The sequence below is a fragment of the Flavivirga sp. 57AJ16 genome (assembly GCF_028736925.1).
In the GTDB taxonomy this organism is placed as follows: Bacteria; Bacteroidota; Bacteroidia; order Flavobacteriales; family Flavobacteriaceae; genus Flavivirga.
This window is the reverse complement of the sequence record NZ_JAQZAT010000012.1, coordinates 115343-173013: the sequence shown is the minus strand read 5'-3', so window position 1 is coordinate 173013 and position 57671 is coordinate 115343. Positions and strand designations below refer to the sequence as shown.

Below are 57671 nucleotides of genomic sequence, written 5' to 3'. Positions count from 1 at the left end.
TATCATGAAGTTAAAAATATTATTCTCATTTGGTTTATAGCCTAAAGAAATAAAATAAGTTTGCCCTTGCCCATCCGTATCATCAACATAACCGTCTCCTTGCCAATGACCTAACAGTGCAGAGAATGCCCAACCGCTTTCCATTAAACCAGTTGAGTAAGATGCTGTTGTTTTAGTATAGTTGTCGTTAGCAACCATTTGTTGCACAAAACCACCTTCTCTTTTGTCAATGGTTTTAGTTACAATATTAACGGTCCCTCCAACAGATGAAATAGCTAACTTTGAAGATCCCAAACCACGCTGTACCTGAACTGCTTGGGCAACATCCAGGACACCAGACCAGTTCGACCAAAACATTCTGCCGTCTTCTGGGCTATTAATTGGCTGTCCATTGAGCATGAATGCTGTATTAGTTTGATCAAACCCTCTTAAAAATAATTGACCTTCACCAAAACCACCACCTTGAACAGATTGTACAGAAGGCGTAGATTTTAATACTTCAGGTAAATCTGAATTTCCTGTTTTTTCTTGAATTTGATTGGCTTTAATGGTAGAAACCGCTATGGGGGTTTTTCTGCCTTCTGCCAAATCAATGACACCAGACCCAATAATCAAAATCTCGCTTAAAGAATTGTCTGGAGTTAATTTAATGTCCCCTAAGTTTGTATCACCGTTAAATGATATGGTTACAGGACCATACCCTACATAAGAAATCACAACGCTTCCTGAAGAGGCTTCAGTGGTTAAGGTAAAATTACCATCAAAATCTGAAGAAATACCATTAGTGGTTCCTTTTTCAACAATATTAGCGCCTGGTAATGGAGCGTTAAGCTCGGCATCTATTATTGTACCTTTAATAGTGCTTTGTGCCATAATGACTGTAGAAAATAAGCACGCCACAGTCATTAATAAAAAATGAATAGTTTTTTTCATAATTTAAAAAGAATTAATTATTTGAAATTAGTCAGGACAAAAATACGGATAATTGAAACACAACGATTAAGCTTGTGTTAAATTTCTTAACATTTATGACAAACAAAAAAGGCACTGATATTAGTACATCAGTGCCTTTTTTGTTAATTACGTTAAGAATTTCACATTTTTTATACCTTATTTTTGTAGTAATTCAATAGATTATTGGTAGAAGAATCATGATTGCTCAGACTGCTATTGTTAAATTCCTGTAAAATTTTTGTTGCTAATTGCTTACCCAACTCTACGCCAAATTGATCGTAGCTAAAAATATTCCAAATGATACCTTGAACAAATATTTTATGTTCGTACATAGCTATAAGCTTCCCTAAACTCTCTGGCGTTAATTTATTTATAAAAATGGTATTGGTTGGCTTATTACCTTTAAAAACTTTAAAAGGAATAATATCAGAAGGCGTACCTTCGGCAATGACCTCTTTTTCTGTTTTACCATTTAAGAGCGCTTCGGTTTGCGCTAAAAAATTAGAAATAAGCTTATCTTGGTGATCTTGATTACCGTGCAAGGATTTGGTAAAACCAATAAAATCTGCTGGAATCAACTTAGTGCCCTGATGTATTAATTGAAAAAATGCATGTTGCGAATTCGTTCCTGGTTCTCCCCAAATTAAAGTGCCGGTTTCATAATCAATAGGGTTGCCATTTCTGTCCACACTTTTGCCATTACTCTCCATAATACCTTGCTGTAAATACGTTGCAAATTGGTTTAAATATTGAGAATAAGGAATGACAGCTTCACTTTCTGCCTTAAAAAAGTTATTATACCATATACTTATTAAAGCTAATACTACAGGGATATTGGACTTAAAATCTTCAGTTTTAAAATGATCGTCCATTTTGTTGGCACCACGAAGCAAACTTTCAAAATTATGATATCCAACGGCTAGACTTATGGTCAAACCAACGGCGCTCCATAATGAAAAACGGCCACCAACCCAATCCCACATTGGAAAAACATTATTTTCATCTATCCCAAATGACTTGACACTTGGAATGTTTGTAGATACTGCTACAAAATGTTTTGCAATAGCTTCTTCGCTAGCTGTTTTTAAAAACCACGCTTTAATGGTATTTGCATTAGATAGTGTTTCTTGTGTCGTAAATGTTTTTGAAACAACAACGAAGAGCGTTGTTTCCGGGTTTAGTTTTTTAATAATTTCATTGACATGATCGCCATCTACGTTGCTTACAAAGTGCGTTGTCAAATGATTTTTATAATACTGTAAAGAGTCTACCACCATGGCCGGTCCTAAATCCGACCCTCCAATACCAATATTTACAATATCTGTAAAGGCTTTTCCTGTAAAGCCTTTTCTTTCGCCATTTACAATGTCATCTGTAAATTGCTGTATTTTCTGCTTTACCTCATATACTTCTGGTATCACGTTAACACCATCAACGTGACATTCTGAAGTTTCTGGGGCACGTAAGGCCGTATGTAAAACAGCTCTTCCTTCTGTTTTATTTATGGTTTCTCCAGAAAATTGACTATTAATAGCGTTTTTTAATTTAGCCTCATCGGCTAATTCCAGTAAATAGTTAAAGGTCTCTTCTGTGATTCTGTTTTTTGAAAAATCCACATAAAAATCGTCCCATTTTATGGTGAATTTATTTGCTCGCTCTTTGTCTTGAGCAAATAAATCTTTCATATGAACATTCTTTACCGTCTTAAAATGTTCTTGTAATCGTTTCCATGAATCTGTAGTCGTAGGGTTTATATTTGGTAGTGCCATTAATCTTTAAATGAAATTAGATTATCCTTATTTTATAATACTTCTTCTAATCCCGATATACCCCTTTTAAAAGGGATGCTATCTAACTGTTTTTTTATAGGTGCTATAAAATCTAAATACTTTACTTTTAGGGAGTCTGATATCGGTTTAGCTTCTGGTAATTTTTGTTTAAATGGATCTACTTGTCTTCCATTTTTCCAAAAACGATAGCAGACATGCGGACCTCCTGTATTTCCTGTCATACCTACCCAGCCTATAACGTCTCCTTGCTTGACAAACTGACCAACTTTAGCATTTCGTCTGCTCATATGAAGGTATTGGGTTTCGTAAGTGGCATTATGTCTTATTTTCACATAATTGCCATTACCTCTTGTATAACTGGATTTTGTAACGGTCCCGTTTGCCGTAGCCATAATTGGCGTACCAATGGCCGCAGCAAAGTCGGTACCTTTATGTGGACGGACTTTATAGCCATAAACCGCAATTCTCCTTTTTAAATTATATCTCGAAGAGATACGTTTAAATTTTACGGGGGCTTTTAAAAAGGCACGTCGTAAATTTTTAGCCTCATCGTTAAAATAGTCAATAATACCTTTTACTGAATCCGTTTCAAACTCAAAGGCATAGAAAGGCTCTTTATTATGCTCAAAAAAGGCCGCTTTTATATTATGGACTCCAGTATAAATGGTATCGTCTATATACTTATCTGTATAAATGACTTTGAATCGATCTCCTTTTTGAAGGCGTCTAAAATCTATGGTCCAGGCATAAATTTCATCTGCCATTTTATATGCTAATCGCTGACTGAGGCCTTGCTGTTCTAAAGTTTCCGAAATATTATTGTTAATGACCCCAGTCGCTGTTTTTTCAACATATTTAATAGGTTTCTTGCTAGTATACGCATGAATGGAGTCATGAAAATTAATAACGACGTATTCTTCCTGCGTTGGCTGATAAATAAAGCATTTTGGAAGCTCCAACGAATCTTTAGAGCATAATAGCGTATATGGTTTTCCTAGTTGAAGACCTCTAACTATATCGAACGAATCTTTTGCTTTTTCCGCTATATGGAATATTCTAGGATACCCTATTCTATGACGTTCTAAAATTTGCCCAAAGCTGTCCCCACTTTTAATGGTATCTCGCTTAACGGTATAGTCGTTTAAGTTAAACCCAAATTCATAAACCTCTTCAGGGACTTCTTCTACTATCGCTAATTCTTCTTCTAAAAAAACTGGTTTAGGATCGTCTTTACACGCAATAAAAGATATTGTTAATAGTATCGCTATTAAATATTTGTACCCCACTCTTGTATTTCTTTTTCTGACCATAACTCTGGAAAAAATATTCTTTTTTGATATTTTGGAAGCATGTATTTTTGCCAATCACTTCCTCCTGTGGCTTCTCCATCACCATCTTTTCCTAATATATAATGTTTAGCAGCATTATAATGTGCCATGACCCATTTTATATTTACAGTATAATCAAAATGACGCATGGCTTTAACTAAGTCTTCATCTTTTTGATCTGCTTTTGGTAATTCTTTAAATCTTGACCATAGATTTTTCGTATTATATACTTTCATAAAAGTAATAAACTCTTCTTTATAGCGGTTTTCAAAATTTTTAAGTAGAATGGATTTTTTACCCGTTTTATAGTCTTTACCTGCTGCTTGCCAATATAAATGCTCGAAAGCATGCTCAAAAGGGGTATTTCTATCGATGGATGCTCTAAATCTAATATCAATTAAGTTTATAAGTTCTGTTGAAGCAAATTCTATTAGGCGATACTGTGCACTCTGAAATCCACTTGCTGGAGTAAGTGTGTGTCTAAACTTATTATACTGTTCTACATCCATGCCTTCCCTCATAATATTGAATGAAGTTGTTAGCATATCAAAATAGCGGCTAATACGCATTATTTTTTCTTCAAAAAAAACAGTACTTAGTTTTTCACATTCAGCTACTTGTTTAATTTCCCAAAGAATCATTTTAAAAATGAGCTCATTAATTTGATGGTATCCTATAAATACCATCTCATCTGGCAGTGTAGTTCTCTGTATTTGTAGTCCTAATAAGGCATCTGTATGGATATAATCCCAATAGGTTATAGGTTTACTATGTAGTAGCCCTTCTAAATGAGTTTCTAACCCTTGACCTATTGCCTCGTATTTTTCTTTTAGTTGGGCGGTTATTTCTGAATTCAAAATCTATAATTATCTAACAACAATTCTAAAAGGATGTTTTAACCCTTTAAAAGCTTCAAGGTCTGCTCTTAGAGAGCCAACCGCTAAATCTGCTTTAATCCTCAAAGGTACTTTATTTTTATCTTTTGACACCCATAGTGTTAAACTTTCTTCCTCCTTAAAAACACGACCAGCCATAACATATGGCCTAAATTTTAAAGACTCTATTTCTCCAAACTCGGTATCGATGGTTTCCTCTCCTAGGTATTGTAGTTTAAATCCGTAATTTTCTTCATCAAAAAACATATCGACCCTTACTTCATCACCTGGATTTAACTTGGTAATATCCAAATTATTACGTAAATAGTAAAATGTTGATACCATATCCTGAATATTAGGTTTGGTATCAATGACTGTTTTTTTATTGTGCTTTTTATTGTTTACGTACGCTTTATTATTTGCTTGATCAAAATCTATTTCAAGATCTTTGGTATGCCCACCTTCGTCTATATTTCTAATAAACTTATAAGGCATAATAGTCTTTTTATCAAAGTAACTTTCATATCTGTCCTTTACTTTAAAAAACCATTTGATCATACCTGTAGTCCAGCCTTTGCCAACTACATGATAAACATCTTTGTTGTTTAGTTTAGAGTCTTTTACAGTAAGTGTTGCATTTCCTGCTTTTAAAAAACCACTATAACTCATTTTAAACTTAAACCATTCGCCATTTCCAAATGCAGATTCTTGTTGAGAAAAAGACATTTGTATGGCTAATATTGCGATTATTATAAGTGGTATTCTTTTCATGTGTTCTGGGTCATTAATAATGTAACTTCTTTATGTACATTTTATTGCTATATCCTTGAAATTACAATTACTGTTCCAAAAATAAAAAATTTCTTTAAACTCCTTGTTATTATTAGAAGCCCTTAACGTTAATTTGTTACAAAAAACAAAAACGCCAACATGTAAGTGATGGCGTTTTTGCTTAAAGTTTACGCACTTATTTTTTATAACGTACCCCTATTGGCCTGTTCTCTTTCAATAGACTCGAAAAGAGCTTTAAAGTTTCCTGCTCCAAAACCACGAGCTCCCATACGCTGAATAATTTCGAAAAATAGTGTTGGTCGATCCTCAACCGGTTTGGTGAAAATCTGTAATAAATAACCTTCTTCATCGGCATCAATCATGATCCCTAGGTTTTTTAATGTCTCTATATCTTCTTTTAATTCATGACTATGTTCTTCTAATCTTCCTGGTACGGCTTTATAATATGCTTCTGGTGGTGTGGATAAAAACTCAATACCTCTGGCTCTTAAACTAGAAACCGTAGAAATAATATCATCGGTAGCAACTGCTATATGTTGGACACCAGGGCCTTCATAAAAATCCAGATATTCTTCTATTTGTGATTTTTTCTTTCCTTCTGCGGGTTCATTTATTGGAAATTTTATACGTCCATTCCCGTTACTCATCACTTTACTCATTAAGGCCGAATACTCGGTATGGATCTGTTTATCATCGAAGGATAAGAAATTTTCGAAGCCCATAACATCTTCATACCATTTTACCCAAGTATTCATTTCTCCCCAACCTACATTGCCTACCATATGATCTATATATTTAAGTCCTACAGGTTGTGGATTATAATCTGATTTCCATTCACTAAAACCTGGTAAAAACGAACCTTTATAATTTTTGCGTTCTACGAACATATGTACCGTTTCACCATAGGTGTATATTCCAGCTCTAACAACTTCGCCATGTTCATCTTTCTCTACAACGGGTTCCATGTATGATTTTGCACCACGACTCGTAGTCTCCTGATATGCTTTTCTGGCATCTTCAACCCAAAGCGCTATGACCTTTACGCCATCACCATGTTTTACAATATGGTCATTTATTGGTGATCTACTGTTTAATGGTGTGGTTAAAACCAAACGTATTTTATCTTGTTTAAGCACATAGCTTACAGAGTCCTTAGATCCTGTTTCTAAACCTTGGTAAGCATAAGATTGAAACCCGAATGCTGTTTTGTAAAAGTGAGCAGATTGCTTTGCGTTACCTACGTAGAATTCTACATAATCTGTTCCTAAAAGAGGCAAAAAGTCTTGCGCCCCTTCAAATATTTTTTCTAAACCGTAGTTTACTGATTTTATGTCTTTACTCATTGTTTATTTTTTGTTATTCCTGCCTTTCGTCTACGCTCAAGATAAACTTCGGTGGGAATCTTATTGTTTGAAATTAAATTTTAATAAAGTGGGTTTCCGCCTTCGCGGGAATGACAAATTACTCCAACCAGGATTTATGATAGTCCTCATCGGCTATTTTCATAGCTTCTTCGGTAACCATTAACGGTTTAAAAGTATCCACCATCACAGCAAGTTCATCGGTTTTTGTTTTGCCAATGCTTCTTTCTGTGGCTCCCGGATGTGGTCCATGCGGGATGCCCGCTGGGTGCAATGATATATGACCTGCATCAATATCATTTCTGCTCATAAAATCACCATCTACATAATATAATACCTCATCGCTATCTATATTACTATGATTATAGGGAGCTGGAATAGACTGTGGATGGTAATCGTACAAACGTGGTACAAAACTGCATACTACAAAAGCATCGGTTTCGAAAGTTTGATGTACAGGGGGCGGCTGATGAATACGTCCTGTTATAGGCTCAAAATCGTGTATTGAAAAAGCATACGGGTAATTATAGCCATCATATCCAACCACATCGAAAGGATGTGATGCATACACCATTTCTATAATGTCTCCTTGCTTCTTTACTTTTATTAAAAAATCCCCAGATTCGTTATAGGTTTCCAATGTTTCGGGTCTGCGGATATCCCGCTCGCAAAACGGTGCATGCTCTAATAACTGCCCAAACCAATTTCTATAACGTTTTGGCGTGTATATGGGCCTGTGGGACTCCACGATGAATAATCTATTATCTTCCGTATCGAAATCTATTTTATAAATAACACCTCTTGGAACCAAGAGATAATCTCCGTATTTAAAATCGAGATTGCCCAACATGGTTCTTAATTTCCCAGTGCCTTTATGAATAAAAATAAGCTCATCGGCATCTGTGTTTTTATAAAAATAATCGTTTGTAGATTTTTTTGGTGCTGCTAATATAATAGCGCAATCGCTATTTACAAGTACCGTTTTTCTGCTTTCTAAAAAGTCCTGCACCGGTTTTATTTGAAAACCTTTTAAGCGATACGATTTAATATTGTTTTTTAAAGCAATTTTTGGAGCTACGCTATACTGCTTTTTTATTTCTTTTACTTGCGTGGGGCGTTGCTCGTGATAACTATTGGTAGACATGCCATCAAACCCAATAGTGCCAAATAACTGTTCGTAATACAAGCTGCCATCTGGTTTCCTAAACTGTATATGACGCTTATGCGGAATATTTCCTAATTTATGGTAAAAAGGCATTGTTTCTAAAATTAAAGATTAAAAAAAGGTAAAGTTATAGACCTAAAAGGCTAAACTTCAAAATGATAAATTTAAAGATACAATAAAACCTGCTCACTCAGGATTTCTCTTGATGAGATAGTGTAGGAATACTAAAAGTTCTTGCCAAAAGATTTGCATAACTATACAAATATCGTAAAAATTTACGACTTTGTGAAAAAGAAATGGAACCTTGGATATTTAGAATTACTAGTCCACGTGTGTTCCGCGGCAGGCCATCCCGCATCATGTGCAGAACAGGTTTCAGTATTTAGTGGGAACCCCATGGTTTAATGCCACGACCCGAGGGTCGATTTTTAGGATCCAGGGCTTGCCCTAGGGGGTTTACCTTTTTTACTTATACCAAACGAATTTTAAAATGATTGATAATAAATTTGAAGTTTATTGAGGTATCTTAACTCTATGATAGGTTAATGTTGGTTTCTAAAAAGTTTATGCTGAGCCTTCTTATGTTCAAGATAAGCAAAGTATAAATAATCACCAGACAAAGTAAATCTAGCATGATTTTTCAGATAATTCCCTCTGTTAAAATTTACTCAAAAAGGGCTTTTAATTCAGTAGCTTCATTGGGTTTTATTTTTCCGGCCAATAATAAACTTAATTGTTTCCGGCGCAATGCAGCATCAAAGCGTTCTTTTTCTAAATCGGTTTCAGGAATTAATTCGGGGACAGTAACAGGACGTGCGGTTTCATCTACCGCCACAAACGTGTAAATCGCTTCATTTGCTTTCGTTTTATCACCAGACTCCCTATCTTCTACCCAGACATCAATAAACACTTCCATTGAGGTTTTAAAAGCACGAGATACCTTCGCTTCAACAGTTACTACACTGCCTAGGGGAATGGCTCTATTAAAAGCAACGTGATTAACCGAAGCGGTTACAACAATACGTCTTGAATGGCGTCTTGCTGCAATACTTGCTGCACGATCCATTCTTGCTAGTAGCTCACCTCCAAATAAATTATTTATGGGGTTTGTTTCGCCAGGTAAAACCATATCTGTGTGTATGGTTCTCGATTGTTTAGGAGTTTTTGCTTGCATCAAAATAAGTTTAAGATGCGGCAAAGTTAAGTATTAAAGCAGTAAAATATGAATGAATCTGTAAAAACTAATCCAGTTTTCTAACATCCAACCAAGCATCTTGGTTATGTGTTCTCTTGATGGTTCTTAACGCTTTCAAAGCCTCGAGTCTGTCTTCGTAACTTGCATAAACAACTTGGTGTAAACCATATTTGTTAACACCAATTTTTCTGGCACTAAAACCATCTGCTTTAAGTTGTTTTATTTTTTTATCACAATTTTCTTCAATTCTAAAAGCACCAGCAATTATATGATAATTACCTGTTTGCTTGGTAACATTTAGTGTAATGGCAGGAAACGGATTTAAATTGAATGTTGCCTGTTGTATTTTAGCATCTAATTGTTGTGTTGCTTCCTCTTGTGCTAATTGATTATGTTGCTCGATTTGATTTATATAATAATTAGATCCTGCAAAACCACCAAGTGTTAAGGCCATTACGGCAATGGCTGCATATTTTAAATATGGTCTGGTTTTACGCTTTTCTGGAGTAATGGTAATAGGAATTACTTTTTCAATGTTTTCAGCTTCTTCCTTGTAAACCTCACGCGTTACAGCAGGGGATACAAATTGAGATAGACCAAAAGCATCTGTTAAGTAGTTAAGGTGATAAGAAGGTTCGAACAGAATCTTACCTTCACTATTAAAAACAATGTCTCCAATATTTTTAAAAGTAAGTGTTTCCCCTTGCGTTAAATAAGCCTTTAATATTTTTACTCGCTTTGCAATTTTTTTATTGGCAATTTCAAAAGGGATCTTTTCTACATCAGCAATATAATGCGCTAACAAACCGTCATTCTTTTGAATTTGCTCATTAAATGACACTGTTTTGTTAGGTGGATAAAAAGCATTGGTGCTTTCATGAATGGTCGCAGATACGCGTTGTGTTAAAAAAGCACCAAATTCAGGAATGGTAACACACTCATATCTATATAATAAATCACTTATGTAGGTTTCTAATTGCATAGAAACAAAGTTAAAAAATTATGCTTTCAGATAAAATTTCGAGATAACTATTTATTAACAGTTTAAAAATTCTTTTCTTGTAATACCGATTTAGCTATAAAATAACATATATAAAAGGTTTCTTTTCCGTCATCATCTCGTTAAAAAAGTAAAACGTAACTATGACTATGTTTTGTTTTTTGCCTTAGAGTTCGTCTTGATTTTTTCTAACTTAAAATAATTCAATTTATTTATGCAACATTTTATAACTAAATTGGTATAATTTCAAAACCAAATAAGTAACATGACAGAAAATGATTTGCTTTATACTTTGGCCTTGCAGCATGTGCCAAACATCGGTGATATAACTGCTAAGCGTCTTATCTCACATTGTGGCTCTGCCGAGGCTGTTTTAGAGGAAAAAAGACAAAATCTGCTTAAAATTGGTGGTATAGGGCGTATGGCTTTGAGTGATTTATTTAAAACGGATCATTTAAAAGCGGCTGAAAAAGAAATGGATTTTATAAAATCGAATAAGATTAAGGTATCTTATTTTATGGGAGAAGGTTACCCTGAAAAATTAAAACATTGTATTGATGGCCCTATTTTATTGTTTCAATCGGGGCATATTAATTTAAAACAACAACATATTATTAGTGTTGTTGGAGCTCGAAAAATAACAACTAATGGGATAGCGTTTTGTGAAGCGCTAGTGGAAACTTTAGCTTCTTATAATCCTATTATTGTTTCTGGTTTTGCTTATGGAACGGATATAACAGCACATAAAGCGGCCATTAAAAACAATTTGCAGACTATAGGTTGCTTGGCACATGGATTGAATCAAATTTACCCCAAAGTGCATAAAAAGTATATGGTCGATATGGAGAGCAATGGAGGCTTTTTTACCGATTTTTGGAGTAGTGACAAATTTGACAGGAATAATTTTTTAAAAAGAAATAGGATCATTGCAGGTTTAAGTGAAGCGACCATCGTTATAGAATCTGCCGAAAAAGGCGGGAGCCTGGTTACTGCAGATATTGCAAATTCTTATAACAGGGATGTATTTGCTGTTCCAGGAAGGACCACGGATATGCAGAGCATGGGATGTAATAATTTAATAAAACACCAAAAAGCGCACATGCTTACTACACCACTGGATGTCCCTTATATTCTCAATTGGCAATTAGAAGAAACTAAAAAACCAGCTATACAAAAACAATTATTTGTTGAACTGGATCCTACAGAAAAATCAATTTATGCCTATTTAAAGGAACATGAAAAGCAACAACTGGATGTCATAGCGATTCATTGCAATATGCCTATTTTTAAAGCAGCGAGTGTATTGCTTACTATGGAGCTTAAAGGTGTGATTAGACCTTTACCCGGTAAGTTATTTGAGGTTGCTTAATTCCTGCGAAGGCAGGAATCTTATTAAATAAAACTTAAATTCTTCGTCGGTGATTCTTGCCTTTATGCTCAATATCGTGGTGATTTCCCCTTGAACCCCTATGTTTATTAGGTTTTTAGTTTTACGAACACCCCTGTAGGAATGGATAAAGTATTTGTTTTTTTAAAGTAACGAGAGTTCGATTTAAAACCTGTCTGCCGACAGGCAGGCAAGGGAGTTTTTAACAATAAATTCACTAATAAAACGATTTGTCGCCTTGAGCCTTTCGACTTCGCTCAAGATAAACTAAAGTCGAAAGGTTATTAAAACCAGCTATTTAAATGGGTTTCGACAGAGCCTGTGCTGAGTTTACCGAAGTACTCAACCTGACAATTAATATTAAATTATTGATAGTCAGCTCAATAGCATTATGTTTACATCGAACTCACGTTAAAGTATAGTCCGATTGATAAGATTCTTGCCTGTGCAGGAATTTTAGTACCCAACCTTTTCCCGTACCCTATTCAAAACGGCATCGGCTACTATTTTTGCTTTTTCAGCACCTAAAGCCAAAGCTTTATCAATCTCGTTAAGATGATTCATATAGTAGTTATAGCGCTCACGCTGTGTAGCAAATTTTTCGACAATTAATTCAAACAAGGCTTGTTTTGCATGTCCGTAACCATAGCCGCCATTTTCATAATTAGCTTTCATGGATTTTATTTGCTCGTCGTTGGCCAACAAACTATAGATCGCAAAACAATTACAGGTTTTCCAATCTTTTGGATCTTCCAATGGTGTGCTATCCGTTTGAATGGTCATTATTTGCTTGCGCAGTTTTTTATCATCTAAAAAAATATTGATGATATTATTTCTGCTCTTACTCATTTTTTCACCATCGGTTCCAGGAATAAGCTTTGTGTTTTCTTGTATTTTTCCTTTTGGTAACACAAAGGTGTCACCAACTTTGGCGTGGAAACGAGAGGCGACATCGCGCGTCATTTCGATATGTTGTAGCTGATCTTTTCCAACGGGAATAATTTCAGCATCATATAACAAAATGTCGGCAGCCATAAGCATTGGGTAGGTAAATAAGCCAGAGTTTACATCCTCTAACCTGTCGGCCTTATCCTTAAAGCTATGTGCTAATGTTAAACGTTGGAAAGGAAAGAAGCAGCTTAAATACCAAGTTAACTCAGTAACTTGCGGAATATCGCTTTGCCTGTAAAATACTGTTTTTTCTATGTCTAAACCAAATGCTAACCAGGTAGCTGCAGTAGAATACGTGTTAGAGCGCAATGTCTCTGCATCTTTAATTTGAGTTAAAGTATGCATATTTGCGATAAATAAATAAGAATCATTTTCAGGCCTATTGGCCATTTCAATTGCTGGCATAATAGCCCCTAAAATATTTCCTAAATGTGGTGTTCCAGTACTTTGTATACCTGTAAGTATTCTTGCCATGTGTACTTTCCGCAAAAACGGAAATCTTAATTAGTTAAACAATGCTGCGAAAATACATATTTGTTTAACAATAAAAAAAGCGGGCCATGCCACTTTTTTATGAAAAATAAGGCATTTTATTTTTTAAATAAGCCTGCAACAAATAATATTACCGAAGCACCAATGGCTCCCGTTAAAATATCGCCAATGACGCCACTTGAAAGCGAGATGTTGAGTTTGGCAAAAAGCCAATGACCAACAATGCCACCAATAATACCAATTACTATATTAAAAAGCAGTCCAAAACCACCACCTTTCATTAGTTTTCCGGCTAACCAGCCAGCTATACCTCCAATTAAAAGCGAATACAGTAAACCCATGATTTTAGTTGTTGAAGTGGTTTAAACTTTTTTGATTGAAGCGAAAAATAGTGATTTTATTCCCAAATGAATGCTTTTTTGCACTGCATAGCATCGCTACGGAGTAATAAAAAGATAAAATATGGGGATAAAAGGACATTTTGCAGCCAATTATAAAAAGTTTAAACCACTTCATTAAGTTATTATGATTTAAATATAATCAATTTATAATAGTATTTTTGGGGCTTATGAGAATTTTTAAATACATTTTTTGGATATTATATCGTATCTGGTTTTACATATTGGTAGGGCTGCCAATACTTATTATGTTTCCAGTACTCTTAATTTCCATTTCAAGGGAATCATGGTATCCGTTCTTTTTTAAGATTGCCAGGGTTTGGGCAAAAGTGATTTTAATTGGTATGGGGTTTGACTACCATATTGATCGGGAGCAAACGCCTGAAAAAGATAAAAGCTATATGTTTATAGCTAATCACACTTCCATGACGGATATTATGCTTATGCTGGTTTCGGTTAAAAATCCATTTGTATTTGTTGGGAAAAAGGAACTTGCTAAAATTCCGCTTTTTGGCTTTTTTTATAAACGTACTTGTATTTTGGTCGACAGAAATTCACCTAAAAGCAGGCAGGCCGTTTTTTTAAGGGCCCAACGCAGATTACAATCTGGTTTAAGTATCTGTATTTTCCCCGAAGGAGGCGTGCCAGAAGAACACATAGATTTAGACACATTTAAAGACGGTGCTTTTAGATTGGCGATAAACCATCAAATACCTATAGTGCCGTTAACTTTTGCCGATAATAAAAAACGGTTTTCATATACATTTTTTAGTGGTGGCCCAGGAAGAATGCGTGTTAAGGTCCATAAATTTTTATCTACGAAAAATTTAACGGCCAATGACACGAAGTCTTTAAATGAAATAGCTAGGAATATTATCTTGAAACAATTACAGGCCTTTAATCCCATTTCCACATCAAAGTTACCACAATAAAACGCCTCCCTTTACAATATTTCAAATAAAAGAGGCTGTCTGAAAAGTGTCAATCAGAATATTACCGAGAAACAAAATATATTTTGTTTAGAAGGTAGCAGCGAAGCTATGAAGAATCTCTTAAAAACATAATATATAGAATTACAAAACAATAAGATTCTTCGCTATAGCTTGTACTGAGCGGAGTCGAAGTACTCTGAACGACAAAACATATTACTTTTCAGACTGTCCCTCTAATAAATAAAAAACTGCTCAGGGGATGAGCAGTTTTTTTTCGATATTGATTTTCGAGCTTAAAGAAAATCAATACCCAGATCTAACCAAAAACCTAGAACTTAATGGAAAATCCAGTGTAAACCCCTATAAAGAAAGGTTTAAAATCACCAGAAGTATTATTAAATGTATTAATTTGATATTTAAACATGGGCTCTAAATTCAAGTCTATCTTTTTAGATACTTGATAATTTAGCCCTAATCCCAAATTAGCACTATAACTTACCTTGTTTATATTATTCGCTTTACCTAAAAGTGTTCTTGTGCCACCTTCTGGTTCGGAAAATATTTTATTGTTATTTAGAAAGAATGAGCTAAATCCGCCAATAAGATTAACGCCTAATTTTTTGTTTGACAGCGCATATTGAATTTCCAACGGCACTTCGATATAACTTAAATCTTGATTAATAGAGGTCCTTGATGTTGAAAATGTTTCTGGAATGTCATCCGCATTAAAGCTCTCACCGCTAACAAGAGACACATTATCTAGCGGACTATTACTAGTATTGTCTTTGTTAATAGCGTTGACATTTTGAAGCGAACGACTACTTGATGAGACCCCTACAACTTGAAAAGAAACTACATTATTGGTGTTATACCCCAAATTAACTTTATTAATACCAGAACGGACACTTAACTTTTTGTTAATGGCGTAACTGGCAGAAATACCATAACTCATATTAAGTTTGCCACTTTTGGAATTATTATTGAATTGAGGGTCTATTGAAGAACCTTCTCCTAAAGTATTAAAATAAACAGGCGCAGCATTTGGGGCAATACTCCACCTATTTACGTTTTCTTCCTCTTCAATAATATTTTTGGCTTCATCTAGAGCTTCCTCTATAGTAAGATTATTGTCTGCCACTTTAGTTACAGTTTCCTTATTTTCTCCTTTAGCTTCTGCAAAAGCATGGTTGTTTTTTGAAGTGCTATTAATAATCTCTTTTGCTCGTTCTTTATTAATTAATGAGGCTTTACTTTGTTGATTGATCTGATTCTTTTTTTCAGAACCTGAATCCGAAACAATAGCAGAACCATTTTTTATGCTATTTTGAAGTTTATTGGTGTTTTTCTTTTCTTCGGAATTATCTGCAATAGCATGGTTGTTTTTGGACTTATTAAGCGTTTTGTCGTGGGCGCTTTTTTCTTCAAGATTCTTTGCAACAACATGATTGCTTTTGGTATTTAATAATTTGTTGCTGGCATTCTGCCCTTTGTTAGTGGAAAAATTAGAAGTTTCTTTACGCTCGCCATTATTATTTAAAGTAGGGTTTTTTGCAATTGAAGCTTCTTTTGAGGGCGTTATTCCCTTAGATGAAGGATCTGTTTCGATTTGTGGTGGCGTATCGTTTAAATTTCCATTTTCATTAGAATCAGTGTCTGCAATAGCCTCATTTATACCACCCAAATTAGCAGAATTATCCTTTTTAGGGTTTGAAGGTGTTGTGCTTTCTGTATCGGATATTTCATTGGTTGGCGGTTTATCTGTATTATTAAAATAAATACCACCAATAGTTAAAAAAAGTAACAATAGTGCAGCAACACCAGCGTAGCGCCACCAAATAGGGATCATACGGCGCTTTTTGTTTTTTTCATTAAGTTTAGCTTCTATATTCTTCCAAACCGCATCACTAGGTATAGCTTCAAAATCTTTAAACCCCTCTTGAAACAACCTGTCTATATGTTTTTTATCACTCATTATAATGATTGTAAACTTTGTACTGTCTTGTAATTTTCAATAGTTTCCTTCAAGCTTTGTCTGGCACGAGCCAAATTGGATTTTGAAGTTCCTACATTTATACCTAGCATGTCTGCTATATCTTTATGTGAATAACCATCCAATACATACAGGTTAAAAACCAATCTATACCTGTCTGGTAATTCTTGAATGATTTGTAATAGATAATCAATGGATACAGTATCGTCATCAACTTCTAATTCAACATCTTCAATTATATTTTCATTTATTATATCAAAAACCTTTTCGTTTCTGTATCGTTGCAATACTGTATTTATAGTAATGCGTTTTAACCAGCCTTCAAAAGAGCCCTTATTCTTATATTGTTCAATTTTTTTGAAAATTGTTAAAAACGCGTCTTGCAGGTTGTCTTCAGCTTCGGCACGGTTTCGCGAATACTTTAAGCATACAGAGAATAGCTTACTCGAAAAGAGCTTATATAATTCTCCTTGTGCTTTAGTATCATCAATTTTACAATTTTCTATGAGTTGGCTTAAACTCAAAATTAAACATGTATTTAATTAATACTTAAATTTTTTAGTCAACTACAGGCACTTCTATTGTTAAAAATTGATCTTCTCCATCAGTATCTTCACCTTGCCAGAATTTAAAGATATAAGAGCCATTGCTTGTCACTATAAAGTTGAAAGTCGCTTCTACTAACTCATTTTCCAGCGTTTCGCAATCATCCCTAATAAAATCATAGTTTATAGGGGCCACAGTACGCACATTGTTTTCTTTTAAATAATAAAACTCCTTAAACGCATGACAAGTTGAGGGTCTAAAGTAAGAAACGGTGATTGGGTATGTTTCTCCTAAAGTGAATTCATTAGGAATATCAACACTCTCAACTGGTAAAATTTCATAACCAAATCTTGGACCATCATCATCAATACTACATGAGGCAAATAATAGCACTGTAAAACAAAAAACGAAAAACTTTTTCATAGCAAATAAATTTAGGGTTTAAATCGATTGTTTGCTCTCTGTAGATGCGCTAGCAATAAAAAGGTTGCGTATAAAATTAAAAAATCCCGAATTAACGGGATTTTTTATCTATTCTGCTACAATTTTTCTAACTTTTCCTTCAAGTTCGTCCATGAGCTCGGGGTTGTCTTTAATGAGTGCTTTTACAGCATCTCGCCCTTGCCCTAGTTTGGTGTCATCATAACTAAACCAGGATCCACTTTTCTTTACAATTTCATATGCAACGGCAAAATCTAATATTTCACCTACTTTAGAGACCCCTTCTCCATACATGATATCAAATTCTGCCATTTTAAAAGGAGGGGCTACTTTATTTTTAACCACTTTTACCCGGGTTTTGTTCCCTGCGACACTCCCGTCGGTTTCTTTAATTTGGGTGGAACGTCTTATATCCAATCTAACAGAAGCGTAGAATTTTAAAGCATTCCCCCCTGTTGTTGTTTCTGGATTACCGAACATCACACCAATTTTTTCACGCAATTGGTTAATGAATATAACGGTACAATTGGTTTTACTAATAGAAGCAGTAAGTTTTCTCAAAGCTTGAGACATTAAACGAGCATGTAGGCCCATTTTGGAGTCTCCCATTTCACCTTCGATTTCACTTTTAGGTGTTAATGCTGCCACAGAATCGATTACCACAATGTCAATAGCTCCCGAACGGATTAAATTATCTGTAATCTCAAGTGCCTGTTCTCCATTATCCGGTTGGGATATAATTAAGTTATCAATATCTACTCCAAGTTTTTCGGCATAAAATCTATCAAAAGCATGCTCAGCGTCTATAAAAGCAGCAATACCACCAGCTTTTTGAGCTTCAGCAATAGCATGTAATGTCAGTGTGGTTTTTCCAGAAGACTCTGGGCCATATATTTCTATAACACGTCCACGAGGATAGCCACCAACGCCTAAAGCGATATCCAAACCTAAAGAACCAGATGAAATAGCTTCTACATCTTGTACGGCTGCATCACTCATTTTCATTACTGTCCCTTTTCCGTAGGCTTTGTCTAATTTATCTAATGTAAGTTTAAGTGCTTTTAATTTAGCTTCTTTTTCGCTGCTCATTTATAATTGTTTTATCTCTAGTTGTGCCTGCTAAAATACTACATCTTTTGTCACAATACAATTTTATCACGCAACCTTTTTTAACATTTTGCATCTACTAATTAAAGTGGAAAATTTTGCTATGAAAAAGAATTAAATGAAATTTTTCAAACGAACCGTTTTAATAAATGCATTAGGTGTTTCAGTTACTGTTATTGTAAACAGTAACTGTAAAGCCGATGGTGGCTAAAACCGTGACATATTCCTTAGAAAAATTAAAGTAATATTAACCACGGATTAGTCAAGAAAAAGCACTTTACATTTACTAAAGTGCTTTTTTTATTAGTGAAACTCAAGTTTGAGGAGTTTTTAAACGAACTCAAACTTGTAAGTTGAACTAACCCCGCTTTTTCAGCGGGGTCTTAAGACTGATACCTCAGAACTTGCTTTGATACCCAAATTTACAAATTGAACTAACCCACTTCCTGTGCTGAACGTTTTTCAGTATCTAACGAGGTCTCAACCTTGATATCTTAAACTTACTATAGAGGGCAAAAGTCTCAAAATTTACTCCAAAGAATTTTACTTCCCCACTTCTAGATAATAATTGTACTTTTGCACTTTTAAAATAGTCTTTAACCTTATAAATTAGTATAGCATGCAACTGTACAATAAACTAAGCGCAAAAGAAAGAGCCGAATTAATCGATAAAACCGGAAAAAATCGATTGACACTTTCTTTTTACCAATATGCCAAAATTGGCAACCCACAGATTTTTAGAGATCATTTGTTTATTACTTGGAACGCATTAGATGTTTTAGGTAGAATCTATGTCGCTCACGAAGGGATCAATGGTCAATTATCATTACCGGCCGACCGCTTTAATGAATTTAAAGCACATTTGGATACGATTTCATTTTTAAAGGATATCCGATTGAATGTAGCGGTAGAACAAGATAATAAATCGTTTTTAAAGCTTAAAATAAAGGTGCGCAACAAAATTGTTGCCGATGGTTTAAACGATGATACGTTTGATGTTACCAATAAAGGCATTCATGTAGGGGCAGAACAGTTTAACAATCTTATAGAAGACAAAAAAACGGTTTTGGTCGATATGCGTAACCATTACGAAAGTGAGATAGGGCATTTTAAAAATGCCGTAACACCAGACGTAGACACCTTTAGGGAATCTTTAGATCTTATTGAGGATGATTTAAAAAACCATAAGGAAGATAAAAACCTTGTGATGTATTGTACAGGGGGCATTCGTTGCGAAAAGGCAAGTGCCTATTTTAAACACAAAGGATTTAAAAATGTATATCAGTTAGAAGGCGGGATTATTGAATATACCAGACAGGTAAAAGAAAAAAACCTTGAAAATAAATTTTTAGGTCAGAACTTTGTTTTTGATGATCGAAGAGCAGAACGTATAAGTGATGATGTTATAGCTAATTGCCACCAATGCGGAACGCCGTTTGATGTGCATACCAATTGTGCCAATGCCGCTTGTCATTTACTATTTATTCAATGCGATTCCTGTAAAGAAGCCATGGAAAACTGCTGTTCTACAGAATGTATGGAAATAAATAGGTTGCCTTATGAAAAACAAAAAGAACTGCGCAAGGGGCAAGGAAACAGTAACGATATTTTTAAAAAAGGAAGGTCTGAAGCTTTAAAGTTTAAATAGTATGCAGCAAATAGAACTAATGGCTCCTGCGGGAAACTTTGAGTCGCTTCAAGCTGCTTTAGATAATGGAGCAGACTCCGTATATTTTGGTGTCGAACAGTTAAATATGAGGGCCAGGGCATCTATAAACTTTACTTTAGGTGACTTACCTGAAATTTCAAGACGGTGTCAAGCAAAAAATGTAAGGACGTATTTAACATTAAACACCATCATTTACGATCATGATTTATCCATTGTAAAAACACTTATAGACAAGGCGAAGGAAGCAGATATTACAGCGGTCATAGCTATGGATCAAGCCGTAATAGTGGCTGCTAGAGAAGTAGGTATGGAGGTGCATATTTCTACACAAATTAATATTACCAATATTGAAACGGTTAAGTTTTATGCATTGTTTGCAGATACGATGGTGCTAAGCAGAGAATTAAGCTTGCGTCAGGTAAAGAAAATAACCGAAGGCATTGAAAAAGAACAGATAAAAGGCCCTTCGGGTAAGCTTGTAGAGATTGAAGTATTTGGGCACGGGGCACTTTGTATGGCTGTTTCTGGGAAATGCTATATGAGTTTGCACTCCCAAAACTCATCAGCTAACAGAGGAGCTTGCAAGCAAAATTGTAGAAAGAAATATACTGTAATCGACCAGGAAACTGGCTTCGAAATGGAGCTTGATAATGAATATATTATGTCTCCTAAAGACCTGTGTACTATAGATATTTTAGATCAGGTAGTCGCATCGGGAATTAAAGTATTAAAAATAGAAGGAAGAGGCAGAGCTCCAGAATATGTTGCCAAGGTTATAAAATGTTATAGAGATGCCATTGATAGCCTTGAGAATAATACCTATAATAAAGAAAAGGTTGTTTCTTGGATGCAAGAGTTGGAGAAAGTTTATAATCGTGGCTTTTGGAATGGTTATTACTTAGGGCAAAAATTAGGAGAATGGAGTAAGGGCTCTGGGTCTCATGCTACACAAAAAAAGGTATATATTGGTAAAGGTGTACACTTTTATACCAAAGCCAAAATAGGTGAGTTTAAAATTGATGCTTATAATGTTGCCCTTGGGGACACTATTTTAATAACAGGCTCTACAACGGGAGCGAGAGAAATGGAAGTCAATGAGATGCTGGTAAACGATGAAAAATTAACAGTAGGATCCAAAGGGGATACCATAACCATACCGTTAGAATTTAGAATAAGACCCTCGGATAAATTATATAAAATTGTTAAAAATAAAGTAGAGGCTTAATGGTTGTTATTACGTTACAGCGGAATAAGTGTATAGGTTGCAACTACTGTGTGGAGTTAGCTCCCAGTCAATTTCAAATGTCCAAGAAGGATGGTAAATCGGTTCTTTTGTACTCAAAAGATAAAAAAGGGTTTTTTACTGTAAAATCCAATAATGATATTATTTTTGAGGTTTGTGATCAGGCATCTAAGGCCTGCCCTGTAAACATAATTGACGTAAAACATGTTTAAAAAAATATGGTTTTTTAAAGTCGACATAATAATCATATCTTTACATTTCAAAAAGAATTATTAATCTTCTTCCAACAGAACCTTGTTCTAGTCGGAATCAATATATAACGAATATGGCTTGCGCAAGCTGCTCAACTAAAGATGGTCAACCTAAAGGCTGCAAAAATAATGGTACTTGTGGTACAGATAGCTGCAATAAATTAACTGTTTTTGACTGGTTGTCAAACATGTCATTGCCTAATGGTGAAAAACCCTTCGATTGGGTTGAGGTGCGTTATAAAAACGGTAGAAAAGAATATTACAAGAATACCGAAAACTTAACATTAAGTATTGGAGACATTGTGGCTACGCAAGCAAAGGCAGGGCATGATATTGGTATGGTTACTCTTACAGGAGAACTTGTACGTATTCAGATGAAGCGTAAAAACATATCATATAATGAAGAAGATACCTTAAAAATTTATCGAAAAGCAAGCCAAAAGGATATTGATATTTGGTCGTCAGCCCGCGATAAGGAAGAGCCTATGAAGGTAAGGGCTCGTCAGTTTGCAATTGATTTGAAATTGCAAATGAAAATTTCAGATATAGAATTTCAGGGAGATGCCAGTAAAGCGACTTTTTATTATACAGCCGAAGATCGTGTAGATTTTAGAGAGCTTATAAAAGTTTTTGCTCGTGAGTTTAGAACTCGTATAGAAATGAAGCAAGTTGGCTTTCGTCAAGAAGCGTCAAGACTTGGAGGCATTGGGTCGTGTGGTCGTGAGTTATGCTGTTCAACATGGTTAACAGATTTCCGATCTGTAAGTACATCGGCAGCAAGATATCAACAACTTTCATTAAATCCTCAAAAGTTAGCAGGACAATGTGGAAAATTAAAGTGTTGTTTAAACTATGAGCTTGATACGTATCTTGATGCCTTAAAAAACTTTCCTAAAACCGACACAAAAATACACACGGAAAAAGGTACTGCGGTATGTCAAAAAACGGATATTTTTAAAGGACATATGTGGTATGCCTATGAAGGAGAATGGAATCATTGGCATAAAATAACAGCAAGCCAAGCCAATGAAATTATCGATTTAAACAAAAAGAATAAAAAAATAGCAAGTCTTGAAGAGTATGCTTCAGAATTGATGGAAGATACTAAAGTTGAGTTTGAAAACGTTGTAGGTCAAGACAGTTTAACGCGGTTCGATAGTCTAAAATCGAATAATAAACGTAAAAACAATAAGAGGAAAAACAACAAGAACAACCGGAATAGTAAAAGGAAAAGAAAACCTCAAAACAGTAAAAATGCGACAAAGTAATGTATTGTTTTTTCTTTTAATTTTTTCTATAATATTTGTGTCCTGCGATTCTAATCGGGTTTTCGATACCTATAAATCGGTACCTAACAAATGGCATAAAGACTCTATTGTTAGTTTTAAGGTGACGCCTCCAGATTCTACGAATATGTACAATCTATTTGTTAACTTAAGAAACACAAATGATTATAAATACAATAATTTGTTTTTAATAGTAGAAATGGGTTTTCCTCATGGTAAAACTATTAAAGATACATTAGAATATAGAATGGCAGACCCTAGTGGGAAACTTTTAGGTACTGGTCTTACAGGTGTAAAAGAGAATAAGCTTTGGTATAAAGAACAAGTTGTTTTTAAAGAAAAAGGCGATTATACAGTTAAGATACAACATGCTATGAGAGAAAACGGAAAGGTTAATGGCGTTATAGAACTTGAAGGCATTACAGACATTGGTTTTAGAATTGAAAAACCTCAAAACAAATAAATAAAGTTCCCTATAATTCTGGATTTTCTTAGAATTATACCTAGTAAATATCGATAAAGTTAAATGGCAAGAAAAAAGCAAGAAACAACCACAGAAGATTTTTCAAAATATATACGTTGGTTTTGGATGTTATTTTTAGGAGGCGTACTTTTTGTATTGCTTCTTTTTTTATTAGCCTCATGGGGTGTTTTTGGTGACATGCCAGATCACACACAATTAGAAAATCCTAAAACACATCTGGCAACCGAGGTGATTTCTTCTGATGGAAAAACTTTAGGAAAGTTTTATTTGAACGATAATAGAACACCTGTAAGCTACGATGAATTATCACAAAATTTGGTAGATGCTTTAATTGCCACTGAAGATGCTCGTTTTCATGATCATTCAGGTATTGATGCTAGAGGAACTTTAAGAGCTTTCTTTTTCTTGGGAGGAAGAGGTGGTGCAAGTACGATTTCTCAACAGTTGGCCAGGCAATTATTTGTTGGAGTTAGATCTAAAAATAAATTGGAAACAGCAATACAAAAAATAAAAGAATGGGTTATTGCTATACGTCTAGAGCGCCAATATACCAAAGAAGAAATTATTGCGCAATATTTTAATATTTATGATTTTGGTAACAATGCGGATGGTATCCGTAGTGCAGCAGCTATTTATTTTGATAAGGAACCAGGAGAATTAAGCATGAAAGAATCAGCTATGCTGGTTGGGATGTTTAAAAATTCTGCGTTATATAACCCAAGAAGAAACCCCGTAGGGGTTAAAAACAGACGTAATGTTGTTTTGTACCAATTGGAAAAATATGACTATATTACTGAAGCTGTAAAAGATTCACTTCAAAAAACAGCGTTGGACTTACGTTATACGCCACAGTCACATCGTGATGGTATAGCTACCTATTTTAGAGGCTATTTAGATGGTTTTATGAAAGATTGGATTAAGAAAAACCCGAAGCCTGATGGGACTAAATATAATTTATATAATGATGGTTTAAAGATTTATACAACGATCGATTCACGGATGCAGAGATACGCAGAAATTGCAGTACAACAGCATATGTCCAGATTGCAAGCCGAGTTCTTTAACCAAAATACGCCAAAAAGGAATCCAACAGCGCCATTTTTAGAACTTACACAGCAGGAAATAAAAACTTTAATGAAGCGTTCGATGCGGCAAGGTGAACGATGGAGAATATTAAAAAAAGAAGGTAAGTCCGATAAAGAGATTGAAGCCTCTTTTTATAAGCCAACTAAAATGACTGTTTTTGAATGGAAGGAAGGTAAAGCTTCGGAGGTAGATACTATTATGAAACCTATAGACTCGATGCGATATTATAAATCGTTTTTAAAACCAGGTATGATGTCTATGGATCCTTTAACTGGGCATGTAAAAGCATGGGTAGGCGGTATGAATTATAGGCATTTTCAGTACGATATGGTAAAACAAGGAAAACGTCAAATAGGATCTACATTTAAACCACTTGTTTATGCAACAGCCATAGATCAATTGCATTATTCGCCTTGTGATGAATTTCCAGACACCCCTTTTTGTATAGAAAAAGGAAAATATGGGAATCCAGAAGAATGGTGCCCTAAGAACTCTGGCGGAGAAGATGATTATGGTGGTACCCGAACCTTAAAGAATGCTTTAGCAAATTCTGTAAATACCATAACAGCGAGATTAATAGATAAAGTAGGGCCACAACCAGTTGTGGATTTAGCGAAAAAATTGGGAGTCGAATCGGATATCCCCGCAGTGCCATCCATAGCTTTGGGGACGCCGGACATAAGCCTCTATGAAATGGTAGGGGCGTATGCTGCATTTGCTAATAAAGGAGTATACACAAAACCAGTAATGGTAACTACTATTGAGGATAAGAATGGCACAATTTTATATCAGTTCAAACCAAAAACACGCGATGTTCTAAATGAAGAAACTGCTTATGTTGTAGTGAAACTTTTGGAAGGTGTTACCGAAGGCGGATCAGGATCAAGATTAAAGCATAAATTTGCAGCTAGTAGAACAGAATATAAAGAAGTTATTACAGGTTACCCTTATGGGTTTACCAATCCGATAGCAGGAAAGACCGGGACCACTCAAAACCAAAGTGATGGTTGGTTTATGGGCATGGTGCCTAATTTAGTTACGGGTGTTTGGGTAGGCGCAGAAGACAGGGCCGCACATTTTAGAACCATAACTTACGGGCAAGGTGCTTCTATGGCATTGCCTATTTGGGGCTTATATATGAAAAGTTGTTATGCAGATGAAACATTGAATGTTTCTAAAGAAGCATTTGAAAAACCAACAAACTTATCCATCAATGTAGATTGTTCCAAAGCGTCCGATACTATTGATGATGATCCGGGTGATGATATTCCTGATGATTTAGATGGGTTTTAATAGATATATTCTTAATTTGATTTGACACCCATGTAATGAATCAATAAGGTTAGACACGAATGACACAAATTTTCACTAATTTAATCTGTCTATAGAGAGGTTTCAAGTCTGTACAGACTTGGTTGATTTGTGCTCATGTTTAGTCCATTACTACGGAACCATAAGGTCATAGATTCGTACAAATTTGTGTCTTTTTCAAAAAATATGCTTTTGTACAGGGTTTTTTGGCGATGGGTTTTAATAAATATTCTTGAAAAATAAATGGAAGGGCGAATTCTTTGGGTTTTAACTTAGAATTCGCCCTCTTTTTATTGCTTTATTCGATAAACAAAATCCTGCATTAACGGTTAAATTTTATTGATAAATAACTTATTGGGTAATTATTTTAAAAATAATTCATTTATACGTAAATTTATGCGGTAAAAATTTAATAAAATGATTAATAAAAAGGTTGCTAATGTTCAAGATGCCCTAAAAGGCGTATCCGATAACATGACACTTATGCTTGGAGGTTTTGGACTTAGTGGCATTCCGGAAAATGCTATTTCAGAATTGGTGAAACTTGGAGTAAAGGGGTTAACATGTATATCCAATAATGCAGGAGTTGATGATTTTGGACTGGGTTTACTTCTTCAAAAAAAACAAATAAAAAAAATGGTTTCATCTTATGTGGGAGAGAACGATGAATTTGAACGTCAGATGCTTTCCGGCGAATTGGATGTCGAACTGATTCCTCAGGGAACTCTAGCAGAGCGTTGTCGGGCTGCTCAAGCTGGTTTTCCGGCTATTTATACACCTGCAGGTTATGGAACAGAAGTGGCAGAAGGAAAAGAAACCAGACATTTTGAAGGAAAAATGTATGTGTTGGAACATGCTTTTAAAGCCGATTTTGCGTTTGTAAAAGCTTGGAAAGGGGATGCTGCCGGTAACTTGATTTTTAAAGGTACTTCCAGGAATTTTAATCCTAATATGTGCGGCGCTGCAAGAATAACGGTAGCTGAAGTTGAAGAGTTAGTGCCTTTAGGGGATTTAGATCCTAATCAAATTCATATTCCCGGCATTTTTGTGCAGCGTATTTTTAAAGGAGAAAAATATGAGAAAAGAATAGAACAGCGGACGGTGAGGCAAAGAGGTTAAAAATGAAGTTAAAAGTTATAAGTACTTAAAATGCGCTTAAGTTATTGTTTGTATCGAAAGCGAAATATTGAGAAACTTTAGGCACTTAAAACTTTAGACACTTAAAACTTTAAAAATGTTAGATAAAATAGGAATAGCAAAGCGAATAGCAAAAGAAGTAAAGGATGGTTATTATGTAAACTTAGGGATAGGGATTCCAACTATGGTCGCTAATTATGTAAGAAACGATATGGAGGTAGAGTTTCAAAGTGAGAATGGTGTTTTGGGAATGGGCCCATTTCCGTTTGAGGGCGAAGAAGATGCCGATGTTATAAATGCAGGGAAACAAACCATAACAACATTGCCGGGAGCAAGCTTTTTTGATTCGGCTCTAAGTTTTTCTATGATACGAGGACAGCATGTAGACCTAACCATTTTGGGAGCTATGGAAGTTGCAGAAAATGGTGATATAGCGAATTGGAAAATACCGGGTAAAATGGTAAAAGGCATGGGAGGCGCCATGGATTTAGTTGCTAGTGCTGAAAATATTATCGTGGCTATGATGCATACAAATAAAAGAGGCGAATCTAAACTTTTAAAACGATGCTCATTGCCATTAACTGGTGTAAACTGTGTAAAAAAAATAGTCACTAATATGGCTGTAATCGAAGTCACAGATCAAGGTTTTAAGTTATTAGAACGCGCACCAGGTGTTTCTATAGAAGATATAAAAAATGCCACCGAAGGTACTCTAATTGTTGATGGCGAAATTCCTGAAATGGCCATCTAATTTATGCCAGGTAAAAAGCGAGCTACCAATTAAATTTTAATAAGCTTTCTTTTTTTAATAATGAACTCATTTAAGCTTTTTGGATTTTAGCGAAAATGAACTCCCATACGAGTTTTACGTTAATTGAGGGTGTCTAAAAAGTCTTTGATTTCCCTTGTCAGGTTGAGTACTTCGATAAACTCAGCACAGGCTCTGTTAAAACTGTTTATTGATTATCAGTGATTTAAAACATTTCGACTGCGCTAAATGTGACATTACCTTTACTTTTTAGACACCCTCTCAAGTCTGCAAAGGCTTGGTGACTCGTGTTCATGTTTAACTTAGCTATGTATTTATTATAATACTAAATAAACTTTAAAATGAAGCTAATAATTCATTTCTATCGCGCACATATTTCATAATAAAACCATGTGCTCAGCTTGATTGGGTATAGAACCGTAGCTTAGGCTATACTTAGATTTTATTATTCATAAGAGCACGCTATATTCTAAATTATTTTACCCTCATTTTAAAATCCATTTGGTATAAGGTATTGATTCGTGTAAATCTGTGTCATTCGTGTCCTTCTTAAAAGTGTACACACATACGGTAGAGTAAACGGTCATTTTTAGCCAGTTGAAAAACATGTGCTCAGCTTGACTGGGTAGTTTAAATGGGTTCAACACATACTTTGCTCGGTAAATATAAAAGTAATGTTATGGTTTTATTACCGTACGCCTTTATGGCCTTTTGTGATAACCATTTTTCCATTAAAGTATATTAATATGTGGTATGCACTACCATTTAAAATTCTTTGATTATCGATAAAAATGTTAAAAATAAATGCATTTCGTCGATTTTATATGTTTTTAATCTATTTAATTGAAAAAAAATATCATATTTGTTGTCCCCAAAATTATCAACTAATATAGATTTCCTCAAATCTACCATAAATTGAAAAACTTATGAAATTTGCAACAAATCTACCTGAACAACCTACATTAAACGAAAGTAAATTTAAAGAAACACTTAGAGAAAATTTACAATTTTTAAAAAGCCTACTATACTTAACAAAAAAAATATTTATGCTATAACCCTTTAGGTATAGCTTCAATTAATTTCTTGGTATATTCTTTTTTTGGTGCATTATAGATGGTATCTGCATCATCCAGTTCTTCTATCATGCCTTTATTCATTACCAATAATTGGTCGGACATATATTTTACCACAGCCAAGTCGTGTGAAATAAAAATATAGGTAAAACCAAAAGTTTCCTTGAGCTCATTCAAGAGGTTTAAAACTTGTGCTTGAACGGAGATATCCAAAGCAGAAACAGATTCATCACACACAATTAATTTGGGCTGTAATGCGATTGTTCTCGCGATCCCAATACGCTGTCTTTGTCCTCCAGAAAACTCATGTGGATAACGATTAAAATAGTCCTCAGATAAACCAACACGGTTTAAAATATCTATCGTCTTTTCTTTTCGTTCCCTGTCCGAATTAAAAAGATTGTGAACCTTCATAGGTTCTATAATAGCTTCGCCAATAGGCATTCTAGGGTTTAATGAAGCGTATGGGTCCTGAAAAATAATTTGAATGTCCTTTCGAAGTTTTTTAATTTCAGAATGGGATAGTTTTGTAATATCAATGCCTTTATATAATATGTGCCCAGCTGTTGCCTTGTCTAGTTGAAGAATGGCATTTCCCAATGTAGATTTGCCACAACCGGATTCTCCTACCAAACCTAATGTTTCTCCTTCGTATAATTTGAAACTAATACCGTTTACCGCCTTAAATGATTGCGGTTTAGTAAACCAACCAGATTTGGAGATATATTCTTTTTCAACATTTATAACCTCTAGTAGAGGTTCTTGGTTGTATAGTTTTTCGTGTTGCAGTTGCCGCTGCTTAGTAGTGATAACTTCGTTTGACGTTGTACCGTTTAAATAGTCATTGATGGTTGGTAAGGTCTTTAATCGTATACCCAGTGAGGGCCGCGAGTTAATAAGTGCTTTTGTATAAGCATGTTTGGGTGTTTTAAAAATAGTTGAAACACCCCCTTGTTCAACAATATCCCCTTTGTACATCACCAGAACCCTATCTGCTATTTCAGAAATTAAAGCCAGATCATGAGTAATGAAAATAACACTCAGTTTTGTTTCAACCTGCAATACTTTTAGTAATTTAATAATTTCTTTTTGAACCGTAACATCGAGTGCAGTGGTAGGTTCGTCTGCAATTAAGATATCAGGTTTACAAGCAATGGCCATAGCGATCATAACACGTTGTTTCTGTCCACCGGAAATCTCATGTGGATAAGAATTATAAACCCTTATGGTGTTAGGGAGTTTCACTTTTTCAAACAATAAAAGGGTTTCGTCTTTGGCTGCCTGTTTAGAAAGTGATGTATGTTGCAATAAAATTTCCTGAACTTGCTTTCCGCAGCTCATAGATGGGTTTAAAGAACTCATGGGTTCTTGAAAAATCATGGCAATTTTTTTTCCTCGAATTTTTTGAAATGCTTTTGAGGCAAGTGTGGTTAAATTTTCGTTATTATAATGAATGCTTCCTGAAGTGATTTTTGAAATCTTTTTTGGCAATAAACCCAAAATAGCTAAAGATGACACAGATTTTCCCGAACCAGATTCTCCCACAATACCTAATATTTCATTTTTATTTAGATGATAAGAGATCTTATGGATCACTTCGTTTTTTCCAAATGAAATGGAAAGGTCTTTAACGTTTAGAATCGTGTTTTCCTTCATTATATGCTAATTAGAAGTTTAATGGTATCAAATATGGATAATTTCATCATCAACTAAAAGATTGTCACCGCGTAATCTTAAGAATATTTGAGCCACGGCAATGGTATCTTTTTCACAATAAATAATAATGCGGTCAATGTCATTTTCCTCATAATATACGCGATACACTTCGCTACCATCTATATCGTCTTTTGGTGATGGGATTCCTAAAACATGAGTTAATAATTTTAGTGATGTATAACTTTTGTAATCTCCAAATTTCCATAATTCTAAAGTATCCAAATGAGGCACTTCCCAAGGTTTTTTTCCAAAGAGATTTAGCTTATAAGGTAATTCAATATTGTTAATTATCATGCGACGTGCTATATATGGAAAGTCGAATTCCTTACCATTATGTGCGCAGAGCAGATGTTTCGTTTCACTAAAATGTGATATTAATAAGTTTTTAAAATCTTTTAAAATTTTAACTTCATCACCATAAAATGAAGTGACCCTAAAGGTACGCACATCATTTAAAATATTAAAATACCCAACCGAAATACAAACTATTTTTCCAAATTCGGCCCAAATACCTGCACGATCGTAAAATGCTTCGGCCGTAAATTCGTCTTTGCGCTGGTACTGGGATTTTTTGTCCCAAAGAGCTTGTTTAGTGTCATCTAAATCGGAAAAATATTGGGACTCTGGAACTGTTTCAATATCCAGAAATAAGATGTTTTCTAAATGAAGTTTAGAAATCATTGATTAAAACCTTTTATTAAAACTAAGCTTTGCTTTCCAAAAACCGCAGTTACTCCAGCAGCAAGCCCTCCAATAAACCCTGTTAAAAGGAGTAACAAATAAGGGTTTCCATTTAAGGGTAACAATACAGCAATTTTATTGGCCAAAATAAAATCGTTGGCGTTGCTCAACCAAAAAGCATGGGCGATCCATAAAAGAGTTATGGCTAAAAATGGCATGAAAAAAACGGCACTACGTTTTAAACTAAAAAACAGACTTGTTATGAAAGCAGCCACCATGACAGACCACCATGGTAAAAACAGGGATAGTATAAGGGCTAAAACAATAGTTGCTATAAAATTTAGAATATTTTTTTTCATTGTCTTGATTTTAAAGTTTGGGTAGCAATAATACCGTTGTTATTATTTTGATCTTGCATAAATAATATGTCGAAGTACTCTCCATGAGCCCATTTATCTATGAAATTATCGTAATATTTACTGCCTGGATTGCCCGATTGCCCGCCTGGATATATCCCTAATGCTTTTGGAGGGGAGCTCATTTCCACAATCATGCGCCATGAAGGGCCGTGGTTTACATCTGCTGCATTAACCGTATTGCGATCTCCTCCAATAGGTAAATCCAATCTGGAAAAAGCAGGGAGCGCTTGAAGTAAATGACCAACAAATGTCCCTTTGTACCCTCGCCAATTGTAGTTTCCGTGTTCTGCTTTCCAATCTGTGAGTTCTTTTATGGCCTCTTTAAATGCTATTAAAAACAAGTCGTTTGCTGTTTCTTTTTCAGGTGTTTCTACAATGTCCATAAATGGATCGTTTGGGTAGTTCTTTAGCATATTTATTGTTCGATAAGTAAAAGGTGGTTTTAGGGCTACATTGTCACTATTGAATTCGTCCCATACCAAAGCGTATAATTTTGTCCACCAGGCATCCCAAATACTAGGGGCTATTTGATCGGTTTCACTATAGAAGTTCCAACTTTTAATGATATTTAAAACGTCTAATTCATCTGGTGTTAGTTGCGACGTATCCATATGTTTAATCATATGGGGAAGTAATTCTGAAGCTTTTAAATTGAAGTTGTTGTTTTGTAGGTCTTTAAAATCTTGAATCGTAATTTTTTCTTTCGATTCAAGAAAATTATTAATGATCCTATTTCTGTAAATTTCATAACCATCGTTAAAAACATAAAAAGGATAAGATGCATCAACGGGATGTTGATTGGCAGAACTAACAAAGCCCCGATCTGGATTTTTAACATGTGCGTTAAGTTTTTGAGGAATAAAACTTTGCCAGTCATGTTCGGGTTTACTCCCATCCATTAAAAACTTGCCTTGGCCTTTCCATTTATTTGGGAACTGTCCTTGTACCCATATAGCGATATCGCCATCTGTTGAAGCAAATGCGAAATTTTGGGCGGGTGCCACATGGGAGGCAATCGCATTTAAATAATCATCGTAATTCTTCCCGTTATTGAGTTTATAAAATAAACGCGTAAAATTATGGCCTATATGCCCTGCCCATTTCATGGCATAGCCCATTTTTTCGTCATCACTTTTAAAGGTATGATCATAACTTACCGGGCCATGATGTGTATAGACCACAGAATCTAGAAATGTTTCTTTATTTCTAATTTTAATTTCTTCTATTCTAACCTGGGTGTCTTTCCATTGATTGTTGTATTTATAAGCTTGCCTGCTGGCATCCTTAAATGCTATTTTATACCAATCTTTAACATCGCGAGTGGCATTGGTTACCGCCCAGGAAATATGATTATTAAACCCTATAATAACACCTAAGGCGCCTGGGAGTGTGGCTCCGTATGTGTTTTGGGTCGGGGAAGATAATTGCATGACAAACCATATGGAAGGCAGGTTAAGCCCTAAATGGGGATCACTTGCCAACATAGGATTCCCAGAGTACGATTTATTACCAGAAACCGCCCAATTATTACTGCCGTTGTTAGGGTGTGGTTTTTCCATGGTTTCAGAAATAGAATCCAAGGGCAATTCGCTTTGAGGAATTTCACTCATTTCCGTATCAATGAAGCTCCAGTCTGTTTCTTTCGGAATAATAGGGTCGTTAACATCAAAAAAATCTGGAAAAAGTAAATCAAAACGTTCTTGACCTAATTTTCTTAGCAGGTTGGTATATTCTAAATCCGAATCCCCGCCACATAGCATATCGGTCATATACATTAATAAATGCGTTGTTTTTTCAATCGACCATGCTTCGGGCTTATAGTCAAGAAGCTTATATTCCACAGGGTAATCTTTAGGATCTAATTCATTGATAAATGCATTGACACCGTCACTGTATGCTTGCAAGTAGGCTAAGGATGCTTCATCAGCCTTAATAACCTCTAAGCTTTTTTCGGCGCCATAAATCATGCCTTTTCTACGTTGGGCCCTATCGTAATTTAATGCCTTCTCCCCGATTATTTCAGATAACCTTCCGGCGGCGGCAAGGGTTTGAAATTCCATTTGCCATAAGCGATGTTTTGCTGTTATGTAACCTTGAGCTTTATATAAATCAATATCATTTTTAGCGAATATGTGAGGTATAAGTTGTTCGTCGTATTTTACGGTCACATCTTTTGAAAGACCTTCAATTTCAACATTACCAGTAATAGATTCATCTTTGTCATTTTGCCAAATTCCTTGAGACGGGCTCAGGAATTTGCCAATAGGAGGAATAGCGCCAAGCTTTGTGTTAAAAGCATAAAAAACCACTACTGTTAGAAGTAGTGATGCCATGAATTTGAGTAATTTCATTTATATGAGTTTATTGAAACTAAAGATAAGAAAATTCTATACGAAAAAAATAAGCTTATTTTTTATTTGCCTTTAACTGCCGTTTTTCTTTATAAAAAGTTTTGTCTGCCACATAAATGGTTTTAATGACCTCTGCAAAAACAACACCATCCTTATTTGTTATATGAACAGTTTTTGTCAAATTTAATTCACCATTTTGAGCAACTTGAACTTTAATGTTCTCGATCTCTTCAGATGAAAAAGAGAACGCTGCATAAACATTTTCTTTAGCAGGGCGTTTATATCTTATGGTAGCGTCTTTATCCCAAACAATATAATGATCCCCTAAAATGTTTATAAGTTGAATCATATAGATAGGGTCGGTAGCAGAAAAGAGACTGCCTCCAAATATGGAGCCTACGTAGTTTTTGTTTTTTATACTTAATGGAATAGCTATTTTAACATACAATAAATTACTGGAAACCTTAATTACTTTAGCAGTTGTACGTCTATACATAGGCGACCAATTAAATCCATATTTATAGATTTGAGCATCCGTTAAAAAGGTTTTTAAGATTTTAGTAAGCGTTCTGTACATTTTTAAAAAAGGGATTGTTGTTTGTAAGGGCTTTCATGTTCTAGCAACCATTTTTTACGATGCAAGCCGCCAGCATATCCTGTTAAACTACCATCGCTACCTATAACACGATGACAAGGCACAATAATCCAAAGTGGATTTTTCCCATTGGCGTTTGCTACAGCACGAATGGCTTTTACATCACCTAGTTGTTTTGATAATTCTAAATAAGAAAGTGTTTTACCATAGGGAATTTGTTCAAGCTGTTTCCATACTTTTTTTTGAAATTCGGTGCCTTGAGGATTCAACTTTAGATTGAATTGGCTACGCTTGCCTTCAAAATATTCTTTGAGCTGGCATACACAGTCTTCTAATTCTACAGGGATAATATCCGTTAAATTTTCTTTTGATTTTTGCTGAAGTTTATCTTGAGCGCCCGCCTGCCGGACGGGCAGGAAGTCGAAAGGCAGGAAGGACAATTTATTCGATTCTTCTTCGGAGAAGTTTATATTATTTAAAACATTTACAGAAGTGATACCGTTAATATCTCCTTCTATTTTTGTGTAACCTAAAGGTGATCGAATGATGCAGGTTTCCATTGTTTTTCATTATTATTCATCTAAAATACCTAATTTTTTAGCTCTGGCTTCCCAGCTTTTACGTGCAAGATGTTGAAGGTCGGAAACGTTATCGCTTTCATCCATAATCTCTAAGCCTAAAAGTGTTTCAATAACATCTTCCATAGTTACTAAACCACTTACAGAGCCATATTCGTCAACAACTAAAGCCATATGGTTTCTGCTATCAACTAACTGCTCAAACAAGTTAGGAATGGGGAGATTACGGTTAACAATAATAATATGTCGTTTTAGATCAGATAATTTTTTGTCTCCATGACTCAGTGCCATTTCTTTAAAAACTTCGTCCTTAAGCACTAATCCTATGATGTTATCTGGGTCGTTTGAGTAAATAGGGATTCTTGAAAAACGAAGGTTTATATTTTCATTAAAAAAATCTTCGACAGTTGTATTTTGATCTACTGTTAGCATAACGGTTCTGGGAGTCATGATATCTTTCGCTAAAACCTCCTTGAAAGTCAATAAATTTTTAATAATCGTACTTTCATTTTCTTGAAACACGCCTTCTTCATGAGCCATATCCGCCATGGCATGAAAATCCTCGCGACTTAAAACACTTCCATGGCTTTTACCTCCAATAAGCTTGGTGGTGAGTTGCAAAAGCCATAAAATACCTGTCCATTTTAAAGGAAAAATTAAAAGAGTTAATGCTTTTGAAGTGAAATTGGCCAAGTTTTTCCAATAAGTTGCCCCAATGGTTTTTGGAATAATTTCTGAAGCAACTAAAATTAATAAAGTCATAATAGCCGAAACAACCCCAACAGTATTAATGCCAGCTAGTTCTATTTTATAGGGTAGTTTTTCTGCTTGAATACCAACCATCATGGCTCCCAGCGTGTGCGCAATCGTATTTAAAGTGAGTATGGCAATTAAAGGCTTGTCGACATCTTTTTTTAAGCGTTCTAAAGTAAATGCATATTCTTTTCCTTCTTGCTTTTTAACGTTTATAAATGTTGGAGTAACAGTTAACAGAACAGCTTCGAGTATAGAACATAAAAAAGAGAAGAAGATAGAAATTGTGGCCCAAAAAATTAATGCACTCATTAAAAATTAATTTAATTGCTAAAATAGTCAAAATTTATTTTGTAAATTGTGTAAGGAAATACTGTTGGTTGGTATAGTCCTTTTCTTTTAATTTTTTTTTTTGATTTAATAGCATAATTTAAAAAAGTAAATTTATGACAACCAAAAAACCATCTTATGAGCTTGTAGAAGTTATTTGTGCAAAAAATGATTGTAATGAAACATTTAGTGTTATTATTTCTTCAATATATACTGTTGTTAGTAGACCAGTTGGAGAAATAGAATTTAATCTCTCTAAACATAATGATATAGCTAAAACCAATATAATTGATGACTATATAGTTATTAAATGTGCTTGTGGACATAGCCAAAGAGTGTATTTAAAGAAGAAGTAAAATGAGAGACTTAAAAGATTTTGATAGTTTTTGGCTTGCCAAAGGCCAAGATATCGTTAATAATACATTTATCAATCTCAATCGTCATTTAACAAACTATAGTGTTTATTTAAAAGCTTTAGTGGGGTTTTACACCATTATTGGCTTGACTGCCAATTTAATCACCTCAACTACTAATGTTAAGGTTTATTTAGTTTTTGTTTTACCATACATTATCCTTTTTTTAGCGATGTTTAAAATATCCGTAGGACAAAATGCACAATTAGAGGAGCTGGATTTAAGAAGCCCATTACAAATTAATAATGCTTACGGAAAATTAGTCTTAGGTTTAAAAAAAGATATCATTGAAGCTAAAAGATGGGTTGCTTTGGCAACTATAACTATTTTAATTGGAGGGACTTTGGCTCTATATCATATTAATATAGAAAAAAAAGAGCGGGAAAGGCAAGAAAAAATTGAGAAACGAGCGGATAAAATTTTAAGCTATGAGGATGAGAATTTAAAAGCATATAAGAAAACGCAAAAACTTAAAGTGACTAAAATAAAAGGAGAAGATAAGATCACGCTTGAGGCTAAATTTGCAGAGAATAAAACAGTTATTTTAAAACTAATTTCCCATAAAGAAGATACAGTGACTAAATCAATTAATATTCCAAAGCTTTATGACTATAAAGTTGATATTGGAAATGCGAAGGAGCTATTGGCTGCTGAGGTAAAATAGAATAAACCAATCTACCATATTTAGTAGATTGGTTTGTCTCTTTTATTTAAGAACCTCTTTAGCATCTCTCGGGCAGCAAGGAAGTCATTAAGTATTTAAAATTTTAACTACATCTTTAGCAAAGTATGAGGCTATGATGTCGGCACCGGCACGTTTTATAGCAGTAATTTGTTCCATCATGACGGCATCATGTTCTAGCCAGCCTTTTTCCGCAGCAGCTTTTAACATGGCATATTCACCAGAAACTTGATATACGGCAACAGGAACATCGACGTCATTTTTAATTTCTCTTACGATGTCTAAATAGCATAATCCAGGTTTTACCATAACAATATCTGCACCTTCATCTATATCCATTTCGGTTTCTCTAATAGCTTCAAAGCGATTAGTATAATCCATTTGATAGGTTTTTTTGTCTTTGGGAATATTGATTAAGTCCACAGGGGCAGAATCCAATGCATCTCGAAATGGTCCGTAAAATGCTGAGGCATATTTTGCTGAGTAGCTCATAATACCTGTATCTGTAAAACCTTCATCTTCCAGGGCTTCACGAATAGAAAGGATCCGACCGTCCATCATATCGCTTGGCGCTACAAAATCAGCACCAGCTTGGGCGTGTGAGACACTCATTTCACTTAAAACATCAACGGTTTTATCATTTAAGATTTTTCCGTTCTCAATAATGCCGTCGTGCCCGTAAGCCGAATAAGGGTCTAGTGCCACATCGGTCATCACAAGCATTCCCGGGCATACATTTTTAACCGTTTTAATAGCACGTTGCATCAATCCATTTGGATTTAAAGCTTCTAGGCCTTTGTTGTCTTTTAGGTTATCTGGTACTTTTACGAACAGTAGCACCGATTTTAACCCTAACGACCATAATTCTTTTACTTCATTTTCGAGTAAGTCTAGACTATATCTGTAATAATTTGGCATTGAAGTGATTTCTTCTTTAACACCTTTACCTTCAACGATAAAAAGGGGTACTAAAAAATCATTAGGCGTTATAATAGTTTCTCTAACTAAGGAGCGAATGGCTTCGTTGGTTCTTAATCTGCGGTTTCTTTTTAGTGGGAACATGTTTTTTTAATTTTACGGACTAGACAGGTCTAAATATTTATTAATTAAACCCAGTCTTTAGGGTTTTGTAGTATTTCAATTAATTTTTCTTCGTCACTTCCAGCTTCAGGTTGATGGTCATAAACCCATTGTACATGAGGGGGTAAGCTCATTAGAATGCTTTCTATACGGCCGTTGGTTTTTAGCCCAAAAAGAGTTCCTTTATCGTGCACCAAATTAAACTCGACATAACGTCCGCGACGAATTTCTTGCCAATTTCGTTGTGCTTCTGTATATTCTAATGCTTGTCTTTTTTCAACAATGGGCACATAAGCATGCAAGAAGCTATCTCCAACTTCGGTTACAAAATGATACCAATTTTCCATGGTCATGGTTTCTGAAGCTTTGCAATAGTCGAAAAATAAACCACCAATACCCCTACCTTCATTACGATGTGCATTATAAAAATAGTCGTCACAACGTGCTTTGTATTTTGGATAAAATTCGGGATTGTGTTTGTCGCAAGCCGATTTACAGGTTTGATGAAAATGTTTGGCATCGTCTTCAAACAAATAATAAGGGGTTAAATCTTGTCCGCCCCCAAACCAACTATCAATTATGTCCCCTTGCTTATCATACATTTCAAAATAGCGCCAGTTAGCATGCACTGTAGGTACCATGGGACTTTTAGGATGTAAAACCAAACTTAATCCGCAGGCGAAAAAGTCGACATCACCTACTTTAAAATAAGATTGCATTGATTTTGGAAGTTTACCATGAACACCAGAAATATTTACACCGCCTTTTTCAAAAACACGTCCGTTTTCAATAACTCGGGTACGTCCACCGCCACCTTCTGTTCGTTTCCATAGGTCTTCTTTAAATGTGGCTTTGCCATCAATGGTTTCAAGTTTTGATGTGATGCGGTCCTGTAAACCTTGTATGTATTTATAAAATTTGGACTTGATTGTTTTTGGTTTGATTGTGTCATTAATACCTGTCAGATTTTCGAAATCTGACAGGTCTGAGTTATGAGCATATTTAAAATTTTCCAAATCGTTAAAAAGATTTAAAATATATGATTTATTTGTAACAATAGTATTATTATCATTGAGGTAGTTTTTATATGATGAGAATTCATAGTTTTCAAAACGTTTAACTATATGATGATTCTCTGGATTTTTATGGACATAAAGAATAAGCCTTTTTAAATAGTCTTCATTTTGAATGTGAATCCTTTTATATGGTCTTTCAAAAAGCGTTCCCGTTCTATTCTGTTGTTTATTATATGTTTTAGCGTAAGCATTGAAAAGATTAGAAAAAGCTTGCGTAACGATTGATTCTTCTTCAAGAATTTTAACAACCAAATGAAAATGATTATCCATTAAACAATAAGCCAGAATATTCACTTTACCCGTTAAGTGTTTTTTAATTAACTTTAAGAAATAAGACTTATTATCTTCGTTTTGAAAAATAATACCGCTATTAATTCCTCTATTGAAGATATGGTAATAATAGTCTTTTTCTATTTTTTCTTGTTTCATTTGTTGATTTTATGCGACCTGTTGAGACCTGTCAGGTTTTCAAAACCTGACAGGTCTCTACGGGATAATTCGTATAATTCCATGTTTAATGGATTTTCTCCGGGAGGAGTAAATGCATTATTCAAGGTTCTTTTCCAAATAAAATGACATTTTTCGGCAATTTTCACACTTGCTATATTGTCTTTATGAACAATAATTTGAAGTGTTTCCAGACCTAAGTTAATAAAGGCATATTCTGATAATGTACTAATAGCCTTAGTGATGATTCCTTTTCTTTCATAAGGGTATCCAATGCAATAGGCAAACTCACCTTGCTTTTTATTCCAGTTGAGTTCTTTTATATAGACCAGACCAACTAATTCACCAGACTTATTTTCTTTAATGGTAAACAATAATTCTTCTTTTAAATTAAATTGTTTTACTTTTTTTTGAACAAAGAATTTGGATAAATCGGGGGTTAAATTTTGTTCTAATGTTTTGGGGAAATAGCGTTTTAATCGATCTTCATTTGCAACAATAAAATGACATAAATTCCAAGCGTCTTGTGGTTGAATAGGTTCTAAGCTATATCCATTAAAACTAAGCATTTTGAAGTTTGGTTTTTAATTGAAGTGCCTCTACTGTTTTTGTTGTTGCTGCTGTTACAGATAGTGGCAATACGAATATAACACCAATAACAGGTATTAATAAAAATAAGATAAATACCATGCCGTTACCGATGGCCAAACCGCGATTTTTTCTAACAAAAGAAGTGCTTTCCTGATATTTAAAATGGCGCTCTAGTGTATAATCCATATTGCCAAAACCAGCATAATAAGCCTGAACTAAAAAGAGCAATAGGGTTGAAAATATATTGATAACAGGTATAAACTTTAAAAGCAGTATGGGGATGGTCAATGATAATTCCATAAACAAGTTCCTTCCATTAATTCTTATACCGCGCCAAAGTTGTTGTGTAAATGTTGTGTTTCTATGTGTGTGTTGCGTATGTCCTGTTAAATGGGCCTCTATTTTTTCGGATACGGGGCTCATAAATGGCGCCGATAATGCCATAATGATATGTTTGAAAAGGATTAATCCAATAACAATAATAAAGAGCCCTCCAATAAAAGTGCTAATTGATGAAAAGGTTTCCTTTCCCCAATCCCAAATCCAAATTTTTGAAATGAATACGCCAACGTTATCGGATAGCCCATAAGCTGAAGCAAAAATAATGATGGCTGTTATAAAACTTATAAGCATAGGAATTGCAAAATATTTCCATAGTTTTAGTTTAGAAATTAAACTAAAAGCGCCGAAATAGGCCTTTATTCCTAATATTATGTTTTTAATCATCCTCTCCCTAGCCCTCTCCAAAGGAGAAGGGGTTTAAATCGTTATTAATTAAGCATAAATTTACAAATACATATTTAGAATTTCCAAGAATGTTGGTTCCTTCCCTTTGGGAAGGTTAGGATGGGAATTCTTTTACCGCATCTATAAATGCTTTGGCGTGACCTAACGGAATGTTAGGTAAAATACCATGACCTAAATTTACAATGTATTTGTCTTTACCAAATTCATTAATCATTTGGTGTACCATTTTCTTTATTTCTGAAGGTGGTGATAGCAAACGGGATGGATCGAAATTACCCTGAAGAGTCACGTTCCCACCTGTTAAATAACGCGCATTTCTGGCTGAACATGTCCAGTCTATACCTAAAGCAGATGCATTACTTTTTGCCATGTCGCCCAGTGCAAACCAACAGCCTTTACCAAAAGCAATTACTGGAGCCTCATCTTTTAAGGCTTCAATGATTTGATCGATATATTGCCAGGAGAACTCTTGATAATCAACAGGGGATAACATGCCGCCCCAAGAATCGAATATTTGAACGGCATTAACACCTGCTTTTACCTTTTCTTTTAGATAAGCAATGGTGGTGTCGGTTATTTTTTGAAGTAATTGGTGTGCTGCCATTGGATTGGTAAAACAAAATTCTTTAGCTTTATCAAAAGTTTTGCTTCCCTGGCCTTGTACGCAATAGCATAAAATAGTCCACGGCGAGCCTGCAAATCCAATTAAGGGAATCTCATCATTAAGCAATTCTTTCGTTGCTTTTATGGCTTGATATACATAGTCTAGTTCTACGGTTACATCTGGAACAATAACATGATCGACATCTTTTTGAGTCCGTACAGGGTTTGGTAAATACGGGCCAAAATTAGGTTTCATCTGTACCTCAATATTCATAGCTTGTGGAATGACCAAAATATCACTGAATAAAATGGCTGCATCCATGCCATAACGGCGAATAGGTTGTACCGTAATTTCGCTGGCCAATTCTGGGGTTCTACAGCGTGTAAAGAAATCGTATTTCTCGCGAATAGCAATAAATTCCGGTAGATAACGCCCCGCTTGACGCATCATCCAAACGGGTGGACGATTAACGGTTTCTCCTTTTAATGCTCTTAAAAATAAATCGTTCTTTATCATATTTTTGTCATTCCCGCCTTTCGTCTACACTCAAGATAAACTTTGGCGGAATCTTTTTAATTGAAACTTAAATTTTATATTATGGATTCCTATTTGGGCACTGCGCTCAGTGTGACAAACAAGAATGACAGTTGACTTTAAACATAATGTTCATTCACCAACTCGATCACACTTTCTACGGTTGGTACTTTTGCTACCCTAACATCCTTAAAATGCTTTTTTGCTTCTTTTGCAGTGGTATCTCCTATGCAAAAGGCAATAATTTCTGCATCGTTTTTTTGTACAAAACTTTGTACGGTAGATGGACTGTAAAACATAACACATTCAACAGAGTCGTCTATTTTTTTACTATCAAACTTCGTTTGGTAAGCTTCTACTTCGTTTACCTTTATGTTGCTTTCGGTTAGTATTATTGGTAAATCGTCTAATCTTAAATTGCTGCAAAAATATGTGACTTCTACACCTTCCATGTATTCAACTAAATACTCTGCTAGTTTTTTTGCGCTTTTTTCGTAATGTGTTACTTTACCAATTCTATTCTCTACCAAACGTTTTGTGCGCCTACCAACACAGTAAATGTTTTTAAACTGTAATGCTGTTGAATCATAATTAGTGATTAGAGACTCTACCGCATTTTTACTGGTGATAACTACATTCTGGATCTCGTTTTTCAGGAATCTGGGATGGATTCTATTCAAGCTTATTTTTATAAGATCGGTGCTTTCCGGAACAATTTTTTCATGAAACAAAAGGCGTTGGTCTTCCGTGAACGATTTTGTTGAATAGACATTTGTTTTTTTACCAGCATTCTTAATTGTGTCCATTAAACGCTTGCCACCTCGTTCTATAATAAAATCGGCACAAAACGAAGCCATATCATTATGTTCACCTAGTTTTTTTACGCGGGTAACATCAATTCTTTTGGTGCCATCTGTACTTAGTAAGACGCCTTTAAAATTGATTTCTTCGTTTTTTATATAAGCGAGCGCGCCAATAGGAGCTGTACAACCGCCTTCTAACTTATTTAAAAACTCACGTTCGATCGTGGTACAGATTTCGGTTTCTTCATGATTTAATTCGGCACAGGCGTTTCTAACAAAATCATCTTCCTCTAAAGCTGTTATCATAATAGCACCTTGTGCTGGAGCAGGAATCATCCAATCTAAATTAATGGCATCTTCTGGTCTTATGCCGATGCGGCCAATACCCGCAGCTGCAAAAATAGCACCATTCCAATCGGTATTATCTTCCAGTTTTTGTAAACGCGAATTCACATTGCCCCGTAAATCAACAATTTTATGTGTTGGAAATCTATTGAGCCATTGGGCACGTCTGCGTAAGCTTCCTGTAGCTATAATAGCCTCTTTAGAACTTAAAAACTCTTCATTATTTTTAAATACCAACGTGTCATTTGTATTACCACGTTTTAAAACAGCTGCCTGTATAATACCTTTAGGTAAAATGGTTGGTACGTCTTTTAGAGAATGAACGGCAATATCAATGTCATGATTTAACATGGCGATATCTAAGGTTCTGGTAAAAATACCCGTAATTCCTAACTCGTACAAAGGCTTATCCAGTACTAAATCGCCAGTGGATTTTACAGGAACTAATTGTGTTTTATGACCTAAGTTTTCGAGTTGTTGTTGTACTATTTTGGCTTGCCATAGTGCTAATTCACTATCGCGTGTGCCAATTCTAATGGTTTTAGACATGCGTTGTTGGTTCTAACTGAAACACTTTTTTTATAAGTTCCAGACTCTCATCGGTAGAGATATTGTCATCTTTTAAATGATGCGCAAAATGGTTGGTGATTTTTTGAATAATGTTGCTGCTAATTAACGCTGCCTGAACTTCATTGAAATCAGCATTTTTCTTGCGTTGCGTTTCTAATTCTGCTGTGGCAAAATCAGCCAGTTTATGTTTTAATGCTTTTATGATTGGAGCAAATTTTCTGGTTTCTAACCACTCGTTAAACTCCATTTTTACTTCTTCTATAATAGATTCGGCAATAGGGATATGCTTTTTTCTTTCTTCTAAGGTTTTATCTGTAATTTTAGATAAGTGATCTAAATGCACTAACGACACATTTTCTAATGTTTCAACATTTTCATTCACGTTTTTTGGGATAGATAAATCTAAAATTAAAAGAGGCTTTTTAGATTGGATAAGGTGCTTGTCAATTGTTGGCCTGTGTGCACCAGTAGCAACAATTAAAATATCTGATTTGCTAATCTCTTCTTGTAAATTGGCATAATCTTTAACCACTAGATTAAACTTTCCGGCAATTTGTTCTGCTTTATCTTTGGTTCTATTTATTAAAGTGATATGTTCATTTTTAGTATGCTTTACAAGGTTTTCGCAGGTATTCCTGCCAATTTTTCCAGTTCCGAACAGTAAAATATTTTTATTCGAAACATCTTCGACCGAATTAAAAATATACTGAACAGATGCAAAAGACACTGATGTTGCTCCAGACGAAATATTGGTTTCAGTTTTTATACGTTTACTAGCCTGGATTACCGCATTGACCAATCGTTCTGTAAAGTGATTGAGTAATCCGTGCTTTTTTGAAACGCGGGCACTGGTTTTTAACTGACTTATAATTTCAAAATCTCCAAGAATCTGACTATCTAGACCAGAGCCTACGCGAAACATATGTGAAATGGCTTCTTTATTTTTGTATATGTATGCTACCTTTTGAAATTCTTCAACGGTACCTCTCGTATTATCACAGAGTAACTGAATTAATTGAAAAGGGTGTTGTGCAAATCCGTAAATTTCAGTTCGGTTACAAGTAGATGTAACTACCAAACTTTCAATATCATTTTCTTTAGCCTGATTGAGTAAAGCTAATTTACCATCCTCATCTAAACTAAAATGCCCTCTTATATCCGCATCGGCTTTTTTATAGCTCAAACCAATGGCATAAAAGTAGTTACTTCTTGATATGTTATATTTTTGCATGCTGATACCTGATATTTCAAAGCAAATGTATAGTGGATAGGGATAAAAAAATAACGCTTAAAGAACTTTTAATATCGTTTGTGGTTTTTTAAGGATGTTTTTCCTAAAAATATGATAAATGTCATATTTTTGTAGAGAATTAGGCTCTTTTTACCTAATTTATTTAGAACGAATCTAAATAAAGTTGTTATGAAAGATGAAATGAACAATCAGAAAAGTGTCGCTCAAAGTTCTTTTGATGAAACAAAAGTAGATGATGGTGCTTTAGTGCTTACCTTTAAAAATGAATCGAACCAAGTGCAATCTCTTGCTAAAGAAATAGATAGTGATTATATTCAATTTCATTTTTGCGTCAAGGGGACAAGTCGGTTTGTATTTAATGAAGGAAGGTATACATTGAATATTTTAGAAGAGAATTCATTGTTATTATATAATCCGCAGCGCGATTTGCCAATAAATCTGCAAATAGACCCTAATTCCTGGATGGTTTCTATTTTAATATCTATTAAAAATTTTCATGGCTTATTTTCTCAGGAAGCTGGTTACATTACTTTTTTAAGTGATGGTAATAAGGATAAAAAATATTATAAAGATGGTGTTATTTCGCCTTCAATGGCTATCGTTTTAAATCAATTGATAAACTACAACTTTAATCAATCTATTAAGAATCTTTATTTTAAAGGAAAGGCATACGAGCTTTTAAGTTTATATTTTAATAGAAGTGAAGATGCCGATATTGAGCAATGCCCATTTTTAGTAGATGAAACAAATGTTATTAAAATTAGAAAGGCCAAAGAAATTGTTATTGCTCGTATGGCAGAACCCCCTAGTTTACAGGAGTTAGCTGACGAGATAGGGTTAAATCTTAAAAAACTAAAAGAAGGTTTTAAGCAAATTTATGGTGATTCGGTATTTAGTTTTTTATTTGATTATAAAATGGAATTTGCTAGAAAATTATTAGAATCGGGCGATAATAATGTTAATGAAGTAGGGCTTAAAGTGGGCTATAGTACTTCTAGTCATTTTATTGCAGCTTTTAAAAAGAAATACGGTACCACACCAAAAAAATATGTAATGTCATTATCTTCGTAAAAAACTATTGATGAAAAAAGGAGTTTTACTAGTCAACCTTGGTTCCCCGGATAGCCCAGAACCAAAAGATGTAAAAAAGTATTTAGGTGAGTTTTTAATGGATGAGCGGGTTATTGATATTCCGTTTGCAGCAAGGACGTTATTAGTTAAAGGGATTATTTTAAAGACGCGACCTAAGGCATCGGCAGCAGCTTATAAAAAGATATGGTGGGAAGAGGGTTCGCCCTTAATTGTATTGTCTGAAAGACTTCAAAATAAGATTCAAAAACAAGTAGATGTTCCTGTTGCATTGGCCATGCGTTATGGGAGTATGACCATTAAAAAAGGGCTACAGGAATTGGTAGATAAAGGGGTCGATGAGGTTTTGTTGTTTCCTTTATATCCCCAGTTTGCTATGGCAACTACGGAAACCATTACAGTGTTGACCGAAGAGCTGCGTCAACAATACTTTCCGAATTTAAAAATAGAATCGGTTCCCGCTTTTTATAATAAACCTGATTATATCGAGGTGCTTTCCAACTCAATAAAAAATCATTTACAAGGTAAAAATTATGAGCATTTATTATTTTCATATCATGGTGTTCCAGAACGTCATATTAGAAAAAGTGATGTTACAAAATCGCATTGTAAAATAGACGGTAGTTGTTGTATCACCCCATCAGAAGCCCATAAGTTTTGTTACAGGCACCAATGTTATGAAGTGACCAGATTGGTTGCCGAAAAATTGGAGCTTGAAAAAGATAGGTACTCCACGTCTTTTCAGTCACGTTTAGGCTTCGACCCTTGGTTACTGCCTTATACAGACAGAACTATTGAGCGTTTGGGTAAGCAAGGTGTAAAAAACATGGCCATTGTGACACCTGCATTTGTTAGTGATTGTCTGGAAACCCTTGAAGAAATAGCCATGGAAGGACAAGCCATTTTTCATGAAATGGGAGGGGAAAATTTTACAACGGTTCCTTGCTTGAATGACGATGATGAGTTTGTTAATCTGCTTTCAAAGTGGATTACAGCATGGACCAAAACACTTATTGAAATTAGTTAACCTATGGAATATTACTTTTATATAAAATCGTTCCATCTTATTTTTGTTATCACTTGGTTTGCTGGGTTGTTTTATATTCCCAGATTATTTGTATATCAAATAGAGGCCTTTCATAAACCATCACCAGAAAAAGAAATCCTTGGTAAACAACTAAAACTAATGGCAAAAAGGTTGTGGTTTATTATTACGTGGCCATCGGGCATTTTAGCTTTATTTTTTGGGCTGATACTATTTTATTTAAACCCTACACTTGTTTATCAAGATTGGATGCAAGTAAAACTAGTCTTTGTTGTGTTACTATTTATGTATCATTTTAAAACGCACCAGTATTATAAACAGCTTCAAAACGATGTGGTTGAAAAAACGTCAAGTTTTATGCGCATTTGGAACGAAGGTGCTACATTTATTCTTTTTGCTGTTGTGTTTTTGGTTATTTTGAAAAGTGCTATTAATTGGATTTGGGGTATTGTTGGAATTATTGTTTTAGGAATTCTTATTATGTTAGGATTTAAAATTTATAAAAATATAAGAGCTAAAAACCCAGATGCCTAAATTCAAAAATTGAATTCGAAGTTGAACTTCAATTTCAACTTCGACTTCGACTTCAACTTCGACTTTGAGTATCACCACGTAGCCTGTCGAAAATGTAGTAAAACGGTATATTTTACAATAGTTTCAAGTTGTTATGGCATTTTTTATGGTATAATTATGGCATAAGTCATATTTGGTTTGATTATTGCTATATTTATGGAACTTTAAAAGGCACAGTAATTATTAATGAAACTAAAAAAACTCTCTTTACGTACCCGTATTTTTTTAGCAATGATATTGCTGGTTTTATTAGCATCCATTCTTATTTCGGCCGTAGCGATCTATCAATATAAGGAAGAACGACAGGATTACCATAAAGAGCGCTTAGAGCGTAAAGAGGAAAACATTCAAACACATCTTAAGCGTGTTTTAAATGGCAGGCAAAATAGTTGGGAAGTAAAAACAGAGAACATCCCGTTAATTTATAAAGAAGAAATATATAATGTAGCAGATATTCATAAGCTTCAAATTAATTTATATGATTTGGAGGGGGTCTTGTTAATATCATCTAAATCCGAACTGCAAAATAATTCAGCTCCTGAATGTATTAACGCCGAGGTTTTAAATGCTATTTCTAATACTGCGGTACATAGATTTGTAGATAAACATGTGGAAAATGGAGAAACATTTCAATCTTCATATACCTATCTTACAGATCAAAAATCTAAACCTATAGCCATATTAAATTTACCTTATTTAGAAAAAGACGATTTCCTTTCGAGAGAGCTTGAGGAATTTTTAAAACGGATAGGGTACGCATACATGTTTATTTTATTTATGGCTATTGGGATTGCGTTTTTATTATCTAAATACATTACAAAGTCCTTAAAAACAATTAGTGATAAAATTAATACGACAAGATTAGAAAAGAGTAATGAGAAAATAGAGGTAAATGATACGAGCGAGGAAATTTCCACTTTGGTAAATTCGTATAATAGCATGATTGACGAACTTGAGGAAAGTGCTGTGCAATTAGCCAAGAGTGAGCGTGAACAAGCCTGGAGAGAAATGGCAAAGCAAGTAGCGCACGAAATTAAAAACCCGCTTACGCCCATGCGCTTAACAGTACAGAACTTTCAGCGTAAATTTGATTCTAATGATGAAAATATTCACTCAAAATTAGATGAGTTCAGTAAAACATTGATTCAGCAAATAGATACTATGAGCTCTATTGCATCGGCATTCTCGAACTTTGCTAAGATGCCGGCACAACAAAGTGAAACTTTAAATGTCGTAGAAATTGTTAAACTGGCACTGGATATTTTTAATGAAGATTATATTTTTTTTACTGCTGAATCTGAAGATATTATTGCGAAATTTGATAGAACACAATTAATTCGAGTCGTTACTAACTTGGTTAAAAATGGTATTCAGGCCATGCCGGAAAATCAAACACCTAAAATCGTTATTAATGTAGGTACAAAGGACAATGATGTTGTTGTTACAGTTTCAGACAATGGTTTGGGTATTTCAGAAGAAAATAAGGATAGGGTTTTTGAGCCTAAGTTTACGACAAAAACAAGTGGTATGGGACTTGGTTTGGCGATGGTGAAAAATATAGTGGAAACTTATAATGGCACGATAACATTCAAATCAGAAAAAGATAAAGGCACGATGTTTAATGTGACTTTTCCTAAAGAGTAACAGAAAGATAATTTATGAGATATATAATATTATTTTTTTATTTCAATGATTGGATTTTATGATTGGACTCATCTTGAGCTTTTTGAAATTAAAGAATTAGAACTAACTATTTAAGAAGGATATTTAAACTTATAAACACAATGAGCTATAATAATATAATTTCCAAAGAAAACAATGGTATAGCCACCATCACTATTAATCGTCCAAAAAAGTTAAATGCACTTAATAAAGAAACTATTAATGAGCTGCACGAGGCTTTTAAAGAAGCAGATCTAGACAAAAATACAAAAGTTATTATTGTTACAGGTAGTGGGGAAAAAGCGTTTGTTGCAGGTGCAGATATTAGTGAGTTTGCAGATTACAGTATTGAAGAAGGTAAAATGTTGGCAGCTAAAGGACAAGAGTTACTTTTTAATTTTATCGAAAATCTATCGACACCAACTATAGCTGCAATAAATGGTTTTGCGCTTGGTGGCGGATTAGAATTGGGCATGGCGTGTCATTTTAGAGTGGCGAGCGATAATGCAAAAATGGGATTGCCAGAAGTGTCGCTTGGTGTGATTCCAGGTTATGGCGGTACGCAGCGTTTACCACAATTAGTAGGGAAAGGGCGTGCTATGGAACTTATCATGACCGCAGGTATGATCGATGCTAATGCCGCTTTAAACTATGGTTTGGTGAATCATGTCACGGCACTGGATGAATTACTTCCTTTTTGCGAGAAAATTGCCAGTAAAATAATGCGTAATTCATCAGTGGCCATTAGTGCTGCTATTAGAGCTATAAACGCCAACTTTAAAGATGGGGTTGATGGCTTTGCTACCGAAATTCAAGAATTCGGTAATTGTTTTGGTAGCGAGGATTTTGCTGAAGGTACCACAGCGTTTTTAGAAAAACGAAAAGCAGATTTCCCTGGGAGATAGGGTTTTGTTTTTAAAATGGAATTTTACTTTGTTTTTGGAGGGTTCGTTTAACGTTTGTGTATATACTTTGTTATACTATGTTATTATTTTAGTTTATTGTTCACGAATGTCGAATCATTCTTTGCAAAAACTTCCAATAGCTTTGGGATATAATCTTTCCACATTGGATATTTTCGTCGATTGCTCTCAAATTCTAATATGGATTGTTCCAATTGAGGTAAAAAAATAAAATATTCAGTTTCAGTATGATATTTTCGAAGTCTTTTTTCTCTTTCAACATCTTTTTGAATGGCTGCAATTCTAATTTCTCCTAATCTGACAAAACTTTCAATAACATACGTATACCAATTCCCGACTCCTTTTGAGTCCATTTTTTTCTTAAGAGTCTCAGTGAATAAAGTTGACGATAGTTCGATTTGGGTTCTGTAATCTTCTAAAGACGGATTGACGAAAGAATGGCTAAATTCGTGTACTGTAAGAAATCTGGCCGTGGGTTCATAATTGAAACCATAGGAATTATAAGTGTTTGATTCATTGATGGGTACCTGAACATAGGGGCTCATAATTTCATTAACGATTTGTTTGCCATCGATTTCAACAGTAGCACTTATGCCCCTACCTTCATTTTCTTCAATGGGCCAGATTTCCATTGGACTGACCAATGCTACATATTTGTAACGTTTTTCGCCATAATAGCTTTCCATAGCATTAGTAAAATCAGATGGGATGAGAGTGTTCAGTTCATTGATTGCACCTTCATAAAAATAAATATGCTCTTTAAAAAAAAGTTCAACCTGTTGATTTAAATAGAATTGGTAGAGAACATCCAGGTATTTGGAAATAATTTGCTCCAATTCCATCTTCTTTTTAGTACCAATAGGCAAATCAGGCAGTTTAAAAGTTTCAGGTTTTTGATGTTGATTAAATTCGGGTATTTGCAACAGTATGGGCATCATAATGTCATTACCATACCCAAAACTGACTAGGCTATCACAGAACTTTGCAGTTTGCTTGGCAAATTCGGCATTGTCGTCCGTTTCAAATTTATCAAGTGCGAACTTTACAATTGGCTGATATTTCTGACAAGTTGCCAATTTATAATTCTCCCATTGTGCATTTGTTTTTCTGTGTTTGACAGCCAGTAATTCGGCAAGAAAATAGGTTTCCGTATTTTGGTTATAAGTGGCGTCGAAATTAGAGAGTTGTTTTTTAGAAGTTTTACAGGAACAGAAGGCCAATAATAATAAAGCTATAATCAATTTTTCATTCATAATTATAAGGAATGTTTAACTTAAAGACAAACTAATGGTCAAGATGTTACATTAGAATTGGTTTAATATGGTATAATGCAAAGATAAAGCTCCGTTTTAATGAACTTTATCGGTTGTTAAACGAAGTTAGCTGAAAAGTTTTACAAAGGCAAGTGTGATTCACACCTTTTAATGATCGAATCTAGATGTATCGAGTTTGTTAATAACCCATTTTTACTTTAACACTTTTGAATAGAATTTATAAGTAATTTTAAAGAGCTACACAAAAAGCATATACCAATTTAACCTTTATTAGTGAAACTCGATTTTGAGATTCCGCCAAAGGTGGAGAACTCAAAATTGTAAGTAGAACTAATCCCGCTTTTTGAGCGGGATCCCAGACCTAACATCTCGAAGCTAGCTTCGGAAATTTAAAATAATTTTTTTGTTGAATGCCTTGTGGGCTTGCTCCAAGGATGATTTATTTTTACTATAATGAACCCAAAAACAGCCATAAAAGGACGTGGTGCGCAAGTTAACGTCCACAATCGTTTTTTTGAATTAAGCCATGAAATGCGTGACGATTTTCTCGAATTCTGTCGTAAAGAAGGCGAAGTAAGCGATAAAAATAAAACACAATACCTAGAAGTATTCCCCAAAACGATAGTCAATAAAGTGGAGAGCCCGGATATAGGTATGATGTACTCTATGAATTCGTACCAAGGTTGTGAGCACGGTTGCATTTATTGTTACGCGCGTAATAGTCATGAGTATTGGGGCTATAGTGCGGGTTTGGATTTTGAAAGGCGGATTATGGTAAAGAAAGAGGCTCCCAAATTATTAGAAATACAGTTAAAGAAGAAAAGTTGGAAAGCACACCCTATAGTTATGTCGGGAAATACGGATTGCTACCAGCCCGCCGAAAAACAATTTGAAATTACCAGACAATGTTTAGGGGTGTTTTTAAAATACAAACACCCAGTAGCTATCATTACAAAAAACGCATTGATCCTTAGGGATTTGGATCTTTTAAAAGCATTGGCAAAAGATAATTTAATCGGTGTGAACATGTCCATTACCTCATTATCGGAAAATACGAGACGTATCTTAGAACCCCGAACCACTACGATTAAAAAACGCCTAGAAACCGTTAAGGTTTTAAGTGAAAATGGGATTCCTGTAAATGTGATGTTAGCACCTATTATTCCGTCTATAAATAGTCATGAAATATTACCTTTGGCAAAAGCAGCAGCAGAACACGGCGCCTTGTCTATAGCTCATACCATTGTGAGACTAAATGGGGCTATTGGAGAGATTTTTAAAGATTGGATCCATAAAACGCTTCCAGATCGCGCCGAAAAAGTATTGCATCAAATAGAAAGTTGTCATGGAGGCCATTTATACGATTCTCGGTATGGAACTAGAATGCGGGGTGAAGGAAAAATAGCAGAACAAATTAATAATCTTGTAAAACTAGCTAGACTAAGGTATTTTAATAATAAGGCGATGCCAAAGCTTAACCTGAATTTGCATGAACAATATAAAGATGGGCAATTAAAGCTATTTTAGATGGTTTGTGCATCATTTTTGAAATTCAATGTTACCTTGACTTTTTATTACATTGTAAAGATGCTAGAATACTCAAAATAATATCGGAAATACACGAGACTGGCAAGAAAACACGACTTTTGCTTAAATGAATAAAGTCGGGATGAGTTCAATAAAAAGTGGGCCATTACAGCCCACTTTTAAAACTAAACTAAACTTACTAAACTAATAATTGATGAGCTTTATATACTCTTTGTTATTCGAATTGAGTACTACTTTATAACTTCCTTTTGTTAACTTATATATTTTTTCTATTACTTGAACACCTTCAATCTTTTCTGAATGCATTAATTTATATATGCCCTCATTGTTTCCATAAATTTTTACTTCCAAAGGCTCAAGGTTTAAAGCAAGTTTTGTTAAATAAACGATACCCTTATTTTCTCTCAGATGAGGCTTAAAAATAACAGTCTCTTTATCTTTATCGAAAGTTACTTTGTTGTTTTCTACAACAAAAGGAATGGTTTTGACTTCAAGATCTTTGTCTACCTCAAAAAAATAATTTCCGTTAGGTAACTCGGTTAAATCAAACCCTTTATTGTATATGCCAGATGATTGAATAAGCTCTTTATATATGATGATACCTTTGTAATTTTTAATAGATAGAAGATCGCCTTCTTTTACATTATTAATTGTTAATGTAGTCCCTTTAAGATCTCCTTCAATTTTGAAAGAAGAAATTTCATTGGCATTACCTATTATTACAGTAAGCAACATGGTTACTAATAATAGGTTTTTTTTGATTTTTTTAATTACATTTTTCATGATTTGGATTTTACATCGTTTTATGAGACAAAGATACCTTGGAATAAGGAACTCCAAAACATCAAATTTGACCAGTTTGTATGCTATTTTATCTGTTAAATGAATGTTAAATCCATGTAAAGTTAAAATAGCATATAATTATGATAATTGAATACAGGTTTTAAAAATAATATATAGTATTTTTGATACTTAATTGTTCCATTTATGATTAATAAAAAACCTACTTTAGAAAAACTTAGCCCTAGTTTTGGAAGTTCTATATTGGTTAAGCAGCATATGTTTAAGGTTGATAAGGATAATGCTTTTTGGCATTTTCATCCAGAATTAGAACTTGTTTATGTAAATAAAGGTCAAGGAAAAACCCATATAGGCACTCATTTATCTTATTTTAACAATAGTCAACTTATATTAATAGGATCTAATTTACCGCACAATGGTTTTGCAGATCGATTAACAGCAAATGGTACTGAAACGACAGTTCAATTTAAATCTAATTTTTTAGGAGATGATTTTGTTAATATTCCCGAGATGTCATTAATCGTGTCATTATTTGATAGAGCGAAAAAAGGGATTCGATTTAGTGTGGAGACAAAAAAGGTTATTGGGCCTAAAATTGATAGACTTCTGGATTATGAAGGTTTGGATAGGGTTTTAAAATTTCTAGAAATTTTAAATTATTTAGCAAAAACAGACGACTATATTATTTTAAATGCTGACGGTTTTGCTTTTGAGGCAGAACCACAGGACAGTGGTAAAATTGATTTGATCTATAAATACATTAACAGAAACTTTCAAAATCACATTAGTTTAGATGAAATAGCCGATAAGGTAAGCATGACGGTCCCTGCATTTTGTAGATATTTTAAACGTATTACAGGTAAAACATTTACTAAATTGGTTAATGAATATAGGGTAGTCCATGCAACAAAACTGTTAAACGAAAGTAAAATGAGTATTGCAGATGTTTGTTTTGAATGTGGATTTAATAACTTTTCGCATTTTAATAAACAGTTTAATGAAATAACAGGAAAAAGCGCCTCACAGTACAGAAAAGAGATAAAGCACATCATCCAATAGTAGATTAACTTGAGGTAAGCAAAATCACTTTGTTACTAATGATCATTTAAAATTTAGGGATGTGCTTCCACGAGTACTTCGACTGTGCTCGACCCGAGAATACTTTAAGCATTTCCATCCCATTCATTATAAAACTGTTTAAGATACAGTTCCATAAATGAGTGTCTATTTGAAGCTATTTTTTTTCCTGTTTTAGTATTCATTTTATCTTTTAAAAGCAGTAATTTTTCGTAAAAATGATTGATAGTTGGAGCCGTTGATGCTTTATATTCTGCTTTACTCATACGAAGGTTTGGCTTTATATTTGGGTTATAAATGGCCCTGTTTTTAAAGCCTCCATAATTAAAACACCGGGCTATACCTATAGCCCCAATAGCATCCAGTCTATCGGCATCTTGTACGACATCTAATTCTGGCGAACGAAATTTTTGTACTTCTTTTCCGCCTTTAAAAGAAATGTTTTCAATAATGCTTATAACATGCTCTATGACTGTGGAGTCTACATTCAGTTTAAATAAAAATTTTCGGGCTATTTTTGGTCCAACAGTTTCATCACCATTATGAAATTTACTATCGGCAATATCATGTAATAAAGCACCAAGAGCTACAGTAAAAGTATCTACATGTTCACTTTTAGAAATTAGCTGGGCATTTTTGTAAACACGTTCTATATGAAACCAATCGTGCCCTCCTTCAGCATTGATTAATTGCTCCTTTACAAAGGCTATGGTTTTTTGTATAATTTTTTCTGAAGACATCATGAGTTATAAATAAAATTCTGTCTAGAAAGGGGTAAAACAGCTTGTCATTACGAAGCCTACCTATCGACAGACAGGGAGATACGACTGTAGCAACAATCTGTTTAATTAAAATTCAAAAGATCCTCACATCACACTTTTGGTGCTCCTGAAGATGACAGGTCATTTTTCTAATTTCTAGAGAAGCGCTAATTTACAAATCAATTTTTTATTCAATGGGAATATGTAAATCAACTATACATTTGTTTTCAAGGTGTTCACGAAAGTCGTTATGATATATTTCAAAAGGATTCCCTTCGGCTTTTTTAAAGCCATTTTCGTTCATCCAGATGAACAGGCTGCTCCAGGATTTTTCAAAATCATGAGGTGTTATCTCAAAACGACCAACCATGCATTTATTTTTTTTGATGCTTCCCGAAGCGATCTCTCCTTCTAAAACAAATGGTCTATCGGTTAATAAACAAATACTCATACGAACCTTATCGGGATCTGTTATTTTAAAGCTATCATGAAAAATTCTTGCCATTTTGGTTTCAGAATTTGCCATCAAACCTTTTGCCTGTCCCCATTTTATTAATTTATCGAATACATTTTCAATACCATGCACTCCAAAATGGGTCATACTGGCAAATTTTAATTCAGGAACTTCTTTAATTTCAATGTTTGCATTCATTTTAATCCAATTTAAATGGTTATTAATGTTGCAAATATATTTTTCAAAAATCGGACTTTCTTGACCATTCTTGCTTTCGACTTGACTTATCTTGCTATATTTATTTGGGCTTTCTTTTCTAAATGCAGAAGGGCTTACACCATAAAATTTTTTAAAGGCACGCGTAAAAGAAGCGTTGCTGCTAAAACCATATTGTAGCGAAAGCTCTGTAATACTTATATGTTTTTTGTGTATTAATATGGAAGCTGTTTTTTCAATACGCTTTCTAATGATATAAGCATAGAGTGTTTCACCAATCAGGGCTTTAAAAATTCTGTGAAAATGAAAAGGTGAATAAAGTGCTATATTAGAAATAGATTCTAATGATAGTTCAGAATCAAGATTATTGTCTATGTATTTTAAGGCCAAATTAACCCGATTGGTATAATCTTTTTCTATGAACTCATCTTGACTTTTACTATTTCCTAAAAAATGACTAAAATCCGTCCTTATTTCGTTACTTTTATTATCCATAGCGATGCTATGCCTTTCTAAAAGTGCCTCATCTGGACAAATTTTATCTCATTTTCGGTTAAACACAAAAAGTCAAGATGAGTTCTATGTCATTTTTAGAAACCAACCTTGTTGTAAAATGATTTTCGGTTATTTTATAATGGCAGGCTCAACCCATTTAAATTGAAACGAAT

The 57671-nt window shown here is 34.4% G+C and carries 53 protein-coding genes and 1 pseudogene (2 of these 54 running past the window's edge); 19 read left to right on the top strand and 35 right to left on the bottom strand.

The window, feature by feature from the left end:
* From PQO00_RS14640 to PQO00_RS14600, 9 genes are all read right to left on the bottom strand, one after another.
* On the bottom strand, window positions 1-933 hold the 5' end (the start) of the coding sequence (locus PQO00_RS14640) for a TonB-dependent receptor (protein WP_274185590.1). It extends 1635 nt beyond the left edge of the window; 933 of the gene's 2568 nt are visible here — the first part of the coding sequence; its start codon is at window positions 931-933; its stop codon lies beyond the left edge, outside the window.
* Window positions 934-1103: 170 nt separating this feature from the next.
* Window positions 1104-2723 carry a glucose-6-phosphate isomerase gene (gene pgi, locus PQO00_RS14635; RefSeq protein WP_274185589.1) on the bottom strand — a complete coding sequence of 540 codons (1620 nt, stop codon included), beginning with the start codon at window positions 2721-2723 and terminating at the stop codon, window positions 1104-1106.
* A gap of 32 nt (window positions 2724-2755) precedes the next feature.
* The gene (locus PQO00_RS14630) at window positions 2756-4054 is read right to left on the bottom strand and encodes a peptidoglycan DD-metalloendopeptidase family protein (RefSeq protein ID WP_274185588.1); all 1299 of its coding nucleotides are present in this window, start codon (window positions 4052-4054) and stop codon (window positions 2756-2758) included.
* Entirely contained in the window at window positions 4012-4929 is a 918-nt protein-coding gene (locus PQO00_RS14625; protein WP_274185587.1) for a tryptophan 2,3-dioxygenase family protein, read from the bottom strand. Before PQO00_RS14625 ends, PQO00_RS14630 begins: the two co-directional genes overlap by 43 nt.
* Before the next feature lie 9 nt (window positions 4930-4938).
* Window positions 4939-5718 (bottom strand): DUF3108 domain-containing protein, encoded by a 780-nt coding sequence (locus PQO00_RS14620; protein ID WP_274185586.1) that lies wholly within the window; start codon window positions 5716-5718, stop codon window positions 4939-4941.
* A gap of 203 nt (window positions 5719-5921) precedes the next feature.
* A complete protein-coding gene (hppD, locus tag PQO00_RS14615; RefSeq protein ID WP_274185585.1) occupies window positions 5922-7082 on the bottom strand; it encodes a 4-hydroxyphenylpyruvate dioxygenase in 1161 nt (386 codons plus the stop codon).
* Between the two features lie 118 nt (window positions 7083-7200).
* Window positions 7201-8358, bottom strand: coding sequence for a homogentisate 1,2-dioxygenase (locus PQO00_RS14610; protein ID WP_274185584.1), 1158 nt, complete (start codon window positions 8356-8358; stop codon window positions 7201-7203).
* 571 nt (window positions 8359-8929) lie between these two features.
* On the bottom strand, window positions 8930-9439 hold the full coding sequence (locus tag PQO00_RS14605; RefSeq protein WP_274185583.1) for an acyl-CoA thioesterase: 510 nt from the start codon (window positions 9437-9439) through the stop codon (window positions 8930-8932).
* A gap of 67 nt (window positions 9440-9506) precedes the next feature.
* Window positions 9507-10442, bottom strand: coding sequence for an SPOR domain-containing protein (locus PQO00_RS14600; RefSeq protein ID WP_274185582.1), 936 nt, complete (start codon window positions 10440-10442; stop codon window positions 9507-9509).
* A 283-nt stretch (window positions 10443-10725) separates the two neighbouring features.
* Here PQO00_RS14600 and dprA point away from each other — a divergent pair, with 283 nt between their 5' ends.
* Window positions 10726-11829, top strand: coding sequence for a DNA-processing protein DprA (gene dprA / locus PQO00_RS14595; RefSeq protein ID WP_274185581.1), 1104 nt, complete (start codon window positions 10726-10728; stop codon window positions 11827-11829).
* 474 nt (window positions 11830-12303) lie between these two features.
* On the opposite strand, the gene trpS is transcribed toward dprA, so the two are convergent.
* Window positions 12304-13272, bottom strand: coding sequence for a tryptophan--tRNA ligase (gene trpS, locus PQO00_RS14590; RefSeq protein ID WP_274185580.1), 969 nt, complete (start codon window positions 13270-13272; stop codon window positions 12304-12306).
* Window positions 13273-13388: 116 nt separating this feature from the next.
* Window positions 13389-13631, bottom strand: coding sequence for a GlsB/YeaQ/YmgE family stress response membrane protein (locus PQO00_RS14585; protein ID WP_274185579.1), 243 nt, complete (start codon window positions 13629-13631; stop codon window positions 13389-13391).
* A 227-nt stretch (window positions 13632-13858) separates the two neighbouring features.
* On the opposite strand from PQO00_RS14585, the gene PQO00_RS14580 reads away from it, so the two are divergent.
* Window positions 13859-14620, top strand: a complete 762-nt coding sequence (locus PQO00_RS14580) for a 1-acyl-sn-glycerol-3-phosphate acyltransferase (RefSeq protein ID WP_274185578.1) — start codon at window positions 13859-13861, stop codon at window positions 14618-14620.
* 328 nt (window positions 14621-14948) lie between these two features.
* On the opposite strand, the gene PQO00_RS14575 is transcribed toward PQO00_RS14580, so the two are convergent.
* The 4 genes from PQO00_RS14575 to recA all read right to left on the bottom strand — a co-directional run bounded on the left by PQO00_RS14575 (window position 14949) and on the right by recA (window position 18686).
* A complete protein-coding gene (locus tag PQO00_RS14575) occupies window positions 14949-16592 on the bottom strand; it encodes a hypothetical protein (RefSeq protein ID WP_274185577.1) in 1644 nt (547 codons plus the stop codon).
* Window positions 16592-17134, bottom strand: a complete 543-nt coding sequence (locus PQO00_RS14570; RefSeq protein ID WP_274185576.1) for an RNA polymerase sigma factor — start codon at window positions 17132-17134, stop codon at window positions 16592-16594. Before PQO00_RS14570 ends, PQO00_RS14575 begins: the two co-directional genes overlap by 1 nt.
* Before the next feature lie 34 nt (window positions 17135-17168).
* On the bottom strand, window positions 17169-17579 hold the full coding sequence (locus PQO00_RS14565; RefSeq protein WP_274185575.1) for a hypothetical protein: 411 nt from the start codon (window positions 17577-17579) through the stop codon (window positions 17169-17171).
* Between the two features lie 108 nt (window positions 17580-17687).
* Complete coding sequence (gene recA / locus PQO00_RS14560; RefSeq protein ID WP_274185574.1) at window positions 17688-18686, bottom strand: recombinase RecA; 999 nt, start codon at window positions 18684-18686, stop codon at window positions 17688-17690.
* A 637-nt stretch (window positions 18687-19323) separates the two neighbouring features.
* Here recA and PQO00_RS14555 point away from each other — a divergent pair.
* The 8 genes from PQO00_RS14555 (at window position 19324) to PQO00_RS14520 (ending at window position 27922) form a co-directional block, all read left to right on the top strand.
* Window positions 19324-20352: a rhodanese-related sulfurtransferase gene (locus PQO00_RS14555; protein WP_274185573.1), complete on the top strand. Its 1029-nt coding sequence runs from the start codon at window positions 19324-19326 to the stop codon at window positions 20350-20352.
* 1 nt (window position 20353) lies between these two features.
* Window positions 20354-21598 (top strand): peptidase U32 family protein, encoded by a 1245-nt coding sequence (locus tag PQO00_RS14550; RefSeq protein ID WP_274185572.1) that lies wholly within the window; start codon window positions 20354-20356, stop codon window positions 21596-21598.
* Window positions 21598-21828: a ferredoxin gene (locus PQO00_RS14545; RefSeq protein WP_274185571.1), complete on the top strand. Its 231-nt coding sequence runs from the start codon at window positions 21598-21600 to the stop codon at window positions 21826-21828. Before PQO00_RS14550 ends, PQO00_RS14545 begins: the two co-directional genes overlap by 1 nt.
* A 113-nt stretch (window positions 21829-21941) precedes the next feature.
* A complete protein-coding gene (locus PQO00_RS14540) occupies window positions 21942-23135 on the top strand; it encodes a regulatory iron-sulfur-containing complex subunit RicT (RefSeq protein WP_274185570.1) in 1194 nt (397 codons plus the stop codon).
* Window positions 23122-23616 carry a gliding motility lipoprotein GldH gene (locus PQO00_RS14535; protein ID WP_274185569.1) on the top strand — a complete coding sequence of 165 codons (495 nt, stop codon included), beginning with the start codon at window positions 23122-23124 and terminating at the stop codon, window positions 23614-23616. The genes PQO00_RS14540 and PQO00_RS14535 overlap by 14 nt, the downstream gene beginning before the upstream one ends.
* Window positions 23617-23679: 63 nt before the next feature.
* Window positions 23680-26016 (top strand): transglycosylase domain-containing protein, encoded by a 2337-nt coding sequence (locus PQO00_RS14530; protein ID WP_274185568.1) that lies wholly within the window; start codon window positions 23680-23682, stop codon window positions 26014-26016.
* A gap of 435 nt (window positions 26017-26451) precedes the next feature.
* Complete coding sequence (locus PQO00_RS14525) at window positions 26452-27153, top strand: CoA transferase subunit A (RefSeq protein ID WP_274185567.1); 702 nt, start codon at window positions 26452-26454, stop codon at window positions 27151-27153.
* Window positions 27154-27268: 115 nt separating this feature from the next.
* The gene (locus tag PQO00_RS14520; RefSeq protein WP_274185566.1) at window positions 27269-27922 is read left to right on the top strand and encodes a 3-oxoacid CoA-transferase subunit B; all 654 of its coding nucleotides are present in this window, start codon (window positions 27269-27271) and stop codon (window positions 27920-27922) included.
* A gap of 1067 nt (window positions 27923-28989) precedes the next feature.
* Here PQO00_RS14520 and PQO00_RS14515 read toward each other — a convergent pair.
* The 7 genes from PQO00_RS14515 to PQO00_RS14485 are packed head-to-tail and all read right to left on the bottom strand — an operon-like array spanning window position 28990 to window position 36418.
* Window positions 28990-30669 (bottom strand): ABC transporter ATP-binding protein, encoded by a 1680-nt coding sequence (locus PQO00_RS14515; protein WP_274185565.1) that lies wholly within the window; start codon window positions 30667-30669, stop codon window positions 28990-28992.
* Between the two features lie 27 nt (window positions 30670-30696).
* Window positions 30697-31410, bottom strand: a complete 714-nt coding sequence (locus tag PQO00_RS14510; protein WP_274185564.1) for a 3'-5' exonuclease — start codon at window positions 31408-31410, stop codon at window positions 30697-30699.
* Entirely contained in the window at window positions 31407-31769 is a 363-nt protein-coding gene (locus PQO00_RS14505; RefSeq protein ID WP_274185563.1) for a hypothetical protein, read from the bottom strand. The genes PQO00_RS14510 and PQO00_RS14505 overlap by 4 nt, the downstream gene beginning before the upstream one ends.
* Window positions 31766-34180 carry a penicillin acylase family protein gene (locus PQO00_RS14500; RefSeq protein ID WP_274185562.1) on the bottom strand — a complete coding sequence of 805 codons (2415 nt, stop codon included), beginning with the start codon at window positions 34178-34180 and terminating at the stop codon, window positions 31766-31768. Before PQO00_RS14500 ends, PQO00_RS14505 begins: the two co-directional genes overlap by 4 nt.
* Window positions 34181-34235: 55 nt before the next feature.
* Window positions 34236-34757 (bottom strand): DUF4442 domain-containing protein, encoded by a 522-nt coding sequence (locus tag PQO00_RS14495; RefSeq protein ID WP_274185561.1) that lies wholly within the window; start codon window positions 34755-34757, stop codon window positions 34236-34238.
* A 2-nt stretch (window positions 34758-34759) separates the two neighbouring features.
* Window positions 34760-35335, bottom strand: a complete 576-nt coding sequence (locus PQO00_RS14490; RefSeq protein WP_274185560.1) for a methylated-DNA--[protein]-cysteine S-methyltransferase — start codon at window positions 35333-35335, stop codon at window positions 34760-34762.
* A 12-nt stretch (window positions 35336-35347) separates the two neighbouring features.
* On the bottom strand, window positions 35348-36418 hold the full coding sequence (locus PQO00_RS14485) for a CNNM domain-containing protein (protein WP_274185559.1): 1071 nt from the start codon (window positions 36416-36418) through the stop codon (window positions 35348-35350).
* Window positions 36419-36552: 134 nt separating this feature from the next.
* Here PQO00_RS14485 and PQO00_RS14480 point away from each other — a divergent pair, with 134 nt between their 5' ends.
* Both PQO00_RS14480 and PQO00_RS14475 read left to right on the top strand, forming a co-directional pair.
* Window positions 36553-36792: a hypothetical protein gene (locus PQO00_RS14480; protein WP_274185558.1), complete on the top strand. Its 240-nt coding sequence runs from the start codon at window positions 36553-36555 to the stop codon at window positions 36790-36792.
* 1 nt (window position 36793) lies between these two features.
* Window positions 36794-37513 carry a hypothetical protein gene (locus tag PQO00_RS14475; RefSeq protein WP_274185557.1) on the top strand — a complete coding sequence of 240 codons (720 nt, stop codon included), beginning with the start codon at window positions 36794-36796 and terminating at the stop codon, window positions 37511-37513.
* Between the two features lie 87 nt (window positions 37514-37600).
* Here PQO00_RS14475 and hemB read toward each other — a convergent pair whose 3' ends face one another.
* The 8 genes and pseudogenes from hemB to hemA all read right to left on the bottom strand — a co-directional run bounded on the left by hemB (window position 37601) and on the right by hemA (window position 45559).
* A complete protein-coding gene (gene hemB, locus PQO00_RS14470; RefSeq protein WP_274185556.1) occupies window positions 37601-38593 on the bottom strand; it encodes a porphobilinogen synthase in 993 nt (330 codons plus the stop codon).
* A 44-nt stretch (window positions 38594-38637) separates the two neighbouring features.
* On the bottom strand, window positions 38638-39540 hold the full coding sequence (gene hemF, locus PQO00_RS14465; RefSeq protein WP_274185599.1) for an oxygen-dependent coproporphyrinogen oxidase: 903 nt from the start codon (window positions 39538-39540) through the stop codon (window positions 38638-38640).
* Window positions 39541-39762: 222 nt separating this feature from the next.
* Window positions 39763-40116: pseudogene (locus tag PQO00_RS14460) on the bottom strand (transposase); the annotation flags it as partial.
* The gene (locus PQO00_RS14455) at window positions 40113-40703 is read right to left on the bottom strand and encodes a GNAT family N-acetyltransferase (protein ID WP_274185555.1); all 591 of its coding nucleotides are present in this window, start codon (window positions 40701-40703) and stop codon (window positions 40113-40115) included. The pseudogene PQO00_RS14460 and the gene PQO00_RS14455, both read right to left, overlap by 4 nt.
* The gene (locus PQO00_RS14450; RefSeq protein ID WP_274185554.1) at window positions 40696-41451 is read right to left on the bottom strand and encodes an EI24 domain-containing protein; all 756 of its coding nucleotides are present in this window, start codon (window positions 41449-41451) and stop codon (window positions 40696-40698) included. The genes PQO00_RS14455 and PQO00_RS14450 overlap by 8 nt, the downstream gene beginning before the upstream one ends.
* 115 nt (window positions 41452-41566) lie before the next feature.
* Window positions 41567-42592 carry a uroporphyrinogen decarboxylase gene (gene hemE / locus PQO00_RS14445; RefSeq protein WP_274185553.1) on the bottom strand — a complete coding sequence of 342 codons (1026 nt, stop codon included), beginning with the start codon at window positions 42590-42592 and terminating at the stop codon, window positions 41567-41569.
* 137 nt (window positions 42593-42729) lie between these two features.
* Window positions 42730-44307 carry a hydroxymethylbilane synthase gene (gene hemC / locus PQO00_RS14440; protein WP_274185552.1) on the bottom strand — a complete coding sequence of 526 codons (1578 nt, stop codon included), beginning with the start codon at window positions 44305-44307 and terminating at the stop codon, window positions 42730-42732.
* A complete protein-coding gene (gene hemA, locus PQO00_RS14435; protein ID WP_274185551.1) occupies window positions 44300-45559 on the bottom strand; it encodes a glutamyl-tRNA reductase in 1260 nt (419 codons plus the stop codon). Before hemA ends, hemC begins: the two co-directional genes overlap by 8 nt.
* A gap of 189 nt (window positions 45560-45748) precedes the next feature.
* Here hemA and PQO00_RS14430 point away from each other — a divergent pair, with 189 nt between their 5' ends.
* The 5 genes from PQO00_RS14430 (at window position 45749) to PQO00_RS14410 (ending at window position 50854) form a co-directional block, all read left to right on the top strand.
* Complete coding sequence (locus tag PQO00_RS14430) at window positions 45749-46651, top strand: helix-turn-helix transcriptional regulator (protein WP_274185550.1); 903 nt, start codon at window positions 45749-45751, stop codon at window positions 46649-46651.
* A 10-nt stretch (window positions 46652-46661) separates the two neighbouring features.
* A complete protein-coding gene (gene hemH, locus PQO00_RS14425) occupies window positions 46662-47696 on the top strand; it encodes a ferrochelatase (protein ID WP_274185549.1) in 1035 nt (344 codons plus the stop codon).
* Window positions 47697-47699: 3 nt separating this feature from the next.
* On the top strand, window positions 47700-48248 hold the full coding sequence (locus PQO00_RS14420) for a CopD family protein (protein ID WP_274185548.1): 549 nt from the start codon (window positions 47700-47702) through the stop codon (window positions 48246-48248).
* A gap of 225 nt (window positions 48249-48473) precedes the next feature.
* Complete coding sequence (locus tag PQO00_RS14415; RefSeq protein ID WP_274185547.1) at window positions 48474-49931, top strand: ATP-binding protein; 1458 nt, start codon at window positions 48474-48476, stop codon at window positions 49929-49931.
* 140 nt (window positions 49932-50071) lie between these two features.
* Window positions 50072-50854, top strand: a complete 783-nt coding sequence (locus PQO00_RS14410; RefSeq protein WP_274185546.1) for an enoyl-CoA hydratase/isomerase family protein — start codon at window positions 50072-50074, stop codon at window positions 50852-50854.
* Window positions 50855-50937: 83 nt separating this feature from the next.
* Here PQO00_RS14410 and PQO00_RS14405 read toward each other — a convergent pair whose 3' ends face one another.
* Window positions 50938-52125, bottom strand: coding sequence for a DUF4932 domain-containing protein (locus PQO00_RS14405; protein WP_274185545.1), 1188 nt, complete (start codon window positions 52123-52125; stop codon window positions 50938-50940).
* A gap of 474 nt (window positions 52126-52599) precedes the next feature.
* On the opposite strand from PQO00_RS14405, the gene PQO00_RS14400 reads away from it, so the two are divergent.
* Window positions 52600-53673 (top strand): PA0069 family radical SAM protein, encoded by a 1074-nt coding sequence (locus PQO00_RS14400; RefSeq protein WP_274185544.1) that lies wholly within the window; start codon window positions 52600-52602, stop codon window positions 53671-53673.
* Between the two features lie 204 nt (window positions 53674-53877).
* Here the strand turns inward: PQO00_RS14400 and PQO00_RS14395 are convergent, their stop codons facing one another.
* Complete coding sequence (locus PQO00_RS14395; protein WP_274185543.1) at window positions 53878-54477, bottom strand: hypothetical protein; 600 nt, start codon at window positions 54475-54477, stop codon at window positions 53878-53880.
* Between the two features lie 204 nt (window positions 54478-54681).
* Here PQO00_RS14395 and PQO00_RS14390 point away from each other — a divergent pair, with 204 nt between their 5' ends.
* Window positions 54682-55554: an AraC family transcriptional regulator gene (locus tag PQO00_RS14390; protein WP_274185542.1), complete on the top strand. Its 873-nt coding sequence runs from the start codon at window positions 54682-54684 to the stop codon at window positions 55552-55554.
* A 104-nt stretch (window positions 55555-55658) separates the two neighbouring features.
* Here the strand turns inward: PQO00_RS14390 and PQO00_RS14385 are convergent, their stop codons facing one another.
* From PQO00_RS14385 to PQO00_RS14375, 3 genes are all read right to left on the bottom strand, one after another.
* The gene (locus PQO00_RS14385) at window positions 55659-56312 is read right to left on the bottom strand and encodes an HD domain-containing protein (RefSeq protein WP_274185598.1); all 654 of its coding nucleotides are present in this window, start codon (window positions 56310-56312) and stop codon (window positions 55659-55661) included.
* A 208-nt stretch (window positions 56313-56520) separates the two neighbouring features.
* Complete coding sequence (locus tag PQO00_RS14380; protein ID WP_274185541.1) at window positions 56521-57498, bottom strand: GyrI-like domain-containing protein; 978 nt, start codon at window positions 57496-57498, stop codon at window positions 56521-56523.
* 129 nt (window positions 57499-57627) lie between these two features.
* Window positions 57628-57671: the 3' end of an acyl-ACP desaturase gene (locus PQO00_RS14375; RefSeq protein WP_274185540.1), read on the bottom strand. 949 nt of this gene lie beyond the right edge of the window; only the last 44 of its 993 coding nucleotides appear in the window; its start codon lies off the right edge, out of view; its stop codon occupies window positions 57628-57630.

Bases quoted from the DNA above. Each gene is read 5' to 3' on its own strand.
- pgi (WP_274185589.1), bottom strand. From the start codon at position 2,723: ATGGCACTACCAAATATAAACCCTACGACTACAGATTCATGGAAACGA.
- PQO00_RS14630 (WP_274185588.1), bottom strand. From the start codon at position 4,054: ATGGTCAGAAAAAGAAATACAAGAGTGGGGTACAAATATTTAATAGCG.
- PQO00_RS14620 (WP_274185586.1), bottom strand. From the start codon at position 5,718: ATGAAAAGAATACCACTTATAATAATCGCAATATTAGCCATACAAATG.
- hppD (WP_274185585.1), bottom strand. From the start codon at position 7,082: ATGAGTAAAGACATAAAATCAGTAAACTACGGTTTAGAAAAAATATTT.
- PQO00_RS14610 (WP_274185584.1), bottom strand. From the start codon at position 8,358: ATGCCTTTTTACCATAAATTAGGAAATATTCCGCATAAGCGTCATATA.
- PQO00_RS14605 (WP_274185583.1), bottom strand. From the start codon at position 9,439: ATGCAAGCAAAAACTCCTAAACAATCGAGAACCATACACACAGATATG.
- PQO00_RS14600 (WP_274185582.1), bottom strand. From the start codon at position 10,442: ATGCAATTAGAAACCTACATAAGTGATTTATTATATAGATATGAGTGT.
- dprA (WP_274185581.1), top strand. From the start codon at position 10,726: ATGACAGAAAATGATTTGCTTTATACTTTGGCCTTGCAGCATGTGCCA.
- trpS (WP_274185580.1), bottom strand. From the start codon at position 13,272: ATGGCAAGAATACTTACAGGTATACAAAGTACTGGAACACCACATTTA.
- PQO00_RS14585 (WP_274185579.1), bottom strand. From the start codon at position 13,631: ATGGGTTTACTGTATTCGCTTTTAATTGGAGGTATAGCTGGCTGGTTA.
- PQO00_RS14580 (WP_274185578.1), top strand. From the start codon at position 13,859: ATGAGAATTTTTAAATACATTTTTTGGATATTATATCGTATCTGGTTT.
- PQO00_RS14575 (WP_274185577.1), bottom strand. From the start codon at position 16,592: ATGAGTGATAAAAAACATATAGACAGGTTGTTTCAAGAGGGGTTTAAA.
- PQO00_RS14565 (WP_274185575.1), bottom strand. From the start codon at position 17,579: ATGAAAAAGTTTTTCGTTTTTTGTTTTACAGTGCTATTATTTGCCTCA.
- recA (WP_274185574.1), bottom strand. From the start codon at position 18,686: ATGAGCAGCGAAAAAGAAGCTAAATTAAAAGCACTTAAACTTACATTA.
- PQO00_RS14555 (WP_274185573.1), top strand. From the start codon at position 19,324: ATGCAACTGTACAATAAACTAAGCGCAAAAGAAAGAGCCGAATTAATC.
- PQO00_RS14550 (WP_274185572.1), top strand. From the start codon at position 20,354: ATGCAGCAAATAGAACTAATGGCTCCTGCGGGAAACTTTGAGTCGCTT.
- PQO00_RS14545 (WP_274185571.1), top strand. From the start codon at position 21,598: ATGGTTGTTATTACGTTACAGCGGAATAAGTGTATAGGTTGCAACTAC.
- PQO00_RS14540 (WP_274185570.1), top strand. From the start codon at position 21,942: ATGGCTTGCGCAAGCTGCTCAACTAAAGATGGTCAACCTAAAGGCTGC.
- PQO00_RS14535 (WP_274185569.1), top strand. From the start codon at position 23,122: ATGCGACAAAGTAATGTATTGTTTTTTCTTTTAATTTTTTCTATAATA.
- PQO00_RS14530 (WP_274185568.1), top strand. From the start codon at position 23,680: ATGGCAAGAAAAAAGCAAGAAACAACCACAGAAGATTTTTCAAAATAT.
- PQO00_RS14525 (WP_274185567.1), top strand. From the start codon at position 26,452: ATGATTAATAAAAAGGTTGCTAATGTTCAAGATGCCCTAAAAGGCGTA.
- PQO00_RS14520 (WP_274185566.1), top strand. From the start codon at position 27,269: ATGTTAGATAAAATAGGAATAGCAAAGCGAATAGCAAAAGAAGTAAAG.
- PQO00_RS14515 (WP_274185565.1), bottom strand. From the start codon at position 30,669: ATGAAGGAAAACACGATTCTAAACGTTAAAGACCTTTCCATTTCATTT.
- PQO00_RS14510 (WP_274185564.1), bottom strand. From the start codon at position 31,410: ATGATTTCTAAACTTCATTTAGAAAACATCTTATTTCTGGATATTGAA.
- PQO00_RS14505 (WP_274185563.1), bottom strand. From the start codon at position 31,769: ATGAAAAAAAATATTCTAAATTTTATAGCAACTATTGTTTTAGCCCTT.
- PQO00_RS14500 (WP_274185562.1), bottom strand. From the start codon at position 34,180: ATGAAATTACTCAAATTCATGGCATCACTACTTCTAACAGTAGTGGTT.
- PQO00_RS14495 (WP_274185561.1), bottom strand. From the start codon at position 34,757: ATGTACAGAACGCTTACTAAAATCTTAAAAACCTTTTTAACGGATGCT.
- PQO00_RS14490 (WP_274185560.1), bottom strand. From the start codon at position 35,335: ATGGAAACCTGCATCATTCGATCACCTTTAGGTTACACAAAAATAGAA.
- PQO00_RS14485 (WP_274185559.1), bottom strand. From the start codon at position 36,418: ATGAGTGCATTAATTTTTTGGGCCACAATTTCTATCTTCTTCTCTTTT.
- PQO00_RS14480 (WP_274185558.1), top strand. From the start codon at position 36,553: ATGACAACCAAAAAACCATCTTATGAGCTTGTAGAAGTTATTTGTGCA.
- PQO00_RS14475 (WP_274185557.1), top strand. From the start codon at position 36,794: ATGAGAGACTTAAAAGATTTTGATAGTTTTTGGCTTGCCAAAGGCCAA.
- hemB (WP_274185556.1), bottom strand. From the start codon at position 38,593: ATGTTCCCACTAAAAAGAAACCGCAGATTAAGAACCAACGAAGCCATT.
- PQO00_RS14455 (WP_274185555.1), bottom strand. From the start codon at position 40,703: ATGCTTAGTTTTAATGGATATAGCTTAGAACCTATTCAACCACAAGAC.
- PQO00_RS14450 (WP_274185554.1), bottom strand. From the start codon at position 41,451: ATGATTAAAAACATAATATTAGGAATAAAGGCCTATTTCGGCGCTTTT.
- hemE (WP_274185553.1), bottom strand. From the start codon at position 42,592: ATGATAAAGAACGATTTATTTTTAAGAGCATTAAAAGGAGAAACCGTT.
- hemC (WP_274185552.1), bottom strand. From the start codon at position 44,307: ATGTCTAAAACCATTAGAATTGGCACACGCGATAGTGAATTAGCACTA.
- hemA (WP_274185551.1), bottom strand. From the start codon at position 45,559: ATGCAAAAATATAACATATCAAGAAGTAACTACTTTTATGCCATTGGT.
- PQO00_RS14430 (WP_274185550.1), top strand. From the start codon at position 45,749: ATGAAAGATGAAATGAACAATCAGAAAAGTGTCGCTCAAAGTTCTTTT.
- hemH (WP_274185549.1), top strand. From the start codon at position 46,662: ATGAAAAAAGGAGTTTTACTAGTCAACCTTGGTTCCCCGGATAGCCCA.
- PQO00_RS14420 (WP_274185548.1), top strand. From the start codon at position 47,700: ATGGAATATTACTTTTATATAAAATCGTTCCATCTTATTTTTGTTATC.
- PQO00_RS14415 (WP_274185547.1), top strand. From the start codon at position 48,474: ATGAAACTAAAAAAACTCTCTTTACGTACCCGTATTTTTTTAGCAATG.
- PQO00_RS14410 (WP_274185546.1), top strand. From the start codon at position 50,072: ATGAGCTATAATAATATAATTTCCAAAGAAAACAATGGTATAGCCACC.
- PQO00_RS14405 (WP_274185545.1), bottom strand. From the start codon at position 52,125: ATGAATGAAAAATTGATTATAGCTTTATTATTATTGGCCTTCTGTTCC.
- PQO00_RS14400 (WP_274185544.1), top strand. From the start codon at position 52,600: ATGAACCCAAAAACAGCCATAAAAGGACGTGGTGCGCAAGTTAACGTC.
- PQO00_RS14395 (WP_274185543.1), bottom strand. From the start codon at position 54,477: ATGAAAAATGTAATTAAAAAAATCAAAAAAAACCTATTATTAGTAACC.
- PQO00_RS14390 (WP_274185542.1), top strand. From the start codon at position 54,682: ATGATTAATAAAAAACCTACTTTAGAAAAACTTAGCCCTAGTTTTGGA.
- PQO00_RS14385 (WP_274185598.1), bottom strand. From the start codon at position 56,312: ATGTCTTCAGAAAAAATTATACAAAAAACCATAGCCTTTGTAAAGGAG.
- PQO00_RS14380 (WP_274185541.1), bottom strand. From the start codon at position 57,498: ATGGATAATAAAAGTAACGAAATAAGGACGGATTTTAGTCATTTTTTA.